Origin of the sequence: uncultured Gelidibacter sp., from assembly GCF_947500795.1 — a bacterium.
Taxonomy (GTDB): domain Bacteria; phylum Bacteroidota; class Bacteroidia; order Flavobacteriales; family Flavobacteriaceae; genus Gelidibacter.
The window spans coordinates 1-57,671 of record NZ_CANMTE010000009.1 but is presented as its reverse complement, the minus strand read 5'-3'; the positions used below and the strand labels follow the sequence as shown (position 1 = coordinate 57,671).

The 57,671-nt window shown below is 36.2% G+C and carries 51 protein-coding genes and 1 tRNA gene (1 of these 52 running past the window's edge); 18 read left to right on the top strand and 34 right to left on the bottom strand.

The features are described from left to right. A protein-coding gene (locus Q0947_RS14960; protein WP_299399622.1) for a hypothetical protein crosses the window boundary here: on the top strand, positions 1-879 show its 3' portion. It extends 279 nt beyond the left edge of the window; only the last 879 of its 1,158 coding nucleotides appear in the window; the start codon falls outside the window, past its left edge; its stop codon occupies positions 877-879. 123 nt (positions 880-1,002) lie between these two features. Here the strand turns inward: Q0947_RS14960 and Q0947_RS14955 are convergent, their stop codons facing one another. The 3 genes from Q0947_RS14955 to Q0947_RS14945 all read right to left on the bottom strand — a co-directional run bounded on the left by Q0947_RS14955 (position 1,003) and on the right by Q0947_RS14945 (position 2,927). Then, complete coding sequence (locus Q0947_RS14955) at positions 1,003-1,890, bottom strand: PRC-barrel domain-containing protein (RefSeq protein WP_299399619.1); 888 nt, start codon at positions 1,888-1,890, stop codon at positions 1,003-1,005. A gap of 11 nt (positions 1,891-1,901) precedes the next feature. Next, the gene (locus Q0947_RS14950) at positions 1,902-2,534 is read right to left on the bottom strand and encodes a hypothetical protein (RefSeq protein ID WP_299399616.1); all 633 of its coding nucleotides are present in this window, start codon (positions 2,532-2,534) and stop codon (positions 1,902-1,904) included. Positions 2,535-2,666: 132 nt separating this feature from the next. Next, positions 2,667-2,927: a hypothetical protein gene (locus Q0947_RS14945; protein ID WP_299399614.1), complete on the bottom strand. Its 261-nt coding sequence runs from the start codon at positions 2,925-2,927 to the stop codon at positions 2,667-2,669. Between the two features lie 268 nt (positions 2,928-3,195). On the opposite strand from Q0947_RS14945, the gene Q0947_RS14940 reads away from it, so the two are divergent. Beyond that, the gene (locus tag Q0947_RS14940; RefSeq protein ID WP_299399612.1) at positions 3,196-3,849 is read left to right on the top strand and encodes an SOS response-associated peptidase family protein; all 654 of its coding nucleotides are present in this window, start codon (positions 3,196-3,198) and stop codon (positions 3,847-3,849) included. 5 nt (positions 3,850-3,854) lie between these two features. Here Q0947_RS14940 and Q0947_RS14935 read toward each other — a convergent pair whose 3' ends face one another. From Q0947_RS14935 to Q0947_RS14925, 3 genes are all read right to left on the bottom strand, one after another. Beyond that, a complete protein-coding gene (locus Q0947_RS14935) occupies positions 3,855-4,808 on the bottom strand; it encodes an AraC family transcriptional regulator (RefSeq protein ID WP_299399610.1) in 954 nt (317 codons plus the stop codon). Between the two features lie 553 nt (positions 4,809-5,361). Next, on the bottom strand, positions 5,362-7,782 hold the full coding sequence (gene ligD, locus Q0947_RS14930) for a DNA ligase D (protein ID WP_299399608.1): 2,421 nt from the start codon (positions 7,780-7,782) through the stop codon (positions 5,362-5,364). A 2-nt stretch (positions 7,783-7,784) separates the two neighbouring features. Continuing rightward, positions 7,785-8,558 (bottom strand): Ku protein, encoded by a 774-nt coding sequence (locus tag Q0947_RS14925; protein ID WP_299399605.1) that lies wholly within the window; start codon positions 8,556-8,558, stop codon positions 7,785-7,787. Positions 8,559-8,936: 378 nt separating this feature from the next. Between Q0947_RS14925 and Q0947_RS14920 the strand changes: the two genes are divergently transcribed. The 6 genes from Q0947_RS14920 to Q0947_RS14895 all read left to right on the top strand — a co-directional run bounded on the left by Q0947_RS14920 (position 8,937) and on the right by Q0947_RS14895 (position 14,058). Then, a tRNA-Leu gene (locus Q0947_RS14920) sits at positions 8,937-9,021 on the top strand. Between the two features lie 143 nt (positions 9,022-9,164). Beyond that, on the top strand, positions 9,165-10,064 hold the full coding sequence (locus tag Q0947_RS14915) for a MerR family transcriptional regulator (protein WP_299399603.1): 900 nt from the start codon (positions 9,165-9,167) through the stop codon (positions 10,062-10,064). Positions 10,065-10,112: 48 nt separating this feature from the next. Then, on the top strand, positions 10,113-11,600 hold the full coding sequence (locus tag Q0947_RS14910; protein WP_299399600.1) for an oleate hydratase: 1,488 nt from the start codon (positions 10,113-10,115) through the stop codon (positions 11,598-11,600). Continuing rightward, entirely contained in the window at positions 11,584-12,423 is an 840-nt protein-coding gene (locus Q0947_RS14905; RefSeq protein WP_299399597.1) for a phytoene/squalene synthase family protein, read from the top strand. Before Q0947_RS14910 ends, Q0947_RS14905 begins: the two co-directional genes overlap by 17 nt. 8 nt (positions 12,424-12,431) lie before the next feature. Further along, entirely contained in the window at positions 12,432-12,881 is a 450-nt protein-coding gene (locus tag Q0947_RS14900) for a sterol desaturase family protein (protein WP_246926102.1), read from the top strand. A 19-nt stretch (positions 12,882-12,900) separates the two neighbouring features. After that, complete coding sequence (locus Q0947_RS14895) at positions 12,901-14,058, top strand: lycopene cyclase family protein (protein ID WP_366915512.1); 1,158 nt, start codon at positions 12,901-12,903, stop codon at positions 14,056-14,058. Here Q0947_RS14895 and Q0947_RS14890 read toward each other — a convergent pair. The 6 genes from Q0947_RS14890 to Q0947_RS14865 form a co-directional block, all read right to left on the bottom strand. Then, entirely contained in the window at positions 14,044-14,610 is a 567-nt protein-coding gene (locus tag Q0947_RS14890) for a TlpA disulfide reductase family protein (RefSeq protein ID WP_299399594.1), read from the bottom strand. The two genes, Q0947_RS14895 and Q0947_RS14890, sit on opposite strands and share 15 nt — an antisense overlap. A 66-nt stretch (positions 14,611-14,676) precedes the next feature. Continuing rightward, the gene (locus Q0947_RS14885; protein ID WP_299399592.1) at positions 14,677-16,941 is read right to left on the bottom strand and encodes an aconitate hydratase; all 2,265 of its coding nucleotides are present in this window, start codon (positions 16,939-16,941) and stop codon (positions 14,677-14,679) included. 310 nt (positions 16,942-17,251) lie between these two features. Next, positions 17,252-18,205: a MoxR family ATPase gene (locus tag Q0947_RS14880; protein ID WP_299399589.1), complete on the bottom strand. Its 954-nt coding sequence runs from the start codon at positions 18,203-18,205 to the stop codon at positions 17,252-17,254. Between the two features lie 4 nt (positions 18,206-18,209). Beyond that, positions 18,210-19,640: a peptidylprolyl isomerase gene (locus tag Q0947_RS14875; RefSeq protein WP_366915511.1), complete on the bottom strand. Its 1,431-nt coding sequence runs from the start codon at positions 19,638-19,640 to the stop codon at positions 18,210-18,212. Then, entirely contained in the window at positions 19,624-20,478 is an 855-nt protein-coding gene (locus tag Q0947_RS14870) for a peptidyl-prolyl cis-trans isomerase (protein WP_366915510.1), read from the bottom strand. The genes Q0947_RS14875 and Q0947_RS14870 overlap by 17 nt, the downstream gene beginning before the upstream one ends. A 9-nt stretch (positions 20,479-20,487) precedes the next feature. Continuing rightward, positions 20,488-22,434 carry a peptidylprolyl isomerase gene (locus Q0947_RS14865; protein ID WP_299399586.1) on the bottom strand — a complete coding sequence of 649 codons (1,947 nt, stop codon included), beginning with the start codon at positions 22,432-22,434 and terminating at the stop codon, positions 20,488-20,490. 343 nt (positions 22,435-22,777) lie between these two features. Between Q0947_RS14865 and Q0947_RS14860 the strand changes: the two genes are divergently transcribed. Together Q0947_RS14860 and Q0947_RS14855 are read left to right on the top strand one after the other, a co-directional pair. Further along, on the top strand, positions 22,778-23,233 hold the full coding sequence (locus Q0947_RS14860; RefSeq protein WP_299399583.1) for an SRPBCC family protein: 456 nt from the start codon (positions 22,778-22,780) through the stop codon (positions 23,231-23,233). Then, a complete protein-coding gene (locus tag Q0947_RS14855) occupies positions 23,226-23,465 on the top strand; it encodes a hypothetical protein (RefSeq protein ID WP_299399580.1) in 240 nt (79 codons plus the stop codon). Before Q0947_RS14860 ends, Q0947_RS14855 begins: the two co-directional genes overlap by 8 nt. A 259-nt stretch (positions 23,466-23,724) precedes the next feature. Here Q0947_RS14855 and Q0947_RS14850 read toward each other — a convergent pair whose 3' ends face one another. Next, positions 23,725-24,657 carry a peptidylprolyl isomerase gene (locus tag Q0947_RS14850; protein ID WP_299399577.1) on the bottom strand — a complete coding sequence of 311 codons (933 nt, stop codon included), beginning with the start codon at positions 24,655-24,657 and terminating at the stop codon, positions 23,725-23,727. Positions 24,658-24,900: 243 nt separating this feature from the next. On the opposite strand from Q0947_RS14850, the gene azu reads away from it, so the two are divergent. After that, on the top strand, positions 24,901-25,413 hold the full coding sequence (gene azu, locus Q0947_RS14845; protein ID WP_299399574.1) for an azurin: 513 nt from the start codon (positions 24,901-24,903) through the stop codon (positions 25,411-25,413). A 372-nt stretch (positions 25,414-25,785) separates the two neighbouring features. On the opposite strand, the gene Q0947_RS14840 is transcribed toward azu, so the two are convergent. After that, entirely contained in the window at positions 25,786-26,787 is a 1,002-nt protein-coding gene (locus Q0947_RS14840) for a lipoate--protein ligase (protein ID WP_299399570.1), read from the bottom strand. A 210-nt stretch (positions 26,788-26,997) separates the two neighbouring features. On the opposite strand from Q0947_RS14840, the gene Q0947_RS14835 reads away from it, so the two are divergent. Beyond that, positions 26,998-27,516 (top strand): hypothetical protein, encoded by a 519-nt coding sequence (locus Q0947_RS14835; protein WP_299399568.1) that lies wholly within the window; start codon positions 26,998-27,000, stop codon positions 27,514-27,516. Between the two features lie 74 nt (positions 27,517-27,590). On the opposite strand, the gene recQ is transcribed toward Q0947_RS14835, so the two are convergent. Continuing rightward, positions 27,591-29,792, bottom strand: a complete 2,202-nt coding sequence (gene recQ, locus Q0947_RS14830) for a DNA helicase RecQ (protein ID WP_299399565.1) — start codon at positions 29,790-29,792, stop codon at positions 27,591-27,593. Positions 29,793-29,878: 86 nt separating this feature from the next. Here recQ and Q0947_RS14825 point away from each other — a divergent pair, with 86 nt between their 5' ends. Genes Q0947_RS14825 through lptB form a run of 4 tightly spaced genes read left to right on the top strand, consistent with a single transcriptional unit; the run spans position 29,879 to position 32,803 of the window. Then, the gene (locus tag Q0947_RS14825; RefSeq protein WP_299399563.1) at positions 29,879-30,844 is read left to right on the top strand and encodes a KpsF/GutQ family sugar-phosphate isomerase; all 966 of its coding nucleotides are present in this window, start codon (positions 29,879-29,881) and stop codon (positions 30,842-30,844) included. Further along, a complete protein-coding gene (gene tatC, locus Q0947_RS14820; RefSeq protein ID WP_299399560.1) occupies positions 30,844-31,668 on the top strand; it encodes a twin-arginine translocase subunit TatC in 825 nt (274 codons plus the stop codon). Before Q0947_RS14825 ends, tatC begins: the two co-directional genes overlap by 1 nt. Continuing rightward, positions 31,661-32,011, top strand: coding sequence for a carboxymuconolactone decarboxylase family protein (locus Q0947_RS14815; RefSeq protein WP_299399556.1), 351 nt, complete (start codon positions 31,661-31,663; stop codon positions 32,009-32,011). Before tatC ends, Q0947_RS14815 begins: the two co-directional genes overlap by 8 nt. A 51-nt stretch (positions 32,012-32,062) precedes the next feature. Beyond that, complete coding sequence (gene lptB, locus Q0947_RS14810) at positions 32,063-32,803, top strand: LPS export ABC transporter ATP-binding protein (protein ID WP_299399552.1); 741 nt, start codon at positions 32,063-32,065, stop codon at positions 32,801-32,803. Positions 32,804-33,029: 226 nt separating this feature from the next. Here lptB and Q0947_RS14805 read toward each other — a convergent pair whose 3' ends face one another. Further along, positions 33,030-33,905 carry a DUF808 domain-containing protein gene (locus Q0947_RS14805; RefSeq protein WP_299399549.1) on the bottom strand — a complete coding sequence of 292 codons (876 nt, stop codon included), beginning with the start codon at positions 33,903-33,905 and terminating at the stop codon, positions 33,030-33,032. Positions 33,906-33,943: 38 nt separating this feature from the next. Then, positions 33,944-34,699, bottom strand: coding sequence for a CDP-alcohol phosphatidyltransferase family protein (locus Q0947_RS14800; protein ID WP_299399546.1), 756 nt, complete (start codon positions 34,697-34,699; stop codon positions 33,944-33,946). 207 nt (positions 34,700-34,906) lie between these two features. On the opposite strand from Q0947_RS14800, the gene Q0947_RS14795 reads away from it, so the two are divergent. Further along, positions 34,907-35,977 (top strand): PorV/PorQ family protein, encoded by a 1,071-nt coding sequence (locus Q0947_RS14795; protein ID WP_299399543.1) that lies wholly within the window; start codon positions 34,907-34,909, stop codon positions 35,975-35,977. A 190-nt stretch (positions 35,978-36,167) separates the two neighbouring features. After that, positions 36,168-37,757 (top strand): apolipoprotein N-acyltransferase, encoded by a 1,590-nt coding sequence (gene lnt / locus Q0947_RS14790; RefSeq protein ID WP_299399540.1) that lies wholly within the window; start codon positions 36,168-36,170, stop codon positions 37,755-37,757. Positions 37,758-38,083: 326 nt separating this feature from the next. Here the strand turns inward: lnt and Q0947_RS14785 are convergent, their stop codons facing one another. The 17 genes from Q0947_RS14785 to Q0947_RS14705 form a co-directional block, all read right to left on the bottom strand. Continuing rightward, positions 38,084-39,475 (bottom strand): exopolysaccharide biosynthesis polyprenyl glycosylphosphotransferase, encoded by a 1,392-nt coding sequence (locus tag Q0947_RS14785; RefSeq protein ID WP_299399536.1) that lies wholly within the window; start codon positions 39,473-39,475, stop codon positions 38,084-38,086. A gap of 344 nt (positions 39,476-39,819) precedes the next feature. Next, on the bottom strand, positions 39,820-40,839 hold the full coding sequence (locus Q0947_RS14780) for a glycosyltransferase family 4 protein (RefSeq protein ID WP_299399532.1): 1,020 nt from the start codon (positions 40,837-40,839) through the stop codon (positions 39,820-39,822). Further along, positions 40,790-42,154: an O-antigen ligase family protein gene (locus Q0947_RS14775; RefSeq protein ID WP_299399529.1), complete on the bottom strand. Its 1,365-nt coding sequence runs from the start codon at positions 42,152-42,154 to the stop codon at positions 40,790-40,792. The genes Q0947_RS14780 and Q0947_RS14775 overlap by 50 nt, the downstream gene beginning before the upstream one ends. Positions 42,155-42,245: 91 nt before the next feature. Beyond that, complete coding sequence (locus Q0947_RS14770) at positions 42,246-43,007, bottom strand: transglutaminase-like domain-containing protein (RefSeq protein WP_299399526.1); 762 nt, start codon at positions 43,005-43,007, stop codon at positions 42,246-42,248. A gap of 128 nt (positions 43,008-43,135) precedes the next feature. Then, positions 43,136-44,260 (bottom strand): glycosyltransferase, encoded by a 1,125-nt coding sequence (locus Q0947_RS14765; protein ID WP_299399522.1) that lies wholly within the window; start codon positions 44,258-44,260, stop codon positions 43,136-43,138. Beyond that, positions 44,257-45,348, bottom strand: a complete 1,092-nt coding sequence (locus Q0947_RS14760; protein ID WP_299399519.1) for a glycosyltransferase family 4 protein — start codon at positions 45,346-45,348, stop codon at positions 44,257-44,259. Before Q0947_RS14760 ends, Q0947_RS14765 begins: the two co-directional genes overlap by 4 nt. Positions 45,349-45,490: 142 nt before the next feature. Beyond that, on the bottom strand, positions 45,491-46,816 hold the full coding sequence (locus Q0947_RS14755) for a glycosyltransferase family 2 protein (RefSeq protein WP_299399515.1): 1,326 nt from the start codon (positions 46,814-46,816) through the stop codon (positions 45,491-45,493). 34 nt (positions 46,817-46,850) lie between these two features. Continuing rightward, positions 46,851-47,939, bottom strand: coding sequence for a glycosyltransferase family 4 protein (locus tag Q0947_RS14750; RefSeq protein ID WP_299399511.1), 1,089 nt, complete (start codon positions 47,937-47,939; stop codon positions 46,851-46,853). Positions 47,940-48,463: 524 nt separating this feature from the next. Continuing rightward, the gene (locus Q0947_RS14745) at positions 48,464-49,306 is read right to left on the bottom strand and encodes a glycosyltransferase (RefSeq protein WP_299399508.1); all 843 of its coding nucleotides are present in this window, start codon (positions 49,304-49,306) and stop codon (positions 48,464-48,466) included. Further along, complete coding sequence (locus Q0947_RS14740; RefSeq protein ID WP_299399505.1) at positions 49,303-50,487, bottom strand: glycosyltransferase family 4 protein; 1,185 nt, start codon at positions 50,485-50,487, stop codon at positions 49,303-49,305. The genes Q0947_RS14745 and Q0947_RS14740 overlap by 4 nt, the downstream gene beginning before the upstream one ends. Next, positions 50,484-51,398: a hypothetical protein gene (locus Q0947_RS14735; RefSeq protein WP_299399502.1), complete on the bottom strand. Its 915-nt coding sequence runs from the start codon at positions 51,396-51,398 to the stop codon at positions 50,484-50,486. Before Q0947_RS14735 ends, Q0947_RS14740 begins: the two co-directional genes overlap by 4 nt. A 130-nt stretch (positions 51,399-51,528) precedes the next feature. Then, the gene (locus tag Q0947_RS14730) at positions 51,529-52,620 is read right to left on the bottom strand and encodes a glycosyltransferase (RefSeq protein ID WP_299399499.1); all 1,092 of its coding nucleotides are present in this window, start codon (positions 52,618-52,620) and stop codon (positions 51,529-51,531) included. 3 nt (positions 52,621-52,623) lie between these two features. Then, positions 52,624-53,193, bottom strand: a complete 570-nt coding sequence (locus Q0947_RS14725) for a hypothetical protein (protein ID WP_299399496.1) — start codon at positions 53,191-53,193, stop codon at positions 52,624-52,626. 1 nt (position 53,194) lies between these two features. Beyond that, positions 53,195-54,187 (bottom strand): glycosyltransferase family 2 protein, encoded by a 993-nt coding sequence (locus Q0947_RS14720; protein ID WP_299399493.1) that lies wholly within the window; start codon positions 54,185-54,187, stop codon positions 53,195-53,197. Continuing rightward, positions 54,184-55,380, bottom strand: coding sequence for an asparagine synthase-related protein (locus Q0947_RS14715; protein WP_299399490.1), 1,197 nt, complete (start codon positions 55,378-55,380; stop codon positions 54,184-54,186). The genes Q0947_RS14720 and Q0947_RS14715 overlap by 4 nt, the downstream gene beginning before the upstream one ends. Positions 55,381-55,670: 290 nt before the next feature. Next, positions 55,671-56,696, bottom strand: a complete 1,026-nt coding sequence (locus tag Q0947_RS14710; protein ID WP_299399487.1) for a glycosyltransferase — start codon at positions 56,694-56,696, stop codon at positions 55,671-55,673. Between the two features lies 1 nt (position 56,697). Then, positions 56,698-57,483 (bottom strand): FkbM family methyltransferase, encoded by a 786-nt coding sequence (locus Q0947_RS14705; RefSeq protein WP_299399484.1) that lies wholly within the window; start codon positions 57,481-57,483, stop codon positions 56,698-56,700. Positions 57,484-57,671: the final 188 nt, after the last annotated feature.

Sequence of the window (57,671 nt, the reverse complement as noted above, 5' to 3'; positions counted from 1 at the left end):
GATGGCTTTTTCAAATATTACACGCTGCCAGTGTACTTCCAAGAGCATAACTACATCTCGGATTCATTCTATTTAAAACCATTAATGCCTATGTTTGTTGGCGATGGGAGTTTCTTTTTGATGACTCTTGATAGGGATAATGTGAAATTATACGAATGCACCCAACACAGCTTCACTGAATTTGAAATTGAGGATTTGATACCAGAAACCAAACAAGATCGTGTAGGTTTTGATTATGAAGAAAAAAACTTACAGTTTAGATCAGGTGCTACCGGTTCAGGCCAGACGATGTACCACGGTCAGGAAGCAGCTACTGGGAAAAGGAAAAATGAGATCAAAAAGTATTTCAGGGCAATAAATGACGGACTTGCGACAATTTTTAAAGACCAAAACATGCCATTACTGATAGCTGCACAAACACCACTGTTCGATATTTATAAAGAAGTCAATACCTATAATAACCTTATGGATGAGAATCTTGTGGTGGATTTTAGCAGTACGGACATATTTGACATTCATGAAATGGCCTGGGAACACATGGCGCCTGTATTTGACCAAAATCGTAAAGACCAGATAGCACAGTTTTTGGAAAACCAAGGCAATGGAACAACTTCAATTGGGATAGGTAAAATTTTACCAGCAGCAATCAATGGACAAATAGAAGCGTTGTTTTGTGAGAACAATGAAGATATTTTTGGTTCGTACACTAAAGATAATGATGCTATTAATGTTACTGAAGGGAATGACGATGGATCAAATATTTCCTTGATGAATTTGGCTGCTATTCAAACCTTTCTTAATGGTGGCGATGTGTATTTATTAGAAAAGGATGAAATGCCTAATCCAAATTCAAGAGTGAATGCCTTATACAGATATTAGATAAGCCATAATTTCATCCCACAGGCTCAATTTTTAAGCAATGGGAAAGGGAATACATCAAAAAGGAGAATTTACGTAACGTAAATTCTCCTTTTTTTGCTCCAGAGCGCATCAAAACTAACTCTACAACCCTGGTGTGCGTCTATTAAAACGTCGGTCATCAAATTCGCGACGTTTGTAAAAATTATCGTTGTCGTAAACATCATTATTTTCTCTTCGGAGTCTCATTTCCTTTTCATCATTTGAAAAGACCTGGTTATCATCAATAGGCGGATAGGAATCTTCCGCCGTACCATAAGTTTCTAGTTTATTAGCGTCATAATGGTACTTTCTGATTTCTTCACGAATGATTTCCCGAAGACGATCCTCATCTTGTAAATAATTGTCTTGACGCTGAACTCTGTCCCTAAAATTTTCATCATCAACTAGGTTATTATCATCAACAAGATCATTGTCATTATCATCAAAACGCCGGGTATCTGTAAATCGATTTTCATCCAGTACCCGATTATCATCATAAAGATGGCTATCATTAGACACCACATTGACGTCATCAGTATCTCTCCAATTTTGTCGACGTTCGTAAGAATTTAAAACTTGATTCTCATAACTTCTATTGATGTTGTCGCCTTTGCGATATCTTTTAGTTTCAGAAAATGTGCGGTGGTCAATTATATCCGTATAAATATATTTTGAATCTTCATTGACATCTACCAATCCTATAGGCACAATTATATGATTTTCGCCTTCTTTATTCACAAATTCTCGAATTTCAGTTTGAGTTGGCCTTCCATATGGATCATGCTTGGCGTCAATAATACTTTTATCCACTTCAACATCTAAATACACCACGCGCTCAGCGTATTTATTAACCAAGAGATTATCCACTTTACCAATCACACGATTGTCTACATCTTTCACATCCCAACCCCTTACGTCAGGGTAACCATCTGAAATTTTATAATCTGAAAGCTCCGTAATATAATAGAGGTGTTTATCTTGCTCTGCCATAATATTTAATTTTAGTTATTCATAGATTGTAATACATCTCGGCTCTGTCTCAGGAATGCATAAATTTGAGCTTGCTGCTTGTTCATAGTTACAGAACCATTAATTTTTGAAGCAGCATTTTTTAAATCTGCCACTTGTGTTTGTAGCGATGGAAAGCTTTTTTTCTGAATATCCTCCATCACTTTAACGACTTTATCACTGGCTGTTTTAAAGTTTTTAAATCCTTTAGTATCCTTAGTAGCTGTGGAAATTGCAGTATACTGCGATGAAAAATCTCTTAAATCGTTCAAAGCCTCAGAATCTTCTATATAATTTTCATCTGCTTTATGCACTACTGCTTTCGTTAAATTGGCGAACGCTACCTTGGTATAGGACGAATCTACAGCTACTCGGGTCGAATCAGTTATGGATTGATCAAACGCCGTAAACTGGTCGTAGGAAGTACTTGTGCTGTAAGGATCATAAGCCGATGTATTGTCAGTAGTATCAATTACTTGCTCATTATTATAGTCATCATCAAAATCGTCGTTAATATCATCATCATCATTCGCATAAATTAGGTAAGCAATTATTGCTAAAACAACAAGCATTAGAATGACCCACGGCCATATTGGTTTTTTCTTTTCAATTTTAATTTCTGCCATAATACTAGTTTTAGATTGATTTTATGTGGTTTTAAATGTTCTTATATTACTTGAACTAATTACAATATGAGCACCTTGGTAATTAAGATGGCACAACAAAACAGTTCACCTCTTATTAGTCAAGTGTGATTTTTACAAGTGCCAATTTTTAATTTCTTCGAGGACCTGATCACGACTCCTATTAGTTCGTCTGGCAATCTTTTGAGTCATCATATCAAACTCTCCGGTTCTATAACTAACATCATCATCGGTAATAGTCGTATACTGTTTTCTATAGTCTGCATTAATACTTAACCAACGGTCTTCTAATGCATCATTATATTTGGCATCAAAATGATCGCCATTGATACCAAAATGAGTTTTGTCCTGTTTTGAATTTTGATGTCCTTCCATGATACATAGTTTTTTAATTCAGAGTATGAATTTACGCTTATATCATCAGCATCTTGAGCCCTATTCTTCAAAATAAGTTCTCTAAAAGTGATAAATTACAATCAATTGCATTCGCCACTTAATCTGTAAATTAATTATCAAGAATTTAAACAAAGACTCTTCATCTTTTCAAGCTGGAGACATTTTCTGACATAAATAAAGATGTGAAAGGTTAAAAAATGGTTTTTTACAACAAACCTTATTTAATTCTAATCCTTTACTTCGTAGTATGTTGTCGAGAATATCAAATAGTGCGTCTCTTAAAGAAATAGAACTTCAGCTAAATTCAAAATTTGACTATGACTATCTCTATGAACCAACCAATATCATTAACGGATGGAAAGAAGCTACGGTCTGTATGATAACCGCTCAAGCACCACATCGCATTCAATATGGTATATGGGGAATCTTACCAAATGGTTATATGGACAGTTGGAAAAGCTTTCAATCCATCCATAACACTCTAGAGATTGAATGTGAATCCATCTCACAAACATCGTGGCTTTATGAAGCCTTAAATTATAGGCGTTGTTTAATAGTGGCAACAGGTTTCTTCACTTCTGAATTAGAGAATCATAGTATGCACCCTTATTTAAATTCTTTAAAAAACCATGGCATATTCTGCTTTGCTGGAATTTATAATGTGTTGGAAGATGGATTTATAACCTGCAGTATCCTTACACATTCCAACGGATCATCGACTTACCATTTAAAAGGCCCAAGACCTATTATCATTTCTAAGAACAACTATACTGACTTTTTAACAAAACGAATTCCGTTAGGAGAGCTTTGTATTTCAGCATTTGAAATTGATACAAGCGAATTTATGCAACAAGAAATCTACGATGAAAACAGATTATATTCTTATAAAAACCTCCAATAACCAAACTAAGACGCTACTTTAATTGTAGTACGCAATTGTTGCTGATACGATTTAGGCGAACATTTAAAACGTTTTTTAAATATTCTACAAAAGTAACTTCTACTCGTAAGCCCTACAGAATATACTATTTCAGAAACATTCAAATCTGTGTTTCGTAACATATCTAGAGCTTTTTCCAAGCGTATGTTTCTAATAAAAATTGCTACCGTACAATTATGCATTTCCTTGAATCCTGTTTGAAGTTTGGAAACAGATAATCCCGTTTGTTTACATAAAGCTTTTATGCTGTATTGTTGCTGCGGATTGGCTTTAATTGTATTGGTGAGTGCTTCTAACTGCTGAATTTCAAAATTTCGAAGACCAGTATTCTTTGCATAACAGTCGTTGCCTTCAAGAAGTTCCTTTAATTTTAATCCGAACAGAATATTACAATAACCCTTTGCAATAAATTTATTTTCGCAAGTCGTCTTGTCAAGGCCTTTTAAAATCCTTGCCATTTCACACATACTGAGATTTGGCGTTAAAATATTGGGGTTGATAAATGGATCTAACAACATATCCTGATCCTGTAAGTTATGCAGCAATTCCCTCTGCTCCTGGTCAAGATCTGATTTCTCAATTTTTAGCAACAAAAAATCATAGCCTTTGTGCGATTTACACTTTATCGCGATAGTTTCTGCATTTTTAAAAGGGACCAATACGCTCGTAAAGGAAGGAACAGAAATAGAGCTATTACCACAAGTCATCAGCAAAGGAGATCTGTCCGCCAAATTGATGCACAAATAGACTGAAGACTCTTTTTCTGCTTTTAAATTAATGGTATAATCATGAATACAGTTTAAATGAAATCCATGATACTCCAATTTATCTGTGAGTTTGTGTTTTTCAATATACCCCTGAAAATAGCGGTCATTTTTGGTATGACCATTTCGAATCTCAAAACTAAATAAATCATTCATAACAAAATATTTTTAGCACTTATGAATTCAGTCAGGGAAGCAAATTTGCAATTATTTTTAGATGACAACTACCTCAATGCCTTTAAAAAATAACGCAATACCTATTTAAAAAAATTATATAAAAAGACTCCTACAAATATCAACATTAAAGAAACACATATTGAAGTAACCATTTAGAATTCAGATTCATAAACAGAACACAACAACTCTGATTGCAATTTTTAACCCTAATTTAAAACGCCCTATACCTTTGCCAATAATTCTTAAAATGGAGCCACAAAAAAACTCCTAATCAACATGCGATTAGGAGTTATTAGAAATTAGAAGAAACTAATAAATTATTATTTCTTCGAAGCTCCTGATTTACCAGAAGCTGGCGCTTTTTTGGGATCTTTTTTCTGATCTGATTTTTTAGGCGCATCTTTTTTTGGATTCTTGTCTTGAGTGCTCATTTTAAACATATTTTAAAGTTCGAAATAAAATTAGCCATTAACCGCATGAGCATAGTATCCCATAAATCAAAATTAGAACTCAAAAAATACAAGATTCAAGATTATGTCAGATGATTTATAGCTTGTTCCATATTAATGCCTTTTCCTAAAATACCTTTAAAAATATCTTTAGATTTAAGCACCCTGTCAGGTACTGTTTTTAGCGTAAAATCACTAATGCGTAAACCGGACTTAACCTCGGTCCACTTCAATGGCGTCGATACAGTGGCCAACTTTTCAGGACGCACGCTATAAGCTGAAGCAATGGTCTGACCTTGCCTATTCTGCAAATAATCCAAATAGATTTTTGGGCCTCTTTTTTTAAGTGAGCGCTCTAATGTTGTTAATTTAGGTAACGCTTCATTTACATACACGCAGAACAGTTTTGTGAAATCGCGCGCTTCTTCATAGGTATATAAACCTCCCATGGGAATATAAATGTGGAGTCCGGAAGCTCCAGATGTTTTACAAAAGCCTTTTATTTTTGCCCGATCTAAAACACTTTTAACAACCAAAGCGGTCTCTATAACTTCTTCAAATGTATTTTCTGATGACGGATCTAAGTCGATGATGGCATAATCAGGATTATTGAGTTGATATATGGTAGAGTGCCAAGGATGCAACTCAATACATCCCAAATTATTCATGTAAACCAAGGTGGCCTCATTTTGACATAGCAGATAGTTAATAGTCTTATTTGATGATTTTGATGGAATTTCGATAGTCTCAATCCAACTTGGAAGATTCTCATGATCTTTCTGATAAAAGGAATCCCCTAAAATACCGTTGGGATGCCGATGCAGACTTTCAGGACGGTCTTTAAGGTAAGGCAAAATATAGTCGGACATTTTAATATAATAATCGAGCAGATCATACTTTGTCAACGGCGGATTTGGCCAGTATAATTTATCAGGATTGGTAATTTGAACTTCAATGCCATCAATCTCCAATGAGAATTTAGAGTCTGATTGTTTGTGCTTTTCTTCAGATTGATCAGACTTGGGAATACTATCAAAGTCTATAGTTTTATCTTCTCTCATTCTTAAAAAAACAGGATGCCGCATAATATTTGATGGCGTCCATTCAGAAAATTTTACCTCGCACACAAGCTTGGGAATTAGCCATACGGCCTCACGACCTTTAAGGTGCTTGCGAATATCGAAGAAAGGAGTATCCGTTTCCAATACTTTAAATTTATTGTAAAGCTCATCAATTTGTTGCTCTGAAAATCCAGAACCGCAAGTGCCCACATACACCATTTCATCAGCTTCAACCATCCCTAATATTAAAGAAGCGAACTTTCGAGATTTCGTTTTAGATCGGGTATATCCACAAATAATAGTTTCGGTATTTTCCATTTTTTTGAATTTTAACCAATCTGAAGAACGCACATTTGGTTCGTATTTTGAATCGGATTTCTTAGCAATAACCCCTTCCATCCCCATGTCAATTGCTTTCTCGTAGACGGTAACCCCCATAGATTCCACATGATCACAGTATTGCAAATGCGGCAAATCTGGCAATAACTCTTTTAACAACTCCTTTCTATCCAATAAAGGTAAATCGAGAGTATCGTGTCCGTTGAGATGGAGCAAATCAAAAATATAATAGACCAATGCACCTTCTGTACGTTCTGGATCATACTTTTGCAAGGCATTAAATTGTGGCAAACCGTTACGGTCCAAAACCACTATTTCACCATCTAAAATGGCCGTATGTTCCAAGTAGCCCAATTGTTGATGGATGACTTTGAATTTTTCGTTTAAACTAATACCATTTCTCGAATACAACTCTACTTTGCCATTTGCAATGGTGGACACCGCGCGATACCCATCGTATTTCAGTTCGTAAATCCAATTCTTATCGTTAAAAATCTTTGTGCCTGGCGATGCAAGCATCGGTTTTATTAGGGATTTTAAATCGAGTTGCGATCCGTGGGCTGTATTATCATTTGAAAACTCCTCCAACTTGTAGTCTTCCGCATCATAATTAAGATCTGTTGCAAATTGATCGGCATGTTTGATGAGCAGCCACTGGTCTTTTTTATTCATTGAAGAGGAACGTACCAAAGTGAAAATTCCTTTTAACTTTTCGCCGTGAAAAATAATTTTCAACTTCCCATCTGCATAATCTGCGGAAAGGGTTTGCTCCTTATAAAGATTTTCATAAACGCCTGAATCCCATATGCTCATTTTACCAGCGCCGTAATTGCCTTTAGGAATGACACCCTCAAAGGTTAAGTAATCAACGGGATGATCTTCCGTGTGCACCGCCAATCGCTTATCCTTTGGATTCATGGAAGGTCCTTTCGGGACCGCCCAACTTTTGAGCACACCTTCCATCTCCAAACGCAAGTCATAATGTAAATGACTGGCACGATGCCGTTGGATGACAAAGCGATAGGCATCATCGTCATTCAGAATATCCTGAGGTTCAGGTGTATTCTTAAAATTACGTTTCTTCCGGTAGTCTTCCAGACCCATGATTAGGAGGCTTTCTTTTTACGCTGCTCTAAACTCGCTTTTAATTTGGCCATCAAATCTTTAGCTGCTGTTGGCTCACTCTTTGTTTTTTCAACCTTCACCTTTTTACCTGAAGCTTTCGACTCGATAATTTTAAGCAACTGACTATTATACACATCTTTATATTTTGTGAAATCGAATTTTTCCGTGTAGTTTTCGATCAAGTCTTCAGCCATCGCAATTTCTTTTGCAGATGTTTTAGTAGAAGGGATTTTCACATCTTTAGGATCGCGAATTTCATCAGCAAACCGAATGACGTGCAATACAATCACATTTTTATAAACCCCGATAAGCGATAAATTTTCCTTTTGACGCATTACAAAAGTAGCGACCCCCAGTTTGCCCGTTTTCTTAAGGGCATCGCGCAATAAATTATAAGCTTTGCCACCCTCCTTTTGAGGTTCAAGATAATACGGGTTCTTAAAAAGCATATCCGCCACTTCGGTTTCATCAACAAATTCCTCGATATCTATTGTCTTACTTTTCTTGACATTAGCATTCTCAAAATCCTCTTTTTCCAGAACAATGTAAGCGTCATCTTTTTTATAACCTTTAACGATGTCCTTCCACTCCACTTCTTCGCCCGTATCTTCATTGACACGCTTATACCGAATGCGCGCATGGTCATGTTTATCGAGCATATCCAAGTCTAAATTGCGACTTTCTGAAGCCGAATACATTTTTATGGGGATTGATACAAGGCCAAAACTTACGGTGCCATTCCAAACTGATTTCATATTCTGAAGTTTAATTATTCTACAAGTGCAAATACCGTTACATGATGTTCGGGCTTGAGCTATCTTACTAATTATAGAACTATCCCAAGCATTTTACTATCACGACTAATTTGCCCGATAAAATTTAAGACTTCTCATCTTAGCGAATGATTGCAAAGCATTTTTTTTGTAGCCCAATCAAGAGTTGCAGATAAAATAGAGATTCAGGGAAATAAAGATGACTTTACCGAAAAGTAAATTGAAAATATCTAAATTAAAATAATTGATTTTTTATATTTGCACCGCTAAAGTTCTTTTAGGATTTGTATTGGGTACCAAAAACTACTTGAAAAATTGAGAACACTCTTAATTTTCAAATCCTTTGACACTTATTTTAATGCGCACGTGGCGGAATTGGTAGACGCGCCAGCTTGAGGGGCTGGTGATCGCTTAGATCGTGGAAGTTCGAGTCTTCTCGTGCGCACTTTATAGCAACTTATTTCCTACAAGTTAGATTGATTTCTATTCTTTTTCACTATTCTTTTTGCCTTCAATTTTATAAAAACCACATAATTAAACATCATGTGATATTTTAACGTAATTTTGTTTCATATTTTCGATAAAAGAATGAACAATATTAAGACCATATTCAGTATAAAAGATCTTGAACATCTTACGGGAATAAAGGCACATACTATCAGAATCTGGGAAAAAAGGTATCAGTTGCTCGAACCTGAGCGTACAGAAACGAATATCCGCTACTACAATTTAAGCCATCTTAAGAAGTTGTTGAACATCAGTTTCCTCAACAATAACGGTCATAAAATTTCGAAAATAGCATCGTTATCTACTGAAGACATTCACCACCAAGTGAGGGAATTGGTTGGCAAAGGACATCTTCAGAATCATGCCATCAATACGTTCAAGTTGGCCATGTTAGATTTTGATCAGGAGCTGTTCTATGAAACCTATAACGCGCTGATAAAGACAAAATCATTTTCCGAGGTGTTTTATGAATTGTTCTTGCCCTTACTCTCGGAAATTGGCACGCTATGGCAAACAGACACCATCACTCCGGCGCATGAACATTTTATATCGTCACTGATTCGACAAAAAATCTTGATTAATACAGAACTTTTACAATCGCAAAATAAAATAGAACACAAGAATGCCTTTGTATTGTTTCTTCCCGATAATGAAATTCATGAAATAGGATTGATGTTTGTCAATTACGAATTAGTAGCGAAAGGCCATCGCGCCATTTTTCTAGGCTCTAGCGTTCCCATCACCAGTTTAACTGACGTTTTGCCTTATTTTAAGGAGATCACTTTTATTTCCTACTTTACAATTAAGCCTGAAAAGGAAGAACTCTCAAACTATTTTGCAGAGTTCGAATCAAATCTACTAAAAGGCACTAGCAATAATTTATGGGTACTTGGTCAGATGACACAACACATTGACAGCCAATCCTTACCAAAATCAATTACAACCTTTAAAACAATTGACAGTTTAATAGCAGCGATTTAGAGTATCAAAATTGTTTTTTGTTTAACTTTTAAGTATATTTGTTAAACAATGAAAAAACGTATTGCTATAATTGGTTCTGGTTTCTCTGCACTATCCGCAGCCTGCTATCTTGCGAAAGACGGCTACAACGTGACTATTTTTGAAAAGAATAAAACTATTGGAGGTCGCGCCCGACAACTAAAAAAAGACGGATTTACCTTTGATATTGGTCCAACCTGGTATTGGATGCCTGATGTGTTTGAACGCTTTTTTGCCGATTTTGGTAAACTACCGTCTGATTACTATCAGCTTGAAAAGTTAAATCCAGCCTATAGCGTGTATTTCGGGAAAGACGATTACATCACCATTGAAGATACTTTAGAGAAAATCTGCGAAACTTTTGAACAGGAAGAACCGGGAAGCTCCCAAAAACTCAGAAAATTTATTGCCAACGCGCAACACAATTATGAGGTTGCCATTAAAGATTTAGTATACAGACCGGGAGTGACGCCTTTTGAATTGATGACGCCGGTGACAATCAAAAAATTAGATCAGTTTTTTAGTACGATCAAAAAAGATGTGCGTAAAGAGTTCAAAAATGAGCGCTTGGCCAAAATTTTAGAATTTCCTGTCCTCTTTTTAGGTGCTAAACCTGATAATACACCATCCTTTTACAGTTTTATGAATTATGCTGATTTCGGAATTGGCACCTTTCATCCTAAAAAAGGAATGTATCAAGTTATTTTAGCAATAGAGCGATTAGCACTAAGCCTAGGCGTTACAATCAAAACAGAACAATCTGTCGATAAGGTTAGTGTGTCTGATGCCAACGTGACGAGCATCACCGCAAATGGCAAAAAACTTCCATTTGATATTGTCTTAAGTGGTGCCGATTACCATCACACCGAAACATTATTAGAGCCCTCTTATCGCCAATATTCTGAAACGTATTGGGAAAAGAAGGTGTTTGCGCCCTCTTCGCTCCTATTTTATGTGGGCTTTGATAAGAAATTAATTAACGTTAACCACCATACGCTATTTTTTGACGTCGATTTTGAAGTCCACGCCAAAGAAATATATGACACGCCACAATGGCCTAAAGACCCGTTATTTTACGCAAGTTTCCCATCCTTAACTGACCAAAGTGTGGCTCCTGAAGGTCAGGAAGCGGGAATCTTTTTAATTCCGCTGGCTCCAGGATTGGAAGATACTCCTGAATTGAGAGCCCTTTATTTTGACAAGATTATCTCACGGTTTGAGAACTTAACCTCCCAAAGTGTTCAAAAAAATATTATATTTAAAGAGTCGTTTTGCGTAAATGACTTTATTAAAGATTATAATTCTTACAAGGGCAACGCCTACGGAATGGCAAATACACTATTGCAAACAGCCTTTTTAAGACCTAAATTGAAAAGTAAAAAAGTAAATAACCTGTATTTTACAGGACAGTTAACCGTACCAGGACCCGGAGTGCCACCATCACTTATTTCTGGAAAATTGGTTTCAGAGCTTATTAAGAAACATCATACCCTCAAAAATTATGAAACAGCTATTTGATACCGTTTCACATCGATGTAGTAAGGCCGTGACCAACTCTTACAGCACATCTTTTTCGCTTGCCACCAAAATGCTGGCCAATAGCATCCGTCAGGATATCTACAATATCTATGGCTTTGTGCGTTTTGCAGACGAGATTGTCGATTCTTTCCACGATTATGACAAACAAATGCTTTTTGACCGTTTTGAAGAAGACTTAGAAATGGCACTTACACAAAAAATAAGTTTAAACCCGATTCTTAATTCTTTTCAAGAAACCTTTCATAAATACAGCCTAGACAAGCATCTTGTGGACGCCTTTATGAAAAGTATGCGCTTAGATTTGCACAAAAGCGATTACCTCACCGAGGCTGATTATAAGATGTACATCTACGGTTCGGCTGACGTGGTGGGTTTAATGTGTTTAAAGGTTTTTGTAAAAGGCGATCAAAATAAGTACGAGACCTTAAAGGAAAGTGCGATGAGTTTGGGCTCCGCCTTCCAGAAAGTCAACTTTCTGCGGGATTTAAAAGCCGATTATGAAGATTTAAGTCGCACGTATTTTCCGAACACCAATTTGAACCATTTGGATGAAGCATCTAAAAAAGCCATCATCGATGATATTGAACATGATTTTGCCTTGGGATTAAAAGGCATTAAGGAATTGCCAATTGAAGCCAAATTTGGTGTATTTATGGCTTATAGATATTACAACCAACTTCTCAAGAAACTAAAGAATACACCTGCGTTAGATATTAAATCGACCAGAATCAGGGTGCCAAACTACAAAAAGTTTGAACTTTTAACCCGAAGTTACGTCAAATATCAACTCAATTTAATGTAAGTTTAGACATGCAAATTTTTCTTTGGATACTGATATTTTTTGGCACGTTTGCCATTATGGAATTTAATGCGTGGTTTACGCATAAGTACATCATGCACGGCTTTTTATGGAGCCTTCATAAGGACCATCACCATAAAGATCATAAAAGTTGGTTTGAGCGTAATGATGCTTTTTTTATATTCTATGCGGTGATCAGCATGACCTGTTTCTACTTATGGAGCTATGAAGACCTTTGGTATTGCCTGCCATTAGCATTGGGCATTTTAGCCTACGGCATTGCTTATTTTACGGTGCACGACATCTTTATCCACCAACGCTTTAAAATCTTTAGAAACGCTAATAATTGGTACGCCAAAGGCGTGAGACGTGCGCATAAAATGCACCATAAACATTTAGGTAAAGAAGATGGGGAATGCTTCGGGATGTTGGTAGTTCCATTTAAATACTTCAAAAAATAAACAGTTTAGGTCGGTTATCATGATGCAAGACAGGACGTCTTTTGATTACATTATCATAGGAAATGGTCTTGCCGGCTTGCAATTGGCCCTAGAACTGGCCAAAGACCCGTTTTTCAAATCCCACACCATTGGACTCATTGATCCCTTCCTAAAAGACATTAACGATAAAACCTGGAGTTTTTGGGAAATAAGTGCTGGCAAATGGGATTCAATTGTTGAAAAGACTTGGCACACTGCAAAATTTGAATCGCCTGAAATATCTTTAGAAATTCCACTTCAAGACTACAATTACAAAACCATAAGATCGCTAGAATTTTATGAGGCTGCAAAAACCCGACTATTAAGTCATCCCAATATTAAATTTATAGTAGATACGGTAGAAGAAATTCAAGAAGGCCCAACTTCTCAAGTTAAAGGAAATAAACAGACCTATGATGCAACTCATATTTTTGACAGTAGAGTCCCGAAAGAATTTTATGCAGCAAATGCTTCACATACGCTAATACACCAACATTTTAAAGGTTGGATTATTGAAACCGATACACCGCGTTTCAATCCGGAAGCTTTTACGATGATGGATTACAGATTTCAATACAAAGACTCGACAAGTTTTATTTATGTACTGCCGTTTTCTGAAACAAAAGCGCTTGTGGAATATACCTTTTTCACGCCGTTTACTGTAGCACCGGAAGTCTATGAAGCGGCTATAAAACGTTATCTTTTAGAAAAACATAAAATTGAAAGCTTCAGAATAATCGAAACTGAAGTGGGCAATATCCCGATGACGGATTTCCCCTTTTGGAAGCATCACACAAAAAACGTCACCAAAATTGGCACCGGTGGCGGTTGGGTTAAGGGCTCTACGGGTTATTCCTTTAAGCATACCGAAAAAAACGTCGTCAAGCTGATTGCAAACATTAAAGCTGGCAATGCTCCATCGCACAAACTATTCAAAAGGAAATATAAATTTTACGACAAGATATTTCTAAAAGTACTTCATGATGAAAACGAAAAAGGCGTATGGATTTTTGAACGGTTTTATTCAAAAAACACCATTCAAACCATGTTTCGGTTCTTAGATGAAGAAACCTCATTTTCAGAAGATCTCGCCATTATGAAATCTTTATTTTCAATGGCGTTTATCAAGGCTTTCTTTAAAGTGCTATTCAAATTTTAAAAGTTCATCCAATAAACCTCTAACTTTTTTACTATTCCAGTCTGCAGCACCCGTTTTATCAATTAGAATATGTCCTTGTTGATCGATAACGAAGGTTCTCGGAATGGCTGAAGTTTCCAATTGTGCTGGATTGGCCGTAATTGAAGCATGTACTACAAAGTCGTAGGCATTTTTCTGCTTAAATTTTGAAATGACTTCTTGCTGTTCGGTTGACACGAAAAGAAATACTACCTCGTCTTTATAGTCTTGATAGAGTTCTTCCATACTTGGCATTTCAGCAATACAGGGCGGACACCAGGTTGCCCAAAAGTTGATAAAAACCACTTTCCCTTTGGCCTCATTAAAATCGTAGCGCAAACCGTTTTCATCTACCAATTGCCAATTGTAATCCGTTAAAGTGATGCGGTCTTCTTCATCCACAATAGACGGACTGAACATGGCCAAACCTTTTTGCAAGAACACTTGAATAGGTTGTCGCGTTTGCGGAATGATCATGATCAAAATGATACCCAAAAAAATAATATTGTTACGCTGACTTTTTGAAATTTTCATAGGCTTAAAATAAAAAAACTCCCGATAGCTATCGGGAGTTTTTTAGAAATTATTTATGGTCTCAAATTAAGACGCATTCTCTTTTTTAATCAAGTTTAAAGCAGATCCTTCATTATACCAATCAATTTGAGACTGGTTATAAGTATGATTTGCAACGATGATATCTTTTGTGCCATCAGCATGTACAAACTCTAATGTTAGAGGCTTCTCTGGAGAGAATTGATCTAAATCTAAGAAATTGATAGTATCATCTTCTTGAATTAAATCATAATCACTTTCATTAGCGAAGGTCAATCCTAACATCCCTTGTTTCTTAAGGTTTGTTTCGTGGATACGAGCAAACGATTTTACCAATACTGCCGCAACACCTAAATGTCTTGGCTCCATTGCCGCGTGCTCACGAGAAGAACCTTCACCGTAGTTATGATCTCCCACAACTATAGAATAGATGCCTTTAGCTTTGTAATCTCTAGCAACGTCAGGAACACCACCGTACTCACCTGTCAATTGATTTTTAACGAAGTTGGTTTTCATACCGAAAGCGTTAACCGCTCCGATAAGCATATTGTTAGAAATATTATCTAAATGTCCTCTGTAACGCAACCAAGGTCCCGCCATAGAAATATGGTCAGTTGTACATTTACCAAATGCCTTAATTAATAGTTTAGCTCCTTTAATAGAATTTCCTATTGGCTCAAATGGTGTCAATAATTGTAAACGTTCAGAAGTTGGACTTACAGATACATCTACTTTACTTCCATCTTCAACTGGCTCAACATAACCTGCATCTTCAACATCAAAACCTCTTGGAGGTAATTCAATACCTTGTGGTGCATCCAATTTCACTTCTTCACCATCTTCATTGATTAGTGTATCATTCATCGGATCAAAATCCAAACGACCTGAAATTGCAATTGCAGCAACCATTTCTGGAGAACCTACAAAGGCATGGGTATTTGGGTTTCCGTCAGCACGTTTTGAGAAGTTACGGTTAAACGAGTGTACAATTGTATTTTTTTCTTCACCTTTCAAATCACTTCTATCCCACTGACCGATACATGGTCCACAAGCATTAGTGAAAATAGTAGCATTTAAATCTTCAAAAACTTTCAAGATACCGTCGCGTTCCGCTGTATAACGGATTTGCTCAGAACCTGGGTTGATACCAAAGTCTGATTTAGCGATAATCTTTTTATCTACCGCCTGTTTCGCAATAGAAGCAGCACGCGTTAAATCTTCATAAGACGAGTTGGTACAAGATCCGATCAATCCCCAATCTACTTTAATTGGCCATCCTTTTTCTCTTGCAAGTTTACCAAGTTCCCCAACTGGAGTAGCTAAATCTGGCGTAAAAGGTCCATTTAAGTGTGGACGTAAGGTACCTAAATCAATTTCAATAACTTGGTCAAAATATTGTTCTGGATTTTCGTAAACTTCAGGATCTCCAGTAAGATATTCACGGATTTTGTTAGCTTCATCAGCAATCTCAGAACGGTCAGTAGCTCTTAAGAAACGCTCCATAGAATCGTCATAGCCAAAAGTTGAAGTCGTTGCTCCAATTTCAGCACCCATATTACAAATGGTTCCTTTCCCTGTACAAGATAGATTTTTAGCACCTGGGCCAAAATATTCTACGATCGCACCAGTACCACCTTTTACAGTTAAGATACCAGCCACTTTTAAGATCACATCCTTAGATGCAGTCCATCCGTTAAGACTTCCTGTTAATTTGACACCGATAAGCTTAGGGAATTTCAATTCCCAAGCCATTCCTGCCATCACATCAACAGCATCTGCACCACCAACACCAATTGCTACCATTCCTAATCCACCTGCGTTCACAGTGTGCGAATCGGTACCAATCATCATTCCGCCAGGGAACGCATAATTTTCTAAAACTACTTGGTGAATAATACCTGCTCCTGGTTTCCAGAAACCGATACCATATTTATTAGATACTGATGCTAAAAAGTCAAAAACCTCACTACTTGTTTCATTCGCACGCTTTAAATCTGGTGCAGCACCTTGTTTAGCTTGAATCAAGTGATCACAGTGTACCGTTGTAGGCACCGCAACTTTAGCTTTGCCAGCTTGCATAAACTGCAACAATGCCATTTGGGCCGTAGCATCTTGACATGCAATTCTGTCTGGTGCAAAGTCTACATAATCTTTACCTCTAGTAAATGCTTTAGTTGGTTCTCCATCCCAAAGGTGGGTGTATAAAATCTTTTCAGATAATGTTAAAGGTTTACCAACTATTTGACGCGCTTTATCCACACGTTCAGGCATAGTTTTGTAAACTTTTTTAATCATGTCAATATCAAATGCCATAGAGTATATTTTAAGGTTGTTGTTTATTTAGTGCTCGAGGTCTCGAGGTGTGCAAATTTACAAAATTTCAAGGACTTTTAAAAATAAGTAGAGAAATCAAAAAAGCATTGCACATAATTCAGTAAATGATGATTTATTAAGCATATAATCAGCCTTTTTGCAAAATTAATGTAGAGAAAATCCTAAATTATTAATTTACAAGGGTAAGAAAACAACTTTCGAATTCAACAGCGATGTTATTTTGAGTACAGTTGACCTTATAAACTCAAATCAAAATGATAGATTATAAAATTAAAACAACTAAAAGCACCTAAAACAAACTCTCAATAATCTGCTCGTCTGTAATACCTTCGGCTTCCGCTTTGTAGTTTTTGATAATTCGGTGACGAAGAATGCCATTCGCAACAGCTTGAACATCTTCTATATCTGGCGAAAATTTACCGCGTATAGCTGCATGTGTTTTGGCCGCCAAAATTAAGTTTTGAGATGCTCTTGGGCCTGCTCCCCAATCGACAAACTCTTTCACCAAATTAGAAGCAGTAGCTTCTTTAGGCCGTGTTTTACCAACCATAGTTACCGCATATTCAATCACATTATCGGCAACCGGAATACGACGGATTAAATTTTGAAAATTGGTGATTTCCTGGGCTGTAAATAATGGATTGACCGTGGTCTTAATATCTGTAGTAGTCGATTTAACCACTTGCACTTCTTCTGCAAACGAAGGATACGCCAAGGTAATGGCAAACATAAAACGATCCAACTGCGCTTCTGGCAACGGGTACGTTCCCTCCTGCTCAATCGGATTTTGAGTAGCCAATACAAAATATGGTAAGCTAAGCTGATAATGATGTCCCGCAACGGTTACCGCACGCTCTTGCATGGCTTCCAATAATGCTGCTTGGGTTTTTGGAGGTGTTCTATTAATCTCATCGGCAAGTATAATATTGCCGAAAATAGGACCTTTTATGAATTTGAAATGGCGATTTTCATCCAAAATTTCACTACCAAGAATATCACTTGGCATTAAATCTGGTGTAAACTGAATACGTTTAAAGTCAAGACCTAAAGCCTGCGCAATAGTATTGACCATTAATGTTTTTGCTAGGCCGGGAACGCCTATTAAAAGAGCATGTCCGCCAGAAAAAATAGAAATCAAGATTTGGTTGACCACCTCATCCTGCCCTACAATTACTTTGGCTACTTCACTTTTTAAGGCTTTATATTTTTTGACAAATTGTTCTACGGCAGCAACATCTGACATATTATTATTCCTTTTTTAACCAGTTACTGTTAAAATCACAATCTCTATAATCGCCATTAATGTTGATATAGGTATCCATGATTTTCTCATTCACCCACTTTTCAATGGCTTTAAACTGTTTATCCTGTTCTGTTAAATTTTTGATCTTAAGATAATCTTTTGCGAAATCAGCCTCATGTTCATCAATACGATCCGTAACGGTCATAATCTTAAATTTGATAGGATTAACACGGTCTTCATCTTGAAGTACTTGAGTAATTTCATTATCTTTTAGACTCTGAATTTGAGTATATAATTCCGGATCCATCTTTGTCAATTCAAAGCTATAATCTTGAGTTCTTGGATTGATCAACTGTCCGCCATCATTACGAGTTTCTTCTTCATCACTAAATTCTCTCGCTGCTTGCGCAAACGTAATTTCACCATCGGTAATACGCTTTCTAACCAAATCAATCTTTTCCTTAGCTTCTTTGATTGCTTTTTGAGTGACTTCAGGACGCAATAAAATGTGACGTACATCATATTCCTGACCTCTAATTTTTTCCAAATAAATGATATGGTATCCAAAATCGGTTTCAAAAGGCTCCGAAATCTCACCTTCCTGCATAGAGAATGCAACATCTCTAAACTCCTTAACCATTTGTGGACGCTTTCTGTTCAACGTATATAAACCTCCTGTTTTACGAGAAGCAACATCATCTGTATACAATACTACTTTAGAGGTAAAACTTGCGCCACGCTCAACAACATCGGCTTTAAATTCTTTTAATCGGTCAATAACTTTTTGTTTCTCTTCTTGGCCAATTTTAGGGATAACCACAATTTGAGCTACCTTTAACTCAGTTCCAAAGAATGGGCGTTCAGCTTTAGGAATCTCATTAAAATATTGTCTCACTTCTTCTGGAGTGACCTCAATATCATCAACAATTTTTTCTTTCATACGCGCCGCAAGCTGCTGACTTTTATTAATTTCGAACATCTCGTCGCGCAGACTCTTCTCTGTATCTTTATTATAGAACTTCAGCATCTTATCAAGATTGCCATCCATCTGCTCTAAAATATAATTGAACTGTTGATCAATTTGAGAACGAACTTCCAAATCATTAACTACAATACTATCTTGAATGGCGTGATGCGCATACAATTTATCCTCCAACAACTTTCCGAATAATTGGCAACGGGTAGGTAAATCTGATTTTGAAACACCTGAAGCTTCCAACTGTGCAAATTGCTTATCGAGATCAGAATCTAATACGATATAATCTCCAACGACAGCCACTACCCCATCAATTTTCACACGTTTTTGAGTTGATGTGTCCTTAACGACTTCCGTTTTTACAATGGCGTCTTCAATGACTTCTTGTGCAGTACTAAATGTATAAGATAATAGGACAGCGAATGTTAAGGCGAACCTCAGTTTAGTTATAAATTTCAAATTGATTGTTTTTAATGGCATCTCTTGTAATATCTTTTTCAAATTGCTTGATGAGTTCTAGTTTTCTACGGTTGATTATGATTTGATTTACTGTTGGTTTAACATATTCCAAAGGTGCATAATCATTTTGTTTTAAGACCTCATTAATTTGGATCAAATATAGTCCTATTGAGTCTTTGAGTTGTATAAAATTAGATTTTTTTAACAGTTCTTTTTTGTTTTCAGCGTTTACTACTGGGATTTTTTGAACCACCTGCGCAGCCTTAATCCACACCGAATCATTCAAGGAATACGATTTAAATTGAACGTGTAGCGAATCGAGGTAGCGCTTGTCTTTGTCATTAAATCTTTTGAATCGCTTTTCTATTTCATCCTTATTTATGGCATTCTGAAGTATATTGATATAACGCAACTTTATCAATTCTTCATTAAGTTTAAAGGATTCCTTGTTGTTTTCATAGAATCTTTGGGCTTCAGATATCGTAACCGCAGTGTCTATATTACGTTTCACCAAGGCTTCAACATAGGCTTTGGTAAAGAGATCATTTCGATACTGATTGACCAATTTATCAAAATCATCTTGTATATCTTCAGGTAAGTTTCTTTTGGCACCATCAACCAATAAGAGTTGCGTTGCCCAACGTGTTATATAACCATTGACTAAAAGCGTGCTGTCTTCAACGGATGTGCCTTCTACAACCAAATCCTTTACATCATCTTCATAAAGATAAAATTCGCCAACTCTCGCAATAGGTGTTCTGTCATCTGACTGCCTAAAAAAATCACAGGAGACAAGAAAACAACTTGCTAATACTACTAAAACAGTGTGTTTAATCAATTTGTATATTTAGTTTGACATGTTAATTTGCGATTTTACTTTTTGTAAAACTTCGGCATTCACGCTCACATTATAACGCTTGTTAAGTTCGTTCAACCAATTTTCTTCCAACACATTTTGATAATCACTGATCACCTTCCCTTTTGCCTCTTTAAAGGTTTTATTTGTTTTTGGAAGCACCGCTTTCACATCAATAATATGGTAGGCATCATTATAAAAATAAACTTTTGAAAGTCCTTTTTTCAAAACCTCATCACTTGGAAAACCTTGATAATCGATAGGTTTAATACCTTCGGTAAAGATAACTTTTTGCTCGGAATCGGTATTCAATTCCTTACTAATAACTTCAAGTGACTTTCCTTTTTGTAACAGTTTTTCAACTTTCTTGATATCCTTTTCATTCGCCGAAGTAGCAATGACCACATCTAACCGATCATCCCAAAAATAAGCATCCTTATGTGTATTATAATAGTTTTCCAGCCCCAAAGTATCTACTGCTGCAGCATTCCAAACTTCTTTTTCCATAAGGTCAAATAGCAATAAGCCGTCTCTATATTCTCTAAGTATAGATCCAAATTCCTCATTTTCAAACTCTAAATGCTCTTTATGATATTCCAAAATGGCGTCTTCTTCAAATTCGCTGTATTCCTTTTCAATCACAGATTTAAACGGCAATGTCTTGCCCACATACATTTGTTGTACACGCATTAACCGATCGCCAAAGGCCTCATATGTAAGGGTGTCTTTTTCTATGGTAAGCAAGGTCTGATCCTTTTTAAAATTCTCAGGTAATTCCCATGCTCTATTGAAAAATGTAGGATTCAGAAGAGACTCAAAATACGCTTTAGCCTTCGGATTGATGGTTATTTGATATTTTGCACGTAAATCATTAGCCAACGTCGTATTGATAAGTTTAGAACGTGAGTCGCGCTTTATTTTATTTTCAATTTCAGATTTAGCGTCCTCATAAGTCGGAATTCCTTTTTTGTCCAACAATTTTACAATGTGCCAACCGTAATTTGTTTGAAATGGTTTTGAAATCTCTCCTACCGATTTTAATCCGAAAGCTACAGATTCGAATTCCGGAGCATTCAATTGTCCACCGGTAAATGGCGCTAATTCGCCACCTCTACTTGCTGAACTTTTATCATCAGAAAACTGCTTGGCTAAAGACTCGAAGTTTTCACCTTGATTGATTTTCTTATAAATCTCATTGATTCGCGTTTTAGGATCAGCTAACGAATCATTTTCCGCGTTCATCACCATAATATGGGCTACAGTAACCTCTCCTAATGAAGGACGTTTATCCTCAACTTTTACAATATGATACCCAAACTGCGTTCTAAATGGTTTTGAAATAGCGCCCACCTTGGTATTATAGGCAGCAGATTCAAATTCATAGACCATTTTAAAGGCTGAGAAATATCCTAATTCTTCAGCAAAAATGGTTTCGCCATCGTGAACCTCAGCTTTGACCTTATCAAATCCTTCATTAATCACACGATCTCTTAATGCGTTTAAATCTTGATACACTTTTAAAGTATCAGTTTCATTTTCATCCAAACGGATCAAAATGTGAGACGCCTTAATATCGTATCCCATTCTATCGTATGCTTCTTTCACTAATGCTTCAGTGACTTTTGAATCGGATAAATAATTTTTAATTAAGGGATCCTTATAGCTAGCAAACTCCTTTAGGTAACTTGGATCTTTATCCAAACCTAAACGTTTCGCTTCTTTGATTTTTAATTGATAATTAATGAAAAGATTAAGGTAAGCATCGATATCCTTCTGGGCTTCATCCTTTACCAAGTCTAAATTCTTATTATAAACCCTGATAAATTCTTCCGCTTTAATTGGATCACCATCAACTGTGAACAAAACATCCGTTGAAGATACTTGTGCATTTACGAAGACACTAAGCCAAACCAGCGCTAAACAGACATATAATTTCATGTGCTTTTTTGATATTGTTAAATTAAGATATGGCATTCCTAATCGATTATGAATGAACAACCTCAACTTTTTAATAAATCTAGATTGGCAATGGTTGCAAAAATAATACAATTAGCCTATTAAACAAGTTGCTTTTTTCAAACGGCTTATATTTCAATTTAGTATGCAATCGCTCTCCTTGAACAACATCTGGAATAACCAAATGATGGTAATTATTGCTCCATTTCTAAACTATCTCACTCAAACAAACCACTGAGCAGCCCTTTTTAACTATTGAACTCTCATACGTGCATTCTTTGCACTATCGATTGTATATTTGCTCGAAAACTAATTTTAGTCAGTCATGAAATATACTCTTGACATCATCATTGAGCAGCCGTTAAACATTTGCATGGAGAAGTTTGTCAATTTAGAAAACTTGAAACATTGGCAACGTGGATTGATCTCAATGGAACATGTGTCAGGAACACCTGGCGAATTTGGGGCTAAAATGAAGATGCAATATAAAATAGGGAAACGCCATATGGCCCTTATTGAAACCATCACCCATAAACATTTACCACACGAATGGCATGCCATATACGCTACCGACGGCATGGATAACATTCAGGAAAACTACTTTAAGTCTACTCCTGAAAACCATACCCATTGGACGAGCATCAACGAATTTGTTCCATTAAATTTTATGATGCGCTTAATGATTTGGATCATGCCCAGAACATTCAAAAAGCAGTCTTTGCAATACATGAAAGATTTTAAGACCTTTGCGGAAAAAGGAATTTCCGTTGCTCATGCGTAAACTCAAACTAATATGGGATTTTAAAGGTCCCGAGGGAATAAAAATAGCAGAACACCACGCTATTCATTTAAAAGAATTTCTTCAAATTGAAAACTATGAGAATCTCTTGACGGGATTTGAAGCGCTAAATGAATTCCACGCCATTGCTTATTTAGTGGTGCCAGAAGATCAAATGAAACCATTACGGGATGCTTTAAAACCGCACCGGGGACAAGTGTATAGTGAGGAGTGAGGATGAAGATTGAAGATTGAAGACTGAAGATTGAAGATTGAAGACTGAAAACTGAAAACTGAAAACTGAAGACTGAAGACTGAAGACTGAAGACTGAGAAGTTCAATTTGTAGTAATTATGTAAAATGAATGTTGATACGATACTGATCTGAACTACGACTCTATTCTCTTTTCTCCGTTCTATTCTCTCTTTTCAAGAAATTAAACAAAAAAACGCAACCCTAAAAGTTGCGTTTTTCATTTTATATAATATCGATGATTATTTTACATCCATCAATTCCACATCAAATACCAAAATAGCATTTGGAGGAATAACGCCACCTGCACCTTGTGCGCCATAACCTAAATCACTAGGAATAACCAAACGTGCTTTATCACCTACATTTAATAAGCAAATACCTTCATCCCATCCAGCAATAACCTGACCAACACCTACTTGAAAGTCTAACGGTTGTTTACGCTTATAAGAAGAATCGAATACAGTACCATCAGCTAATTGGCCTTTATAATGTACAGAAACCATTTTGCCTTTTTCAGCTGCTTTACCGTTTCCTTTTTGAAGAATTTGGTAACGCAATCCGCTATTTGTTCTTTCAAAACCAGCTGCCAATTTATCTAACTCAGCTTCATTCGCTTTGCGAGCTTCAGCCAAACGTTGTTCTCTTGAGCCTTCAAAAGTTCTAAATGCCTCAACAGCATTGAAATTCTCAGCCTCTTCGCCTTGTCTTACAATTTCTATAGCTTCTATAACATCACCTTGAGCAATAGCATCAACAACATCCTGTCCTTCAACCACATTTCCAAATACAGTGTGTTTATCATCTAACCATGGAGTAGCAATATGGGTAATGAAAAATTGACTTCCATTTGACCCTGGACCTGCGTTTGCCATAGATAAAACACCTGGGCCATCATGTCTTAAATCGTGATGAAATTCATCTTCAAATTTATAACCTGGACCACCAGTTCCTGTCCCTAAAGGACATCCTCCTTGAATCATAAAATCAGGAATCACACGGTGAAACTTCAAACCATTATAATAAGGTTTCCCTTGTGGTTTTGCAGAATTTTCTAAATCTCCTTCCGCTAAAGCCACAAAATTTCCAACTGTTCCTGGGGTTCTTTTGTATTCTAAATTCACCAAAATCTCACCTTTATTGGTGATGAATTTCGCATATAAGCCGTCTTGCATTGTGTTTTGTTTTTGTTTCAAGTTGCAAAGATACAAATTGATTAGGAAAAATGATTTATCAATACTGTTTTCCCATTTAAAGTGAATACCTTCAGAATTATTTGACAATAATCATCATTTATCCGAATAATTAATGCCGCGCTGTTAAATATTAAAATTAACAAATGATGTTAATCATATTACAATACTGAAAATAGCCCTAATTTTGTAGTAACTTAGTAGTAATCTAAAATTTAAGTAAATATGAAAAAATTAATCTTAGTATGCTTAGCTGCTGTAGCGTTTAGCTGTGGCGAAAAAAAGAAGGAAACTCCAACAGAAGTCTATGGTGGTCAAGAAGTGGAACAAAAATCCACTCCTGTTGAAACTGCTGACGCTAATGTAGCGGTTGTGACCATTGAAGGTAATGACGCAATGAAATACAATAAAACTGAGATCCGTGTTAAAGCTGGACAAACCGTAAAACTGACTTTAAAACATGTTGGTAAAATGGATAAAGCGGTCATGGGTCATAACTGGGCTCTACTTACAAAAGATGCCGATGTGGCTACTGTAGGTAATGCTGCTGTTTCTGCTGCTGACAATGATTATATCCCTAAGGATATGGCAGACAAGTTTATTGTGCATACCAAAATGCTTGGTGGTGGCGAAAGTCAAACCATAGAGTTTGAAGCTCCAGAACCTGGAACTTACATTTTTATGTGTACATTCCCTGGGCATTATGCGTTGATGCAGGGTAAATTTATTGTTGAATAAACTCTGTTACACAAAAAATGGCTTTATAAAAGCCATTTATCATGTCAGTTTGATAGCAAATGAATTTCTTTAATAACACATTAAGGTTTTCGACTGCGCTCAAACTGACATTTTTGTTTTAATAGGCATTTTTTTGGTACACTAATGATTATTAGTGGATCGCGATCAAAACGGACCTTCTTTTTCATAAAAGGATTTTAGATGAACCGCTTTGTCTATTTAAGGTTTTCGACTGCGCTCAAACTGACATTTTTGTTATTTTTTTATTTGTCAATGGCGCTCAAACTGACATTCTCTCTATATGGAGATTGTAGATAGTCCTCTATAACTTATTACTTCAAATTGGCATTTAGGTACAATTCAAACGTTTATTTACGCATCTTCTCCATATATCAAATCGATGACTTCTTCTTTTTGAACGTCGCCAAAATACTCGTTTAAATCTACATCTTTCAATACTTCGGAAATTGTACTGTGATCATAGCGTATATCAGTAAGTAATTGTTCCAAATGTTCTACAGGCTCTTTTCCAAAAAAGTCACCAAAAATCTTAAACTCTTTTATATACCCTTTCTCAACAAAAATCCTGAGGTCGATTTCCCCTACTGGAAAACGTTTGGTTCGGTGGATGTTAAATTTTGGAGAACGGCCATAATTCCAATCCCAAGTATCATATTTTTCCGCTTTTAATTGATGCACCCCGCTCCATTCTTCCAAGGTTAAATGATATGTTTCAAAAGGTTCACTTTCTTCATAAAGTCCCTCCAAAACCAATTGACGGAAATCTTCAATGGCTAAGGGCTCTTTTAAGAATTCGGAAATATTAGCTACACGACTTCTAACAGATTTATGACCTTTCGATTGGATTTTACTCATTTTCACATTGAGGGCGTTTACCACTTCACCCAAATCGGTATCCAACAATAACGTCCCGTGACTCACCATACGCTTGCCCGTAGAGAATTGTGCTGTCCCCGAGATTTTCTTTTCATCTACCTGAATATCGTTTCTGCCTTTCAACTCCGCATTTAATCCTAAATTATTTAAAACCTTAATGACGGGCGCTGTAAATTTTTTGAAATTATTCAAGCTTTTTACATCGTGATTGGTGATAAAACTAAAGTTCAGATTACCGAAATCATGATACACCGCTCCACCACCAGAGATACGTCTCACAATATGAATGTTATTCTCCTCCACATAGTTGTGATTTATTTCTTCCAACGTGTTCTGATTCCGACCAATAATGATGGAAGGCTCATTTATGTAAAACAACAAATAATCATTATCTGCACTGAAATGTCGCAAAATATACTCTTCCAAAGCCAAATTTAACTTCGGATTGGTATTGCCTTCGTTCTCTATAAATATCATGGATCATTAAGTTTAACACAAAGATAATTAATTGAATAGAGGAATTGGCAGAATTGAACCAACGATTTAAACGCTTAAACTACGTTGAATTACACGTATCTAATAAAAGCATTCTGGAAAATGATGTTGTGATGGCTTAGGTTTTCAAATTAGTGCGTTTTGGATTTTCAATTATTAAAGTTAGTTTTACCAAAATTGAATCCCAACACCATGAAATTTTCCATTAAAAAGCTACGCACAGCATTTAGCAACACTAAAACTACTGAAGCATCAGAACCAGATACCTACACTCAAGATATTATCAATGATGTAGAAGGAGTAGCTTTTGCGATTTCAGAAACCAATGTTTTATATGCTGGTCTTAGCGAATTGGCAGGTTACCACTACTTCAAAACCATCACCATTGGCACACTACAGCTTAAAACCTTTAAAGGTGCTACCTTAATTGTGAACGGGACCGATTTTAAACTAGAGCTAAAATCAGATATGGAAGAGTTGGAATCTGAAACTACGATAGGGTCTAACCGCCGCATCACACGCATCGATTTTGAAATAGACAAAGACGACATTTCCAAAATCTCAAAAACGACCATCGAAAGCATAGAACTCATTGCAAAAAAGAATCACATTACATTTTCTATTATTGAAGGTGGTTATGATGAAGGTTTGTCAACCCAGGGTGTTCGTGCTGAAAATGAATCCGAAGAAAAACCTGCGGAAGAAGTTTAAAAAAATTCCTCAAATAAAAAAATTCCGCCTACAGCAACTGCTACAGGCGGAATCTTTCAATATATTCAACAACATTAATTTGCTACTTCACTAATAAATTTAATGCGATATAAACGTAATTCTTCATCATCATAATCACCATCAAACTCATTTATGGCAACGTCAATTTTATCGGTATCAGACTCCATAAAATAATCATGGATTTCCTCCTGCTGATCGTCATCAAGAATATCATCAATCCAATAATTGATATTTAATTTAGTTCCAGAATAGACAATCGCCTCCAACTCCTTAATAAAATCTTTCATGCTCATACCCTTAGCAGATGCGATATCATCCAAAGGTAATTTACGATCTATATTCTGAATGATATAGAGCTTTAAAGCCGAATTCATCCCGGTACTTTTCACCACCAAGTCGTCAGGCCTTATAATATCATTGTCCTCAACATACTGAGCAATTAAATTAACAAAATCCTGACCGTATTTTTTAGCTTTACCGTCACCTACACCATGAACATTACTCAGCTCTTCTAAGGTTATTGGATATTTAAGCGCCATATCTTCCAAAGAAGGATCCTGGAATATAACAAACGGAGGTACACCCAGTTTTTTAGCATTGCGCTTTCTGAGGTCCTTTAACATGGTCATCAAACGCTCATCAGCTACGCCGCCTTCACCTTTGGCTGCAGTAATAATACTTTCGTCAGTAGTTTCATCAAACACATGGTCTTCAGACATCATAAAAGATTCCGGCGATTTCAAGAAGTTCTTGCCGGCTTCAGTCAATCGTAGTACACCATAGGTTTCAATGTCCTTTTTCAATAATCCAGCCACCAATACTTGACGAATCAACGCCATCCAATAACGTTTATCTTTATCCTGACCAATCCCGAAAAAGGGCATTGTATCTGTTTTGTGCGAAGAAATCAAGGCATTCGATTTGCCCGTAATCACATGCACCAGATCTTTCGATTTATATTTATCGTTGGTGTGCGCCACTGTTTCTAATAGCACTACAACATCGTCCTGCGCTTCGTGTTGTTTCTTTGGATAACGTACATTGTCATCCATATCGCCGCCTTCACCAGTTTCGTTGTCGAATTCTTCACCGAAATAATGGAGAATAAATTTACGTCTGGACAAGGAGCTTTCAGCAAAAGCAACCACTTCCTGTAAAAGAGCATGTCCGATTTCCTGTTCTGCAACAGGTTTTCCTGACATGAATTTTTCTAATTTTTCTATATCCTTATAGGCGTAAAACGCTAAACAGTGGCCTTCGCCACCATCACGTCCTGCACGTCCTGTTTCTTGGTAGTAACTTTCGATACTTTTTGGAATATCATGGTGAATTACAAATCGGACATCCGGTTTATCAATCCCCATCCCGAAAGCAATGGTTGCTACAACCACATCCACATCTTCCATCAAAAACATATCCTGATGTTTCACTCGGGTTTTAGCATCCAATCCTGCGTGATAAGGCACGGCTTTTATACCATTCACTTGAAGTACCTGCGCCAATTCTTCAACACGCTTGCGACTCAAACAATAGATAATGCCCGACTTGCCTTCATTTTGTTTCACAAAACGGATAATATCAGAATCTACATTTTTTGTTTTTGGTCGCACCTCATAATAGAGGTTTGGCCTATTAAAAGAAGCTTTAAAAGTATTGGCATCTGTAATGTCCAAACTTTTAAGAATATCCTCCTGCACTTTAGGCGTCGCCGTAGCGGTTAAGCCAATAATCGGGATATTATCTCCAATACGTTTTATAATATGTCTGAGGTTTCGGTATTCCGGTCTAAAATCATGGCCCCATTCACTAATACAATGGGCCTCATCTACCGCCATAAATGATACGGTTACCGATCTTAAAAACTGTACATTTTCTTCCTTTGTCAAGGACTCAGGTGCCACATAAAGCAGCTTGGTAATACCGTTTGTAATATCTTCTTTAACCTGTTTTATTTCGGTTTTATTTAACGAGGAGTTTAAAACATGGGCTATGCCATCATTTTGGGAGACCGCTCTTATAGCATCCACCTGGTTCTTCATCAGTGCAATTAGTGGCGAAACAATAATTGCAGTTCCATCTTTAATAAGCGCTGGCAGCTGATAACATAAAGATTTACCACCACCGGTTGGCATGATCACGAAAGTATTATCTCCTGAGACTAAGCTTTTTATAACGCTTTCCTGGAGCCCTTTAAATTTAGAAAATCCAAAGTATTTTTTTAGTGATGCATGTAAGTCAATTTCTTCTTTGTTCATTAATCCCTATTAGTATTTTATATACATTTGCATAGGATTAAAGATACAATATTCTTTATATGCATCAAACCGAAAAATAATAAATTTTGAATATTAAAAATTCTATTCTAAGTACTGCTAAAAAAACCATTGACTTAGAGAGTTCAGCAATTTCGAATCTTGCCAATCTATTAACTGATGATTTTGCCGACGCTGTAGAACTCATTTACAAATCTAAGGGAAGGGTCATCATTACAGGCATCGGAAAAAGTGCCATTATCGCCAATAAAATTGTCGCCACACTAAATTCTACCGGTACGCCTGCTGTTTTTATGCACGCTGCTGATGCCATTCACGGCGATTTAGGGCTTATTTTACAGGATGATGTGGTTATTTGCATCTCTAAAAGCGGGAACACGCCAGAAATCAAAGTATTGGTGCCTTTAATAAAGAATGCCAAAAATAAAATGATTGCTATTACTGGGAATACCACTTCCTTTTTAGGCCAGCAAGCGGATTATGTTTTAAACGCTTTTGTTGCTCAGGAAGCCTGCCCTAATAATCTCGCGCCTACCACGAGTACTACTGCACAATTGGTTATTGGTGATGCGTTAGCGATCTGTCTTTTGGAATTGAGAGGTTTCTCAAGTACTGATTTTGCAAAATACCACCCAGGTGGTGCCCTCGGCAAGCGCTTGTATATGCGCGTCAACGATTTGTCTTCTATGAATCAGAAGCCTCAAGTTGGTTTGGATACCAATGTGAAACAAGTGATAGTTGAAATTTCTGAAAAAATGTTAGGCGTCACTGCCGTTGTTGAAGACGATAAAATTGTGGGTATTATTACAGATGGCGATTTGCGACGCATGTTGACCAAAAGCGATGAATTTATTCATTTGACTGCCAAAGACATTATGAGTTCAAATCCTAAGCGCATTGACGACGAAGCTATGGCTGTAGACGCCAAGGAACTTATGGAAAGTAATGGAATTTCTCAACTATTAGTAGAACACGAAGGTAAGTATGCTGGTGTAGTGCATATTCATGACCTCATCAAAGAAGGCATCATATAATGGCGAAAAAGAACATTAATGAGATGTCATTCTTAGATCATCTCGAAGATTTACGTTGGCACTTAATCCGCATTACCTTAAGCATATTTATTGCTGGTGGTGTTGCATTCATTTTTTCACGATGGATTTTTGATGTGATTATTTTCGGTCCGAAACGAATGGATTTCCCGACCTATAAGTACCTCTGTCAATTGTCAACATTTTTCAACTTCGATTCTACATTTTGCGCAGAAACATTTCCGTTTACCATTCAAAGTAGAACCATGAGTGGTCAGTTTTCTGCCGATATTTGGACGTCTATTTATGCAGGATTTATTATAGCCTTTCCCTATATCATCTATCAATTATGGAAATTTATAAGTCCAGGACTACTCGATAAGGAACGCAAAAGTTCACGCGGATTCATTATCATCTCCTCCCTATTATTCTTTATCGGCGTGCTATTTGGCTATTATGTCATCACACCATTATCGATTAACTTTTTAGGAACCTATTCGGTCAGTAGTGAAATTAGCAACCAATTTGATATCAGTTCGTATATCAGTTTGGTACGCTCCTCATCCATTGCTGCCGGTTTTGTATTTGAATTGCCAATCATCATTTATTTCTTAACGAAAGTTGGATTGGTGACCCCTGAAATCCTTAAAAAATATAGAAAATTCGCCTTAGTGGGCGTGCTAATTATTTCGGCTATTATCACTCCTCCAGATGTTGCGAGTCAGGTGATTGTTGCCATTCCAATCCTGATTTTATATCAAGTAAGTATTTATATTTCGGCTATAGTAGTTAGAAATCAAAAACGTAAAGCCAAGAAACATGTCTGATATCGTCAAAGAATTTAATGATTATCGCTCCAAAATGAATGATAAAATTTTGGCCGATGACAACAATAAAATCATCAAGCGTATTTTCAATTTAGACACTAATGCTTACGCAGAAGGTGCTCTAGATGTTAAAACAAAAGAGCTTTTAGGCTTGGTAGCTTCCGCTGTATTACGCTGTGATGACTGCATTAAATACCATTTAGAAACCAGCTACAAACACGGACTTACCAAAGCGGAAATCAATGAAGCTTTAGGAATTGCCACTTTAGTTGGTGGTACGATAGTTGTACCGCATTTACGCAGGGCTTACGAGTTTTGGGAAGCATTGGAACAACAATCTTAAGCTGTTTCAATAAAATTAAAAATTGTAAGTTTGTTCTATTAAACAAAGTCAATGAAGCTAAGTGCAACAAATTTAATGAAGTCCTATGGTGGGCGCCAAGTGGTTAAGAATGTCTCTTTAGAAGTCAATCAAGGAGAAATTGTAGGTTTACTAGGCCCAAATGGAGCGGGTAAAACCACCTCTTTCTACATGATTGTAGGCTTGATTAAACCTAATGGCGGAAAGATCCATTTAGACAATCAGGAAATTACTAAATTCCCGATGTACAAACGTGCACAACACGGTATTGGCTATTTGGCACAAGAAGCATCAGTGTTTAGAAAACTGAGCATTGAAGACAACATTCTGAGCGTACTTCAGATGACGAAATTGTCAAAAAAAGAACAGTTTGATAAGATGGAATCTCTGATTGATGAGTTCGGATTGGGACACATCAGAAAAAGTAGAGGCGATTTATTATCGGGTGGTGAGCGTCGTCGTACTGAAATTGCACGCGCACTAGCCACGAACCCTAACTTTATTCTATTGGACGAACCTTTCGCGGGAGTTGACCCTGTGGCGGTTGAGGATATTCAGCGTATTGTAGCGCAATTGACTAAAAAGAACATCGGTATTTTAATTACCGACCATAATGTTCAGGAAACCTTGGCGATTACAGACAGAACCTATTTGATGTTTGAAGGTAACATTCTAAAAGCAGGAAAGCCAGAAGAATTGGCTGAAGATGAAATGGTCCGTAAAGTCTATTTAGGTCAGAATTTCGAGCTACGTAAGAAGAAAATTCTTTTTTAGAGTGGCAGTTTACATTGCTATAGGAATCTTTCGGCAGATTAAATTTTCAACTCACGTACGCCTAAACCTCCTAAACTTTTAAACTCCCTAAACTTTCATCTAAACCTCCTCAACTTTTAAACTTACTAAACTATTTTAGACTGAAGATATTAGTTCCTAACAGGCTGTTATTCCGGGTAAATCAGCAAACTTTAGCCCCACTAAACCTCCTCAACTTTTAAACTTCCTACTTCCTAAAACCCCCAATCACCTTCTTTACCCCCGTAAAAACCAACAAAGCCACTGCCCCAAAGGCAAGCCCAATCACAAACTCTTTAATGATGGATGGCCAAGACTCTAAGAAATGGTGTAAAAACTCTAAATTATGAGCAAAAATACCACCAGCCACTAAGATTAAGGCTATTGTTCCAATCACACCTAAGCTTTTAATCACCCAAGGCAAGGCATTTACCAATAAGTGACCGAAGAAATCAGAAGTACTCTTATCCTTATCATTTAAGCGGATCAACCGGTATCCAAAATCGTCCATTCTGACAATTAAAGCCACAATTCCATAAACACCTACAGTGGCAATCAGCGCCACAATACTCACCACTAAAATTTGAATGAGCAGCGATTGACCAACAACACTCCCCAAAGCGATAATTACAATTTCTACAGATAAAATAAAATCAGTGACAATAGCGGACTTGATTTTGGTTTTTTCTATTTCAAGGATATCAGCCTCTGACAAGCCTTCAGTCTGCACCGCTTCAACACCATCGTGATGTGGAACCAAATATTCATAAATTTTTTCTGCACCCTCGTAAGCCAAGTAAATACCTCCTAATATCAAGATGACCGTTACTGCTACAGGCAAAAAGGCACTGAGCAAGAAAGCAACAGGCAAAATAATGAGTTTATTTACAAAGGAGCCTTTTGTTATGGCCCAAAGCACAGGAATTTCTCGTGAGGCTACAAATCCAGAAGCTTTTTCCGCATTTACAGCCAAATCATCACCTAAAATTCCGGCAGTTTTTTTAGTAGAAATTTTAGCCATAGCGGCTACATCGTCCATAAGGGCACCAATATCATCTAGTAATGCAAAAAATCCTGAAGCCATAGCGTCTTGTTATAGTGTAAGTACGAGTTTGTTTAAACTTACCTTGTTAAAGTTTTAGAAAACAAAGATAATAAGACGTAAAAAACGATGATGATCGGTATGGCAACAAATTTGAACAATATGATAAAAATCGCACATAAAATAATGAAGATATAACGGACGGCATTGTTTTTAAAACTCCAATCCTTAAACTTCAAGGCAAACAATTTGATGTTCGCATTGAGCAAGTAACAGCTTAAAAATGTCATGGCCACCAGAAACCATGGATTTAAGATAACAGCATTTATGGCATTGCTGTTCTGGAATTCCATAATCAATGGCAGGGAAATAATCAACAAGGCATTGGCAGGTGTTGGCAATCCGGTAAATGTCGTCTGCTGATCTTCATCCAAATTGAATTTTGCCAATCGGTATGCGGACGCCAAGGTTATAAACAATCCTATTAATGCTAATGGCGAAAAACTAATAGAAACCCAGTGCAATGCACTTCCCCACTCGTCACCAATCATAAAAGTGCTGCTATTGGTTGCTAAAGTCAGTAACTTGAACATGACAATCCCCGGCACCAATCCGCTGGTCACCATGTCCGCTAAGGAATCCAATTGGAGACCTAAGGGACTTTGGACATTCAGTTTTCTGGCAACAAGTCCATCAAAAAAGTCGAAGAAGATGCCTAAAAACACAAAAAGTGCTGCGGCAACAAAATTATTCTGAACGGCAAATAATACCGCGATACTACCGCAAAACAGATTGAGTAGCGTGATGATATTCGGAAGATGTCTTTTTATAGCCATGGTGTAAGTTTGTGTAAAAATAACAAACTATTTTTATAAGAAAATGCTTATGAGGCATAATTGAATGCTTATTTCGTCAAAAAAATGGCGGTCTACGTTATTTAATTTTTTCTTTGACCGTAAATGCCTTTTTTAGCGACAACATTGCCGTGCCCTTGAAGTGATATAGAATAAAAATAATATGCATCTTTGTAAAAATTATCGCTATTGAAAACACGTGCCTTTGTTGTAGTCTTCCTATTGACAATTCTTGCTTATGGCCAGAAAGCACGTAAATATTCCAATGAATTTATGAATATTGGTGTAGATGCTGCTGCCTTAGGAATGAGTAATGCCGTGGTGTCACAATCTGCAGATGTAAACTCAGGGTATTGGAATCCTGCTGGATTGACCAAGCTGGAGGACAACCAAATAGCGTTGATGCACTCGAGTTATTTTGCGAATATTGCCAATTATAATTATCTCGCATTTGCGATGCCAATCGATGACCGAAGTGCGGTAGGCATCTCGTTGATACGATTTGGAGTAGATGATATTTTAGATACCACGCAGTTGCTTGACGACCAAGGCAACATTAATTATGATCGGATTAATCTCTTTTCTACGGCCGATTATGGACTAACCTTTTCTTATGCGCGCAAGATTCCGTTGGACGGATTTAGCTATGGCGTGAATGCCAAGGTCATCCGACGCATTATTGGTGATTTTGCTTCGTCCTGGGGATTCGGACTCGATGCGGGCATTCAGTTTCAATCTCAAAACGATTGGAAATTTGGAGTGATGGCAAGAGATATTACTACGACATTTAACGCTTGGACTTTCGATAAGGAAAAGCTCGCCGCCATTGAAGATGCTGTGGAAGGCCAAAATCAGGAAGTTCCTGAATCGACCGAGTTGACTATTCCGAAATTACAACTAGGCATGTCTAAAAAGTTTGTGTTTCACTATGATTATTCCCTAGTCACCGCATTAGATCTTAATGTACGTTTTGAGCAAAATAATGATGTGTTTTCAACCTCATTTGCAAGCATCACCCCGTCTTTAGGTTTCGAATTTGGATACACTGAATTGGTATTTTTAAGAGCGGGCGTGGGTAATTTCCAAAATGAACTCCAACTTGATAATTCTGAAAATTTAAGCTTTCAGCCTAATTTTGGAGTCGGATTCAAATACCGAGGCATTCAAATCGACTATGCGTTTACAGATATTGGCGATCAAAGTGCTGCCCTCTACTCTAACGTGTTTTCATTAAAATTAGATTTCAGCGTGTTTAGATAATTTTGTTTCAGGTTTTTGATTTCAGGTTTTATGTTTCAAGTTTCTTGGTTCTTGATTCTTGATTCTTGGTTCTTAATTCTTAATACTTGTATCTTAATTCTTTATTCTCTATTCTCTATTCTCTATTCTCTATTCTATATTCCCAATCCTCCATATTCCATCCTAACCAATTAGTTTGTAAATTTACCCAATGAAAAATTTCTTATTAGCCATACTCTCAGGATTCATCTTAGCTTTAGGTTGGCCTACTTATGGCGTTCCTCTCTTGCTTTTTATAGGTTTTGTCCCATTATTGATGATGGAACAGCGTGTCAGGGTTTCAGAAATTCGCTGGAAAAAACTGGCCGTATTCGGATACAGTTATTTCGGATTTGTCATCTGGAATTATATTACTACAAACTGGCTGCAATATGCGGACGTGTTTGGTGCTAGTTTTGCCATATTGGTCAACTCCATGTTGATGTCCATTATGATGGTGCTATACCATAGCATTGCGAAGCGTGCAACAACCAACATCAGCTTATTGTTTTTAATGTGTTTATGGATGGCCTTTGAAAAACTACACTTAGGATGGGATTTTTCGTGGCCATGGTTGAATTTAGGCAATGGATTTTCAGAATACTTTACGTGGATTCAATGGTACGAATACACAGGCACTTTTGGCGGCACCTTATGGGTTTGGATAGTGAATATTCTTATCTACAAAGGAATCTTAAAGTATGCCGCTGAAAAATCGGTAAAGTCGATTCAAACAGATGGAATTATCGTTGTAAGCATAATTTTTTTACCGATTCTAATCTCTTTAGGCATCTATCACAGTTACAACATTGAAGGTGAACAAGTAAATGTTATCGCTTTACAACCTAATATCGACCCCTATTCTGAAAAGTATAATGTGCCTAACGAGGCGGTAGCAGATTTGCTATTAACCCTGACGGACGATAAAATCACATCCAAAACAGATCTAGTGGTTGCTCCTGAAACCGTTTTTGCAGATAATGTCAAAATCAATCAGCTGGAAGACATGTACTTTAAAAGTAAACTGGATGCATACATATCGGAACATCCCAATATGAACCTGCTAACAGGAATCTCTTTTATCAATTTCATTACCGATAAATCGAAAATAAAAGAACAGTCCAATTACCATAGCAGCGGAATTTGGTATGATGACTACAATTCAGCGATGATGCTGAACAAAAGTGATAGTGTGCAACTGTATCACAAATCGAAATTGGTAGTTGGCGTCGAGACTTTACCGTATCAAGAAATTATAAAACCACTCATTGGCGATTTTATGATTGATTTAGGAGGTACACTGGCTATGAAAACCACACAAGACGAGCGGGGTGTGTTTACTACTGACAATCCAAATTTAATTGCCGCGCCCATCATTTGTTATGAGTCGGTGTACGGCGAGTTTGTAACCGGTTATGTCCAAAATGGCGCTACTGTTCTCGCTATCATCACAAACGATGCGTGGTGGGGTGAAACGCAAGGTCATAAGCAACATTTAAGTTATGCCCGCTTACGAGCGATAGAAACCCGTAGAGATATCGTTAGAAGTGCCAACACAGGCATCTCAGCGCTGATTAATGCCAAGGGAGAAATTATGTCTTCCCTAGATTATAATACACAAGGCGCTTTGGCAGGCACATTAACCACCAACGAAAAAATCACGTTCTACACACGCGCCGGCGATTATATAGCACGCATCGCGATTTTCGTAGCACTATTTGTGTTTCTGATTACGATGTTTAGAAGGAGTAGGGTTTCTTGAGGTGTGAGGTTGGAGGTTGGAGGTGTGAGGTTGGAGGTGTGAGTTGAGGAGTTTATGGGTTTATGGGTTTATGGGTTTATGGGTTTATGGGTTTATGGGTTTATGGGTTTATGTAAGTTTGAAATTTCGTTCTGAATTCTTGAAAACACACTTACTACATATCACAACTTATAATTATACAAATAAACTTTAAATCGGTTTCAGTTTCATTTTCAAATTCAGCTTCAACTTCAATTTCTGCTTCAATTTCAACTTCAAAAATCATCAACCCGCCCGTACCGAAAACGGACGTTCGGGCGGGTCGTAAATCGTAAATCCCAACTCCCCTACTGCCCCCTATAATACAACACCGTACTCAAGGTCTTCACCATAATATTGAGATCCAAAAAGAAGCTTCTATGCTTAATGTAGAAAAGATCGTACTGTAACTTTACATGACTTTCATCAACAGAGGCACCGTACCTTGTTTTCACCTGCGCCCAGCCGGTGAGTCCAGGTTTTACGATATGTCGGGTTTCATAAAACGGAATGGATTGTGAGAGTTCATTAATAAAGCATGGACGTTCAGGGCGCGGACCAATAACACTCATGTCGCCCTTGAGTATGTTTATAAACTGAGGAATTTCATCAATCCGACTGCGCCTTAGAAACCTTCCAAATTTAGTGATTCTGGAATCATTAAATTCAGCCCACTTCGCCCCATTTGCTTCTGCATTGACAATCATTGTGCGCAGTTTAATAATCTTAAAAACTTTTCCGTTTTTACCAACGCGTTCCTGTCTGTAAAACAGAGGACCTTTATTGCCGCAAAGATTGCCGACGAGAATAAACGGCAGCATCAATAGCCCACAAAACAAGCCAAACACTGAAAACAGGATATCAAAAAGACGGTTAAAAAAGAGGTATAAGGTATTCTGATTACTGCGACTGAAAGGGAAGTACTTATAAAAATCCTTACCGATAAACTGTAGCGGAACGCGATAGGTAATTTCTTCATACACCTGGGTATACTCGCGAATGGTAAATCCACGTTCTAAAAGCAGCATCAAATCGTTGTAAATTTCTGTGGTTATCGTTTCCGAATCGTAACTCGCTACAACTACTTCCGATATACTCTGCGCTTTAATGACCTGCATCAAAGCATGGGGTGGGTACTCTTGTATGGTCCTCGATTTCTGAGCATTTTCCTTTGGACCATGACAATTGATAAATCCAACAATCTTATAATTGGGATCTGCCTGAACGAGCCCTTTCACGAAATCGTCCAAATGCGCCACTTCGCCCACCAACAATACCTTTTTATAAAATCGCGGCGAAGCAATTAACTTTGTGTAAGCGGTTCGCCAAGCAAAGATGGAAAAGATAATGGTAAGATAAAAATAGACGATCTGATGGCGTTTATCCGGCAAGAAAGGCGTTAATATGGGGGTTAAAAAATACAATATGGCAGCGGTAGAAACTGCAAATACGACATTCCTAAAGGTTACATCCAATCTGCTCGATTTCTGTAGATCATAGAGTTCGAATACGGTCCCGAAAACAGCGATGTAAAAAAGAAGGATAAGAACGGCCGTACGATTATTCCAACTGATCTCTAAAAATTCCTTCTCAAAAAAGAGTCCCAATACATAAAGTCCGAGTAGCACCATCAGCAAATCGAAACCTCTGAGCAGAAGTTTACGCTCTGAAACTTGAAAATGGATGGCTTTCTTTGACATTAGTTAGGATAGTCTTCAAGCGAAGATAATAAGTCTTCACAATTATGCAAGAATTTAGAGAAATTTATAAAAAAATGTCTAATTATTAATAATTTCTCTTTTGACAAGATTAAAATTTTATAAAAATTTTATTTTGGGAAGACTTCGAAATTCCCGTTAATAATTCAAAACCATTCGGTATTCAGTATTCAGTTTTCAGTCCTCAGTATTCAGTCCTCAGTATTCAGTCCTCAGTATTCAGTCTTCAGAATCCAGTATTCAGAATCCAGTATTCAGAATTCAGTATTCGCTATTCAAAATTCAGTATTCGTTATTCCCCTTTCTCTATTCTCTATTCTTTATTCTTATTGCTTTATTCTCAACACCTCATCCCAAAGCCCCCGAACCTTTCCCCAATCAAATTGCTCAACTTTAAGTCTTGCGTTAACCGCTAAAGCCGCAGCATGAGAAGGGTTCTCAAAAAGCGCACAAATTGCATCTGCCATTGCTACTTTATCATCGGGCGGAACCAAAATTCCATCCACACCATTATTGATTAAATTTGGCATCCCTCCCACATTTGTTGACACTACAGGAAGTCCCAATGCCATGGCTTCAATAACACTCACCGGGGTATTATCGTAATTGGTGGTGTTTATAAATACATTATAGTTTTTGGAAAGTGCAATCCACTCAGACTTTGCAAGTTTGCCAGTAAAAGTAACCTCAACATCAAGAGCATCGGCAAATGCTTTTACCTCAGCTAAACTTCCATCCGCATCTGGTCCGACCATGGTTAGGTTAGCCTTAGAACCACGTTTTCGGAGCTCATGCAGTATCTCGATAGCTAATGTAGGGTTGTAAATTTTAGAAAAGGAGCGCACCCATAACAATTTCGGAAAATCAAATGTTTTTGGACTGTATGCGTAGTTTTCTAGGGTGATGACATTCGGAATATAAACCACGTTTCTAAATCCAAAAGCTTCAAAACGTTCTTTTAAATATAACGAGGGCGACACACTTACAGAAGCATGTTCAAAAAGCTGTTTAGACAATTTTGGGGAGTGCTTTAAACGGTGTGGCAAATTACCACCATGAAGAATCGGAACATAAGGCAACTTCAAAATTTTGCATAATCGACTCACCAACACCGCATAATAAAAATTCTGAGTACTATAAGTGTCAATAAGTACGATGTCCGTTTTTTTACGAGTACTGAATGTTGTCCATAACATTTCCAATAGTCTGAGCACTTTATTAGTCTTCCTAGAAGTATAACGCACGGCGTAACCACTTTGCTCTAGCAAAGGACCCAAAACAGCACTGTAACCAATGTTACTCTGTGAGTTCTTGAGATGGTTTCCTACGTAGAGTACGTTTTTCATTGGTTACATTTAATAAGGCGAGTCCATATATGAAGGCTGGTGCTGCAATACGCATAGAGGAATGGTTTATTGTAGCAAACCAAAAGGCCAAAAGTGCGTAAAAATAATAATTTTTCAGATTTTTAACCCTCATATTCAATGGTTTAAAAATCAATATAGTCAAAATAACCACACCAAAAATTCCGTGTTCCGCTAAAGTCCGGCTTATTTCATTATGAGAAGTAACTTCTTGTCCATCGTCTTCAATACGTTGATCTTTAGCGCGACTTGAACCTATCCCTAAAAAAGGGCTGTCGATAAAACCTTCTATTTCATTCGAAAATAATTCGATTCGTCCTGTGGTTATATCTTCTTTCTTAATTCCTGCAGCATTTTGATTTGCATATCGTTTATCTATCAAACCACTCGATTGATTAGAACTGATAGCCCATGCTAGCGCCAATGAACCTATTACCAAAACAAAAATCCCTACTACTTGATTTCTAACCTTAGGTTTTGCTTGAAAATAATAAAATATTAAAAAAATTGTGATACACAATACGGCTGTTATCACACCACCTCTGCTAAACGTAACAACAGCTCTGTAGGATATTACTATTAAAAGTCCAACATTTAACAACCTAATTATAAGAGAAGGTGAATGTATTAAAATTCGAATAGCGACAAGAAACATCCCGAGCCCTAAGGCACTTGCAACTTGATTTGCCCCAAAGCCCCCAGCCGCCGCTCGGTTAGAACCCGTACTCGTCAAAACTTCTTTCAAATCTGGAGCATACAAATACACATATGCAGTATGGGCAATTATAGGCAACAGCATATATAATAATATATGTGACATCTGTTTAAAACTAACCTTCTTATCATAACAAAATAGAGCAGATAGTCCCAAACATACTGGTCCACTCAACACAAAAGCAATGTTCGTTCTAAAATTGGCATCAAAACTTAAAGTCGTAGAAGCAACAAAAATTGAGGGAATCAAAAACATGAGGTAAATAAAATAGGGATACCCTTTACCTGAAAGCCCTTTATAAAACATCCCCATCAATAGAAAAAGGATGACCATATATTTTCCTGCTTCATAAGAAACAGCCCCTTTGGTTGTCCTTAAAAACACCTCAGCACCAACAAAATAGGCACAAGCCTTTAAAACTTCAAACGTTTTTTCTTTTTCTGAAACCACTATAATGCGGTAAGTGAAATAAAATAGTGCCGCAAAAAAATAAAGTTTAGCAAGACTCTCGTTGAGATAAATTAAAATACCTAGAGCCACATGGAACCCAACAACACTGATATAGGTAATATTAGTCTTCAATTTAAAATGTTATAGGGCGTTGAATTTATATAGGGTTGCAAATTATTTTAAATTAGTTTCCATTATGTTCTTAGGGTAAATAAGTTCATAATTAGGAAAATATTTTTTTATAATCGTCTAATGGAAATTTGTAATGGTAGCTTTTTCCTAACAAAAGGACAGTAGCATGGATAATAAAAACAGGCACAAAAGGCCTTCCAAATTTTAAAAAACGATCATAAGTAGTATTCTTATAATTACAAATCAAAAATGGGACAATATTTGAATTAAGGTAATTTCTCATGACTTGTTCTTTATCAATAATGACATCTTCTACAAATGAACGGTGTTGCACCTTTTGTCCATTTCTGGATAACTTATATACTTCTATCACGGATAAAGGCTCGCTTTGTTCACTATAAAACAACATGCCCCATGAGGCATCAATTAAAATCCATTTTTGCAATTCCTTACTAAAAATTTCATTAAACGAATGACCTCCATTCGTTCTATTAAATGGCGCACTTGTGGTACCCCATTCTCTTACTTGAATGCCGTTAATCACACACAAATTATTGAATACCTGTGCAATATCACTACAGACCCCTCCTTTTCCGTAAAGTAATATTTTAAGAGCTTGATCTGACGAGGTGCTCAGTCCAGGACCTACTTTGGTGTGATGGTATAACCACAACACCATGTGTTTGACACAATCGAGATCTGTTCTCGGTTTTTCTAACTCAAAAATAAGGTCATTAATTTCAAAAAATGTACTAGGAATGGTGGCCTTGTCATTCAAAGTATTGTAAGCAATAGGCTCTATAGCAGTAATGCTAGAATTTTTGGACAACAACCAGAATCGGCAGATATACAAAAAAGGATGTCGTTTTAAAATCCAACGTAGTTTTTTAAGCACCATTAACTAAATGACATAGAATTACTTCAGGTTAAAAATATGATTTTTTATTTAAAGGCCTAAGGATATTCCCATATAATGAATCACTATAAAACCTCTTGAAGTAAACGTTGGTTATAATAATCATAACTAAAGCGCTTTATATAGGTCACGGAATTGTTTTTCATTTGTTGATAAACAGTAACTTCCATAGTAAGTAATTGGGTGAGACAATGCATCAATGATAAAACATCTAATGTTGGCATTATATAACCGTTTTCACCGTCCTTGATATAATGACTAATGGAAGACACATTAGAAACTATAGGAATACAGCCATAATTCATGGCCTCGGCAATCACTTTTGGAAAGCCTTCTGATTCTGATGGCAATAAAATGCCATGAGATTTCATGTAAATTTGATGCACTTCTGTTCGAGAGAGATGGCCATGAATTATAAAAGGTAATTTTAAGGCCTCCACACGTTTTTTATAGGTTTCTATTTGTGGCCCAGAACCAACTAAGTGAATCAAACCTATCTTTTGTCTTGCCTCTAATTCTAGCTCCTCTACTGCCGCAATAATTAGATCTACACCTTTAGCCGCTTCCAACCGCCCGACAAAACAGAGTTCCAAAGGAATCTGAAATGATTTGGAGGCCATTACCATTTGCCCTGATAAAATTTCTTGTTCAGTTAAACACGGGTTTTCAAAACTTAAACAGTGTTTTGGTTGATCTTCCCAAAATCCATTAATAGTGACGGGGCGTGATTGTTTTTCTAACAGCCATTTTTGAATTGAATACGCAAGAGGCGCATCACTTTGTTTCCAGTTCCCGGCATATTTAAACCATCCCTTTTTTCGGTTGAAAACTAATAAATAAGGTATTACAAACACACCTATCCCTGTAGGAGCCCTAAATTGAAAATAATCGGATTCTCTAAGAGCCTTACGTATTATCGCAATGACTTTGGGAGATTGAAATAGGATTCCCAATTTAGCTCTCACAGTACGCCCACCAACCGCAGGTAATGCTACAAATTTTATCTGATCAGAAAGATAAGGCATCGCGTTGGGTGGTGCGGGTGAATCGTGCAACATGGCGACATGCGTAATGCTATCGAAAATCTGTAAAAGATGATTGATTTCTGTCACTGTAGACCCCAACCCTACTACACTTCCGTCAGGAAGCAGATAGTGTTCTGTATGAGAGATTATGGTTAAGGTTTTCATGGCAAATGTATGAGATACTGTTTTATAATATGGTCCCAACTATGTTGCTGAACCCAATGTTTTGCTTGTGTTTTAAACTTTTGAGGATGATTTATTATTGCACTAATACTCGTTCTAACGGCAGCCACATCCTGAGCATCAACCAAAAACCCAGAAACACCATCATTGATGGCATCTTCTATCCCGCACCCCTTAGAACCGATGCTCGGTATTCCTAAAGCGTTGGCCTCTAAAATTGCTATTCCAAAACCTTCCACATCGCCGGCCTCGCTCTCTGTACTTAGCATTACAAACACATCCGTCGCTAAAAGAGATGCTTTTAAAGTGGCATCATCTACAGCGCCATGAAAAGTCACATTGGCGTCTACTCCTAACACTTTCGCTTGACTTAAAAACGCTTCGGCTTCTGTGGGAATTCCAATGCAATGGTAATGAATATCAGGAAATTGATTTTTCAATTCTGGCAACAATCGAATGACTTGTAATTGCCCTTTACGAGAACTCACCCGCCCCACTGTAGTTAACGCAGGAGAACCCTTCAATGAAACTTTAGAGACATTATCAATTTGCCACTTGCTTATATCAATGCCATTAGGAATTACGTGTACGTCTCGTTTTAAATGCGCTACTAATTGTTTCGTATAATGAGATACAGCGACAATAGTTTCAAAACGTTTCAACGATAGGTCAATTGTTTTTTTTAAAATAGTTAACTTAAAATTCACTTCGGTGCCATGAATAACGGCCATTTTGGGGCGCTTGTAAAAGAGTGAACAAAAAGCGACATTCCATAAGGCAAACTTTCCAGTGGCAATCACAAAATCCGAACCTTTTAAGCCGTTATAAGTTTTTATAATCCGATGCACATACATCCGCAATCGTAGATGACGCAGTGCAATTCGATTAACTACAAACGGTAGACACACATCAAACTCACTCTCCTCTTGTTTCACCCCTCGTTGATCCGCAATCACAGTTACCTCATAATCGTTTTTAGATAAATACAACGCCAAATGATACGCATGATTCCCTATCCCTCCAGGCTGTGGTGGGAATTCTGAAGTCACGATAAGTATCTTTTTCTTCAACGCGTTTAATTATTTAATCAGTCATTGCGAGCGTAGCGAAGCAATCTCAGTCATTGCGAGCGTAGCGAAGCAATCTCAGTCATTGCGAGCGCAGCTCCACCAACCGTCATTGCGAGCGCAGCGTGGCAATCCGTTCAACAACTCACAACACATCAATCAGCGCCCCCTCCTTCAACTTTTCACTCGCCAAGCGCCAACTCCTCATCACCTGAATCAATACCACAGGCAGCAGCAAGATACTTAAGAGCACTCCAATCAACAACAGTGGTTTGTTTTTTTTAAACTGATACGGCATAATGGACAAAGGTATCGTACGGAGCAATGCCCCACGGGCCGCCGAATTGCCGTAATATTTTCTAAAATAATACAAGACGCTAGGGATTGGTCTTGGAGCAAAAAACGAGGATGGTCGAAAAGCATCCCAACTCCCCATTTCTCTTAACCCACCGGTTCCTGCTTTAACATCTATACAACTCGCATACGGATTAGAAATACTTTTAATGCCGGCTAGATATAAGCGTAAACCAAACTCACCATCACCCATCCGTTGTTTTTCAAATTGCCGATCGAACAATCCTACCTTTTCAAAAACTGATTTATAAAGCATGGCATTGCCTGTAGCGAACTGTGTTGCCAATGCAAAATAAGACCTTTCTTTTGGGATGCTTTGTCCTTCTGGATAAAAAACGCCTGCCGAAACTTGCGCCTTAAAAAAGTCCAACGCTTTCAAATGTGTCGACATCCAATCAGGTTGGATGCGTACATCATCCTCAGATAGCGCAATGAACGCACCATTAGCTTCCTGTATGGCTCTATTCCGTGCTAACCACAAAGCTTTTTCTTCCTGACGAATGACCCGAAGGTTCAAATTAAAACTTTTATAAAAATCAGATTGAAAGGGCTCCGACTGGTCTACCACTATAATTTCAAAATGCCCATAATCCTGTTTTTCAAAATCCTTTAAAACATTGCTTAAATACTCATAACGATTTAAAGTAGGAATGACAACGCTGACCAAAGGGTGTTTGGCTATTAAATTTGAAGTATAGGATTGCCATTCGGGATTAACTATAGGTTTTAAATTGAAATCAGATCGGTTAACAGACGATGTTTGCCACCATGCACGCAACTCCTTAATCGGATTATGGAGTGTTACAATACGCATCAACATAACATAAAACACCCAAGCAGGATGAAATTGTTTACGAATAAAGTGATAATTATCTCGTATTGAAACTACTTCGAATTTGCTGTACGTTTCAGCACCACCACTATACCCTGCTTGTACAGCCTGCCAAGAAAAATCATAATCTCTAGCCAATTGGGAGGTGTAGCCTTCATCCCATTGTAGTTGCTTAACAACCTCCTCTGGCAAACAAGCAACTATAGGAAACACGGTTTCGGCGGCCCTCGTCGGCAAACGAAAATAATGTGTAGGTTGGAGATATTTTAAAAATATAAAGGGCATTCAGTGAAGCTTGTTTGCGTATTGATTAAAGAAGTTATGTGGACATGTTTTTATTTAAAATTGCGGTTTTCACTTGATTATAAATAACATCTTTTTCAAAAGTTGCCTCATACATGGTTTTGAAATAACTGGACCCTAAACCGTTACCCGTTACATATGGATCTAATTTTTCACATAAATCTTGCACCGACTCTGGATTAAAACTCATGTGTTGCAATGGAAATCTATTCCTATCAATAAAATCTAATGCACCAAATGCATTGGATACCAAAACTGGAGTCCCTAAGGCTATGGCTTCTATAAATACCAGCCCGAAGGCTTCGTGAAAACTTGGCAACACAACCACATCCATTGCCTTATAAAATGCAATCATTTCGCTCACATCTAGCAGCCCTAAGAATACAACATTTTCCTCTAAATGTAAGTCTTTTACCAACTGTTGTAATTCATTTTTAAAAACACCGTTGCCCGCAATGTACAGTCGCAGAGTTTTATTTGTTGTTTGCTTTAGTGCGGCAATTGCCTTTATTACCAAAGCGTGGTTTTTATCAGCAACTAAACGACCTGGACAACCTATGTATAAAACATTTTCTTTCCTCTCTCTGTATAAAAGATCGGAATTTGATTGATGGTTAGAAATATTTGTCCAAAAAGCAATTGAACAAGTTTTATGGCTAGGCATGTTATAAACTTCTTGCATTTCTTTTTGAAGTATTTCAGAATTAGCAATAACTAAATCTGCCAATTTTAAGAATCGCTTTTTAATAATAATTTTCAACTTATTAGGTCTACTATGGCCGTATACAGTATGAAACCAAACTATATTTTTCTTCACACCTAGAATACTCCCAAATAAAAGAGCTGGATTAACATAGCTAAAATTTGACACTATTATATCAGGCTGTGTTTGTTTTACTATTTTATAAATATTTAAATAATTCCTAAAATAGCCTCCCCGTTTTTTTCCATAAAATGAGACTCCGTCTTGAATAAACGTCTCTGTTTTATGTTTTAAATAAAAGTTGACAACATCATAACCTTCCAAAGATAATTTCATGGATAATTCCTGAAAAAAACTAGATAACAAACCTTTATTGTAGGTGTATAAAATTAAAATTTTCAACCTCCTATTGATTTAATTCAAAATTCTGACTAGTATTATTTTGTTTAATTTTCAATTAAAATCATGTTGTAGCTTATAATTTTGGGCTGCAAAAAAACCTAACATTGTTAGTTTTTCCATCTACAACTTACGCTTTTAAAAAAACAAATTATCTAAACCTTCTTGATTTAATTGTTTGGGGAAATCCATTAAAATATTACCCACTGATGTCATTCCTTATATTCTCTACCATACGATATTTCGTTTCCAATCAATTGTATCGGACACAAGTAAATACCCCCTGTTTCTACACCTCACCCACCAAGCGCCAACACCTCATCACCTGAACCATCACCATAGGCAGCTGCAAGATACTAAAGAGCACTCCAAAAAAGGTTTAATGGTATAAAAACTATGATTTATCTTTTTTTGAATTGTATTAAACATTCGGATATTCAACAACATTCATTTATAATATCATTTTGAGATTTATTACAAATACCTAATTCTTTAAAAAGTTATAATAAAATCATGAGTTTAATATTTTATGATTTCAATTTATTATATAAACTGGAAGGTGTAATTACTTTTAAAACTATAATGATGCAACGCTTAAAATGATACCAAAAATCATTTGCCCTTTCTGCATTTAACTGTGATAGTTTTATCGCCCTTTCAGATTCCTTAATCCTTATAGCGTCAATACTGTTGACAAAAATATCATGAACTACTTGGCCTTCCTCTAGAGATTCAATTTGGTAATTTTTCCCAACATCAAAATACAACCGGGAGTTTTGACCTTTATATCCAATATGTTGAACCAAACTTTGATTTACACAATTAATTTTCACACCAATAACTTTTAAATAGTTGCACCATTGCCAATCAAATCGCTGTACCTTTTCTATTGAATCAAAATAAACCATTATATTCAAAACTTGTTCACGAGTAAAAAGTGTGCCAGCCGCTCCAATGGTCTCCTTAAGGCACAATTGATTATCAATAAGTTGATATGATTTATGTGCATTTGTATTAAATAATGATAATACTCCATCAGTTTTTTGAATTAATTCAAGTCCCTTTTTTAACCAATGCTTATTAAAAATCAAATCTGCATCGGCATTAAAAAAATAGTCGTCACCATTTTTCAGGAAATCCGCATACATAAAATACATATTTTTATCTGCTCGTAAATTGTTAGAATTTACATTTATTGAAGCCGCTGTTGGGAATATCGAATTTAAATATTCTTTATCATACTCGGTACTACAGTCGTCATAAACTCTAATAGATGTCTCAGCACTCAAATCTGAATTATATAGTGACTTGGCCATGATTTTTAATAAATCTTCCCTATTAAATGTTGGTATACCAATCGTGACTCTCATATAGAATAGTTGTAAAATTTTAAAAACTGTTGGATTTGCAGTTCGGAATTAAACTTTTCTTTTACCCTATTGATGGCATTACGTTTTATTAACTCTTTTTTGCTCGAATCTAATAGTATTATATCATGGAGCGTATTTGCTAAAAGTTTTGGACTCCGTTTTGGCACAACCCATCCTGTTTCCAAGTGGAGTATATTTTCTGGAAGTCCTTCAGCATCACTAACAACACACAAAAGCCCCATTGACTGAGCTTCTAAAACTGCATTACAAAAGCCTTCATGGACACTGTATTGTATATAAATATCTGCCAATTTCATTTGTTCTTTAATCTGAGCGTGAGTTTGTAATCCTAAAAGTGTTACACAGTCCATCATATTTAATTGAAATATAGCATGTTGTATAGATTCTTCTTCTGATCCACTTCCAATTATGGTGTAATGAAATGCTATTCCAAATTTTCGAAATGTGGACAGAGCTTCTAACGTATGTATTAAACCTTTTTTCCAATGCAACCTACTAACTGTAAGTAATTGAACTGTATCATTATCTTCTTTTTCAGGGGTCTCTAAACTAAATAAAGAAACATCAATTGCTGGAGTAATTTTTGAAATTGTACATTCATCATTAAATCCATTGCTATACACCAAGTCTTTTATGTCATCTGAAATTACATGTATTTTATCGAGCTTTGTCCATAATTTATTATAACAATTGGGATACTTAATGGGGTAAACTCCTATGTCAAAGCCCCGAAAACTTACAGCCATTTTGGCACCAATTGCTTTTGCAACATTTTCACGGCCTAATGCAATTGTCCCAAAACCAAAATGAATCCAATCCAGTTTTTGATATAATAAAAACTGATTTGTGATGATATTCTTGAAATTTTCTTTTAATGAAAAATTGTCTTGCTTATTTAAAAGAAATAAAGCATATGTTTTTTTAGGTGTTATAAACAGTGCTCTCATCATCACCCATATGACATTGAAAACTTTAGTAAATATGCTGCCATTTAGTTTCGGAGCTTGATAAACCTTACAATTTAAATAGTGAGTTCTATTTTTGTCATGATTAACAAACAAAACAACTTTAATTCCGTGGTTTTGCAATCCTAAAATTTTATTCCTGAAAAACGTCTCAGAATATCCCGGTAGGGCTGGCAGAACGAGACCTATTTTCATGAGTTAAAAGATTTTGCGGTAATCCCAAAAAAACTAAAGGTATTTGCAATCTGCATATCATTTTGAGCCTCAAAAACATTAGACATATATAAGCTATTGGATTGAGAATTTGGAATTTCTATAAATGATGAAAAATAACGATTTGTAAAAACGACAGGAATATGACTGATCATCTCATTTGCTTTTAACCATATATCGTCAGCATTGAGTGCCATCCTCTTAATTTTGGTTATATCATATAGTGCTTCATCAAAAAGGAAAGGCTGATACAACACCCCTCCTACTCCTGTTGCCAATAATTTGGTTGAAGGCTCACTATGATTCAATTTGTTTATATCCCAACTCCTATAATTCGTTAATATGCCATTTGAAACACCAATCTCACGAACGCGGTTCGCAATAACACAATTAGGGTTTTTTAGATGGTGGATTAACACTGTTTCTAACATTGAAATTGGATAAATCCAATCGTCATCAATGGTAACAACAAGATTATTCGGGTATTTTTTGAAAGCATAATAATATTTGGTATGCGGTTTTAAGTCATCAACAAAAAAAATCTCTAACCCTACTTTTCTTAACTGCAATAAGGATTCAGGCAAATCCCTTTCTTTATTAGGGAATTTATTACTTCCCAGCCATAGTACAACTTTTTGTGGTTTATAAGTTTGTAGCATAATGCTTTTAATAGCTATAAATACCATTGGGATTCTGTCTGGAAACGAAGTCAAGCTAACAATAATGTTGCTTGTTGAGTCTGTTTTTAGATTTCTACTAGAAAGGTTCCTATAATAAAATGGTAAAGCTCTTTTTAAAAATTTGTACAAGTACCAATAACACCACTTTTGTGGACCGTTCTCTTTCTTGACATTTTTTCTAACCAAAAATAGATTGTATAAAAAATGTAACATAAATATTTTACTAGTTTAAATACTTTTACAAAAAAACTAAATACCAATCATTTAAACCCCAATTCAAAAAGCTAATCTTCGTACTAATTTGAAGGTATATCTAAAACTGGTAATTCAATAATGAATCTACTTAAACAATTTCACTGTATAATCGTTCATGAGCTTTTATAAATGATTCAATCGAAAAGTTTGAAACACAATATACTCTTAATTTTTCACCTATAACTTGTCGTTTTTCAACACTATTTTTCTGAATCCCTTGAATTTTTTCAGCTAAATGTTCGGCATTTCCAGCTTGAAACAGTAATTCTTTAAAGTCCTTCAAGACAAAGTTGATTCCTGATATATCTGATCCTAATACGGGTGTCGCCATGCTCATCGCCTCTACTAAAGCCATTGGCATCCCTTCCTTTCTGCCTTCATTCAAAGTAGGAATTACGTAGAGGTCTGACGCTGCTATAAACGGACGCACATCTAATTTTTTTCCTAAAAATTGAATTTGTCCTTGAATCTTTAAATCTTCTATTAAGGCCATCATCATATGTCCATAATCAGAATCGTTATCACCCAAAACGGTTAGTTTTATATTTGTATCATTTAGCATAAGAATAGCTTCTATTAAAATTTCAATCCCTTTTACAGGTACTAAATTTGCAACTGTTATGATATGGAATTCTGAATCATCTAGTCGATTATTAACTTTAAATTGTTTCGGATTATAGTATTCAGTATCTATTCCAAGCGGAATTAAGCTTTGGCGCCTCTTCCATGGAAAATAATGATGCATCTCGTCGTTGATGGTAACGATAAAATCTGCAAGAAACGTTTTAATATGCCAGTGCTTGTTATCAAATCCCATGGCTTTTTTTGTATAAATCCATTTGGTACTGGCTAATTTTGCTGCCAAAGCTTCGGTCCAATCACTGCTCCATTGCCAAGAATGTACTATGTCATAATGATGTGTTCGATAAAACCTAGAAATTGTCACTATCCGAAATAAGAGTGATGAATAAGGTCTGTAAGTGGTTTTAGTTTTAAAAATCCTGATGGGCACACCTAGACTCTCAATCGTTTCAAACAAATAGCCGTCAGAATTTTCACAAGCTATTTCTATTTCAAACTTATCCTTGTCAATATGATTTACCAAATCATAAAGGACTTTACCGCTCCCTGCAGTGTTAAAATTAGGAATAGTGTAAAGAATACGAATGCGTTTCCCCATATTCTACAATGTTTTAATTACCATTGCCGGATTACCCGCAATCACACAATGGGAGGGTACATCTTTAACAACTACCGACCCAGCTCCGATTGTGACATGATTACCTATATTTATACCGCCAATTATAACCACATTCGCACCTACGGTAACATTATCCCCAATAACGGGCAGCATTGAATTATCATCGCATTTATTACCTATTGTCAAACTATTCCTAAATTGGAAATTTTGACCAATGGATTTCGCATTGATAACTGTCGCAAAAGGGTGATAGCAATTTAGGCCTCCTTTAATTTGCGAACTCCCAAATAGTTTACAATGATAGTCTTTAAAAAAAAGTTTTGTCCAATATTTAGGTTTTTGATTTATTCTCCAAAAGAAAACAACAACAAATTCAGGATAATAAATCATGAGATGCTCATACTGTTTTTGAAGTGAGTCTGGCCTAACATTACAGCCACGTACTTTTATCGTTTGTTCAATATCTTCTTTTATTATGACATCATTCAATACATACTTTTTAAAAAGACGATTTAGAATTATTTTTTTTAAAATGTGTTTGATAAATTTCATGTCAATATTTTTGGATATTGTTTTTAACATACCACTTAGAGAAGTAATATACATAAAACTTAAGTAAAATCTGAAAAGGAAAAAAAACTAAAATAATTAAATAAACACGAATCATATTGGGCAAATGGATTGGCTGTATGTCTGAAGGTATTTGATAATAGACATTAAACCGTTTTTTAAATCCCTTAGTCCTACCTACAATTTTGCCCATAGTACTAAATAATTGGCCAAATAAGTGTTGTTTATATTCTAATGGAACCTCTTGTTCAAAATACAATTGCAATTCAGATTTTATCAATCTAGACCATAAGTGAAATATCTGTGTCCCTTCTCGTTTAGAAACTTCGATAGAAGACTGTTGGTGTTTGAAATATAGATAGACATAGGTATCTAAAAAAGCTATATTACAGAGCATCCCCAATCTAATATCTAGGGCTGTATCTTCAACTGTAATTAATTCTTCATTATAAAATCCAATTTTATCAAATACGTTTCTTCTATACAGAAAACCAGGTGGCCCTACGACCGTATTCAAATCATAAAACCAAGTTAACCCCCAAAAAGGCTTTTCTTTAAAAATTATATTGTCGGTCTCATCGGTTGGTTTTAGCGTGTTATCAATCCCTTCATCGGATTTAACAAGCTTACCAAAAACGGCTTCTATGCTTTGGTGTTTCTCCAAAACCGAAACCATTTTACTCAATGCATTAGGGTAAATTTCATCATCAACATCAAATACATAAATGTACGTTCCTAAAGCATTTTTAATGCCTATATTTCTTGCTGATGCGGCACCTTGTTTTGATTCGTATAAGAGCCTTACTTTAGGATTTTGATTAATTAATCTCAAGATTTTTTCAACACTGTCATCTGTAGAATTGTTATCTACATAAATAATTTCAAAATCATCAAGAGTTTGGTTAATGATAGAATAATATGACTTTTCTATAAACTTGCCACCATTGTAGACGGGAATAATAACAGAAACCTTCATGAGCTAAAGTTATTAAAGTGTTTTTGCCAAAGTGCCAAAGTTAGCATCATACTAATTGGATGTGAGTATTTAACCCTATCCAAATTTGTAAACTTATCATAAAATTCCCTGACAATATTTTCAGGTATCAATTCATTTAACTCTTGGGAAAACAAAAAACCTCTCAACTTTTGGTCATTCGTATCGCCCAAAAATTGCAGTTCCCAATTACGCTGCACATAATGTCTGCCAAACATCTGATTAGTTTCCCGTTGTAACTTATTAACAAATCTATATGGCAAATTATAAGGAGGTCTATTAAAAGAGTAATTATTTAAATTAAAGGGTCTTTGAGCTTGCCAAGTGATATTTGAAAGAACTTTATCTTGACGTAAATGAGCAATTTGCAACTTCCTATCAGCCAAATAAGACTCTGGAATAGTGCATATAAATCGACACATCCTATCATCGTAGTACGGTAAAGTTATTGGGTGGGCTGCCTCAAAAACAGAGAGGTTTGTTGTTGTCCACCGATGTGCCCATTGGCTAGTTTTAAATGCACGTACTTTGGCGCTAACATTATCTATGGCTATATTGGCCAAAGCGGCCTCAATTCGGGAAATAAGGAAGTCGCTAAAGGTACCATCCAACCCCCAAGTATTCCATAAAATGGAGGCTAATTCCATCCCTTTAGGTTTTACCATTTTTTTTAAAAGCATCGGCACTATATCTGCATGACCAATACCTTCTGGGGCTCCACGGTCGAAAAACACATCGCCCCAATGTCCCAAAGAAAACACACCATTAAATTGCTTAAGCTGTTCTAAAACTGCCATTTGCCTGGGGTGTGTAAACTCTGAAAAACAACCATTTAGCTTTGCAATATCATCAATTTTATTCCATAAATATCCCTTTGGTATTTTGAGCGCCGTAAATTCAAATCCGCAATTTTGTGCTATTTTTTCTGCAATTTTGGTTTCTGGGTAACCATCCTTAAATTCATAACTATAAGACTGGACATTTGCTCCTAAATCTTTTAAAACTTTAGCTTGACTTCTACTGTCTAGCCCTCCTGACAAGGGCAGTATAATTTGTCTTCCTTGAGATTGTTCACTCATTATTTTAGTTAAAAGCTCAATATAATCTTCAAGTATCTCATCAAAACTTGCTTTCTTAGGCTCATAATACCATTTAAAATATTGGTTTTTATCCACTATGTAACCTTGAGAATCCAATGTGTATTCATGAGCTGGCAAAAGACATTTCACGTTTTTTAAATGGGTGTCATCATCCATAAAAAAACCTGTAGCCACAAAAATGCATAGAGCTTCTAAATGTAATTCATGACTAGCTTTAGTTTTAGCAAATTGTTGTTGTGAAGGTAATATAGAGGTCTTTATAACTGGCATAAGGCGAAGATAAGAATAGATTTAGTCATGATGCACTACAAAACCAATTATCAGTTTTATACTACATTAATATATCTCTGTAGGACTAAATTAATTCAAAGTGAAATTTTGTATTTAATAATCGATTTAACTAACAACTTAATTTCAACTAATAATGGCAACCTAAAACCCCAAATCTTGTTTATTTTAATATAATCCATAAAGGTCTGTAAATTAAATAATGTTCTTTTAAGAAAATAATCCTTAAGCATCCTTGTTTCTATAATATCAAAATAGTTTAGAAGTCCTTCCTTGGAGTAAAATGTGTTGGAATTAACGATATTTCTTTTTAAAACTTGATATTTGGCAATTTCATCCTTACTTAAAATCTCTTCTCTAAAAAGCAGTTTTCTTAATAAGAAGATGTCCTGATCAGTCCAGTTATAGTCAATGTATGATAACGCATTCAATTTAATTTCTAAATTATGCCTTTTTTTTATCTGATGCCTGCTCTTCGACACTTGACATTTATGCTCCCTATACCTTAGTAATACTTCAGGTAGATTTCGTAACTCTCCAAACTGCATAAGCCGTACCCAAAAATCGTAATCTTCAGAGGGTTCTTTTTCGGGCGAATAAGCAAGATGATGACGATCTAACTTGGACTTTCGAAGCATCACAGTGGGATGCGCAAAACAACTCTTATATAATAACTGTGCCTTTGTGTCCTCATTACTTAATGGTAAACTTTTGATTTCGCCTGTGTTCAGGATACTGTAATTAGTTCCACATGCAATTGTTTGCGTATGGTGCTCCATAAAAGCCACTTGCAGTTCAAATCTATTAGGCAAACTTATGTCATCACCATCCATACGTGCAATAAACCTCCCTTTTGCCAGGGACAACCCTATATTTAAACTATTAGTCAACCCTGTGTTTTTGGGTTTTTCAACAATCTGGATTCGTGAATCATTAAAAGATTTAACTATAGAAAGCGTAGTATCTGTAGAAGCATCGTCTATAATAATAAACTCAAAATCAGAATAAGTTTGACCAAGAATACTATCAATGGCTTCAGCTACATAGGCAGCACAATTATAAACCGGCATGACCACCGTAATTTTGGGGTGTGCGTGCATCATTCTAATTTATTAATTCCTCATTAAAAAATACTAAATTTTCACCTTTTTTAAAATGAGAGAATTTATATTTATTCATGGCAGAAAAAACGCGATCTTGACATCCTGGATAAAACCTATCGTGCAATTCTATAATCAAACAACGTGTTTTCGGTAACCAACTTTCATAGTTCTTTTCAAAAAGTGATATTTCTGCCCCCTCAATATCAATTTTCAATATATCTATAATTTCTATATGCTCTTTTTTCATCAAAGACTGAACACTAATTGTTTTAACAGAAGCTACAATAGATTTAGCCTCCTTCACTTCTGATGCCGATTTAGTTATAAATCCCGATTTCCCTAACCCCTCATCTAAAATTTCCAAAGTTTTATTCTCTGTATGATGCAAGGCATTTTGCAAACATATTACATTGTTATAGGACTTTATATTCTTTTGTAATACCGAAATATTCGAAAGTTCAGGCTCTATAGAATATATATTAGCTTTAGGATAACGTTGAGAATAATACACGGCTGCCAAACCCACGTTGGCTCCAGCATCAATAATAACTCGTGGAATAAAGGGATAGTCTATTTCATATTCTTTAGCATCAAATATTTGTCTAAAAGTGGATTGATCGGACGTATAACGCCGCAAGTAGATAGTTTGTTTGTAGTGCGGGATAAAAATAGTAATTGTGGTGTCATCTTTAAACTTCATATACTTAATATGCCCAAGTTGAAGTTTAATAAACTCCTTTAGACCTTGATATTTATAAGTATAAAATATTTTAAATAGCTCAAACATAGTATTTAGTTTAACATTAAAAATAAAAAAACGTGTTTGAAAATAAATGATAGAACATTATAAGTAGCTGTACCATGTTTATTTTTTAAAATATAATTCAACTGGGCGTAATGTAAGCTTCCCCTAAAACCGAACTGTTTAAAAGTAGAATAATTATCTTAATTTAGACAGTATTATGAGAAAGAGCA

Coding starts and splice junctions, on each gene's coding strand:
- Q0947_RS14890 (WP_299399594.1), bottom strand. CDS start 14,610: ATGAAAATTTCAAAAAGTCAGCGTAACAATATTATTTTTTTGGGTATC.
- Q0947_RS14950 (WP_299399616.1), bottom strand. CDS start 2,534: ATGGCAGAAATTAAAATTGAAAAGAAAAAACCAATATGGCCGTGGGTC.
- Q0947_RS14805 (WP_299399549.1), bottom strand. CDS start 33,905: ATGGCTTCAGGATTTTTTGCATTACTAGATGATATTGGTGCCCTTATG.
- ligD (WP_299399608.1), bottom strand. CDS start 7,782: ATGGGTCTGGAAGACTACCGGAAGAAACGTAATTTTAAGAATACACCT.
- Q0947_RS14865 (WP_299399586.1), bottom strand. CDS start 22,434: ATGAAATTATATGTCTGTTTAGCGCTGGTTTGGCTTAGTGTCTTCGTA.
- Q0947_RS14855 (WP_299399580.1), top strand. CDS start 23,226: ATGCGTAAACTCAAACTAATATGGGATTTTAAAGGTCCCGAGGGAATA.
- Q0947_RS14940 (WP_299399612.1), top strand. CDS start 3,196: ATGTTGTCGAGAATATCAAATAGTGCGTCTCTTAAAGAAATAGAACTT.
- Q0947_RS14840 (WP_299399570.1), bottom strand. CDS start 26,787: ATGATATTTATAGAGAACGAAGGCAATACCAATCCGAAGTTAAATTTG.
- Q0947_RS14705 (WP_299399484.1), bottom strand. CDS start 57,483: ATGTTTGAGCTATTTAAAATATTTTATACTTATAAATATCAAGGTCTA.
- Q0947_RS14880 (WP_299399589.1), bottom strand. CDS start 18,205: ATGTCAGATGTTGCTGCCGTAGAACAATTTGTCAAAAAATATAAAGCC.
- Q0947_RS14745 (WP_299399508.1), bottom strand. CDS start 49,306: ATGAGAGTCACGATTGGTATACCAACATTTAATAGGGAAGATTTATTA.
- Q0947_RS14905 (WP_299399597.1), top strand. CDS start 11,584: ATGAAACAGCTATTTGATACCGTTTCACATCGATGTAGTAAGGCCGTG.
- Q0947_RS14730 (WP_299399499.1), bottom strand. CDS start 52,620: ATGGGGAAACGCATTCGTATTCTTTACACTATTCCTAATTTTAACACT.
- Q0947_RS14895 (WP_366915512.1), top strand. CDS start 12,901: ATGATGCAAGACAGGACGTCTTTTGATTACATTATCATAGGAAATGGT.
- Q0947_RS14720 (WP_299399493.1), bottom strand. CDS start 54,187: ATGAAGGTTTCTGTTATTATTCCCGTCTACAATGGTGGCAAGTTTATA.
- tatC (WP_299399560.1), top strand. CDS start 30,844: ATGGCGAAAAAGAACATTAATGAGATGTCATTCTTAGATCATCTCGAA.
- Q0947_RS14785 (WP_299399536.1), bottom strand. CDS start 39,475: ATGTCAAAGAAAGCCATCCATTTTCAAGTTTCAGAGCGTAAACTTCTG.
- lnt (WP_299399540.1), top strand. CDS start 36,168: ATGAAAAATTTCTTATTAGCCATACTCTCAGGATTCATCTTAGCTTTA.
- Q0947_RS14945 (WP_299399614.1), bottom strand. CDS start 2,927: ATGGAAGGACATCAAAATTCAAAACAGGACAAAACTCATTTTGGTATC.
- Q0947_RS14710 (WP_299399487.1), bottom strand. CDS start 56,696: ATGATGCACGCACACCCCAAAATTACGGTGGTCATGCCGGTTTATAAT.
- Q0947_RS14925 (WP_299399605.1), bottom strand. CDS start 8,558: ATGAAATCAGTTTGGAATGGCACCGTAAGTTTTGGCCTTGTATCAATC.
- Q0947_RS14740 (WP_299399505.1), bottom strand. CDS start 50,487: ATGAAAATAGGTCTCGTTCTGCCAGCCCTACCGGGATATTCTGAGACG.
- Q0947_RS14765 (WP_299399522.1), bottom strand. CDS start 44,260: ATGAAAACCTTAACCATAATCTCTCATACAGAACACTATCTGCTTCCT.
- Q0947_RS14915 (WP_299399603.1), top strand. CDS start 9,165: ATGAACAATATTAAGACCATATTCAGTATAAAAGATCTTGAACATCTT.
- Q0947_RS14900 (WP_246926102.1), top strand. CDS start 12,432: ATGCAAATTTTTCTTTGGATACTGATATTTTTTGGCACGTTTGCCATT.
- Q0947_RS14885 (WP_299399592.1), bottom strand. CDS start 16,941: ATGGCATTTGATATTGACATGATTAAAAAAGTTTACAAAACTATGCCT.
- Q0947_RS14725 (WP_299399496.1), bottom strand. CDS start 53,193: ATGAAATTTATCAAACACATTTTAAAAAAAATAATTCTAAATCGTCTT.
- Q0947_RS14850 (WP_299399577.1), bottom strand. CDS start 24,657: ATGCAAGACGGCTTATATGCGAAATTCATCACCAATAAAGGTGAGATT.
- Q0947_RS14935 (WP_299399610.1), bottom strand. CDS start 4,808: ATGAATGATTTATTTAGTTTTGAGATTCGAAATGGTCATACCAAAAAT.
- Q0947_RS14815 (WP_299399556.1), top strand. CDS start 31,661: ATGTCTGATATCGTCAAAGAATTTAATGATTATCGCTCCAAAATGAAT.
- Q0947_RS14780 (WP_299399532.1), bottom strand. CDS start 40,839: ATGAAAAACGTACTCTACGTAGGAAACCATCTCAAGAACTCACAGAGT.
- Q0947_RS14955 (WP_299399619.1), bottom strand. CDS start 1,890: ATGGCAGAGCAAGATAAACACCTCTATTATATTACGGAGCTTTCAGAT.
- Q0947_RS14800 (WP_299399546.1), bottom strand. CDS start 34,699: ATGGCTATAAAAAGACATCTTCCGAATATCATCACGCTACTCAATCTG.
- Q0947_RS14755 (WP_299399515.1), bottom strand. CDS start 46,816: ATGCCCTTTATATTTTTAAAATATCTCCAACCTACACATTATTTTCGT.
- Q0947_RS14735 (WP_299399502.1), bottom strand. CDS start 51,398: ATGTTACATTTTTTATACAATCTATTTTTGGTTAGAAAAAATGTCAAG.
- Q0947_RS14835 (WP_299399568.1), top strand. CDS start 26,998: ATGAAATTTTCCATTAAAAAGCTACGCACAGCATTTAGCAACACTAAA.
- azu (WP_299399574.1), top strand. CDS start 24,901: ATGAAAAAATTAATCTTAGTATGCTTAGCTGCTGTAGCGTTTAGCTGT.
- recQ (WP_299399565.1), bottom strand. CDS start 29,792: ATGAACAAAGAAGAAATTGACTTACATGCATCACTAAAAAAATACTTT.
- lptB (WP_299399552.1), top strand. CDS start 32,063: ATGAAGCTAAGTGCAACAAATTTAATGAAGTCCTATGGTGGGCGCCAA.
- Q0947_RS14860 (WP_299399583.1), top strand. CDS start 22,778: ATGAAATATACTCTTGACATCATCATTGAGCAGCCGTTAAACATTTGC.
- Q0947_RS14910 (WP_299399600.1), top strand. CDS start 10,113: ATGAAAAAACGTATTGCTATAATTGGTTCTGGTTTCTCTGCACTATCC.